Source organism: Rosenbergiella epipactidis (genome assembly GCF_018494055.1).
In the GTDB taxonomy this organism is placed as follows: domain Bacteria; phylum Pseudomonadota; class Gammaproteobacteria; order Enterobacterales; family Enterobacteriaceae; genus Rosenbergiella; species Rosenbergiella epipactidis.
In genome coordinates this window covers 1-57,671 of the sequence record NZ_JABBFQ010000001.1, presented here as the reverse complement: position 1 = coordinate 57,671, position 57,671 = coordinate 1, and the positions used below count along the sequence as shown (strand labels likewise).

At 49.4% G+C, this 57,671-nt stretch carries 49 protein-coding genes, 1 tRNA gene and 4 pseudogenes (1 of these 54 running past the window's edge); 18 read left to right on the top strand and 36 right to left on the bottom strand.

Annotation, left to right across the window (positions count from 1 at the left end; translation table 11 throughout):
* From HGT71_RS00270 to HGT71_RS00255, 4 genes are all read left to right on the top strand, one after another.
* Positions 1-426, top strand: the 3' end of a protein-coding gene (locus tag HGT71_RS00270; protein WP_214216030.1) for a SulP family inorganic anion transporter. It extends 1,059 nt beyond the left edge of the window; 426 of the gene's 1,485 nt are visible here — the last part of the coding sequence; its start codon lies beyond the left edge, outside the window; it ends in the stop codon at positions 424-426.
* 126 nt (positions 427-552) lie between these two features.
* Positions 553-1,116, top strand: coding sequence for a sugar dehydrogenase complex small subunit (locus HGT71_RS00265; protein ID WP_214216029.1), 564 nt, complete (start codon positions 553-555; stop codon positions 1,114-1,116).
* A gap of 42 nt (positions 1,117-1,158) precedes the next feature.
* On the top strand, positions 1,159-2,814 hold the full coding sequence (locus HGT71_RS00260) for a GMC family oxidoreductase (protein WP_214216028.1): 1,656 nt from the start codon (positions 1,159-1,161) through the stop codon (positions 2,812-2,814).
* Between the two features lie 41 nt (positions 2,815-2,855).
* A complete protein-coding gene (locus HGT71_RS00255; protein WP_214216494.1) occupies positions 2,856-4,238 on the top strand; it encodes a c-type cytochrome in 1,383 nt (460 codons plus the stop codon).
* Between the two features lie 39 nt (positions 4,239-4,277).
* Here the strand turns inward: HGT71_RS00255 and HGT71_RS00250 are convergent, their stop codons facing one another.
* The 3 genes from HGT71_RS00250 to HGT71_RS00240 form a co-directional block, all read right to left on the bottom strand.
* Positions 4,278-5,438 (bottom strand): MFS transporter, encoded by a 1,161-nt coding sequence (locus HGT71_RS00250; RefSeq protein WP_241595779.1) that lies wholly within the window; start codon positions 5,436-5,438, stop codon positions 4,278-4,280.
* Between the two features lie 124 nt (positions 5,439-5,562).
* A complete protein-coding gene (locus tag HGT71_RS00245) occupies positions 5,563-6,180 on the bottom strand; it encodes a 2OG-Fe(II) oxygenase (RefSeq protein WP_214216027.1) in 618 nt (205 codons plus the stop codon).
* A 70-nt stretch (positions 6,181-6,250) separates the two neighbouring features.
* Positions 6,251-7,738 (bottom strand): NCS1 family nucleobase:cation symporter-1, encoded by a 1,488-nt coding sequence (locus tag HGT71_RS00240; protein WP_214216026.1) that lies wholly within the window; start codon positions 7,736-7,738, stop codon positions 6,251-6,253.
* A 233-nt stretch (positions 7,739-7,971) separates the two neighbouring features.
* Here HGT71_RS00240 and HGT71_RS00235 point away from each other — a divergent pair, with 233 nt between their 5' ends.
* On the top strand, positions 7,972-8,724 hold the full coding sequence (locus tag HGT71_RS00235) for an aspartate/glutamate racemase family protein (RefSeq protein ID WP_214216025.1): 753 nt from the start codon (positions 7,972-7,974) through the stop codon (positions 8,722-8,724).
* Here the strand turns inward: HGT71_RS00235 and HGT71_RS00230 are convergent.
* A complete protein-coding gene (locus HGT71_RS00230) occupies positions 8,721-9,122 on the bottom strand; it encodes a VOC family protein (protein ID WP_214216024.1) in 402 nt (133 codons plus the stop codon). The two genes, HGT71_RS00235 and HGT71_RS00230, sit on opposite strands and share 4 nt — an antisense overlap.
* A 140-nt stretch (positions 9,123-9,262) precedes the next feature.
* Here HGT71_RS00230 and HGT71_RS00225 point away from each other — a divergent pair, with 140 nt between their 5' ends.
* The 3 genes from HGT71_RS00225 to HGT71_RS00215 all read left to right on the top strand — a co-directional run bounded on the left by HGT71_RS00225 (position 9,263) and on the right by HGT71_RS00215 (position 13,244).
* Positions 9,263-9,763 (top strand): DinB family protein, encoded by a 501-nt coding sequence (locus tag HGT71_RS00225; protein WP_214216023.1) that lies wholly within the window; start codon positions 9,263-9,265, stop codon positions 9,761-9,763.
* 237 nt (positions 9,764-10,000) lie between these two features.
* Entirely contained in the window at positions 10,001-11,965 is a 1,965-nt protein-coding gene (locus tag HGT71_RS00220) for an FUSC family protein (protein ID WP_214216022.1), read from the top strand.
* Positions 11,966-12,095: 130 nt separating this feature from the next.
* Positions 12,096-13,244, top strand: coding sequence for an iron-containing alcohol dehydrogenase (locus tag HGT71_RS00215; protein WP_214216021.1), 1,149 nt, complete (start codon positions 12,096-12,098; stop codon positions 13,242-13,244).
* A gap of 5 nt (positions 13,245-13,249) precedes the next feature.
* Here HGT71_RS00215 and HGT71_RS00210 read toward each other — a convergent pair whose 3' ends face one another.
* The 3 genes from HGT71_RS00210 to HGT71_RS00200 are packed head-to-tail and all read right to left on the bottom strand — an operon-like array spanning position 13,250 to position 16,490.
* Positions 13,250-14,386, bottom strand: coding sequence for an ABC transporter permease (locus HGT71_RS00210; RefSeq protein ID WP_214216020.1), 1,137 nt, complete (start codon positions 14,384-14,386; stop codon positions 13,250-13,252).
* On the bottom strand, positions 14,383-15,537 hold the full coding sequence (locus tag HGT71_RS00205) for an ABC transporter permease (protein ID WP_214216019.1): 1,155 nt from the start codon (positions 15,535-15,537) through the stop codon (positions 14,383-14,385). The genes HGT71_RS00210 and HGT71_RS00205 overlap by 4 nt, the downstream gene beginning before the upstream one ends.
* The gene (locus HGT71_RS00200) at positions 15,519-16,490 is read right to left on the bottom strand and encodes an HlyD family secretion protein (protein WP_214216018.1); all 972 of its coding nucleotides are present in this window, start codon (positions 16,488-16,490) and stop codon (positions 15,519-15,521) included. Before HGT71_RS00200 ends, HGT71_RS00205 begins: the two co-directional genes overlap by 19 nt.
* 291 nt (positions 16,491-16,781) lie before the next feature.
* On the opposite strand from HGT71_RS00200, the gene HGT71_RS00195 reads away from it, so the two are divergent.
* Positions 16,782-16,967 carry a hypothetical protein gene (locus tag HGT71_RS00195; RefSeq protein ID WP_214216017.1) on the top strand — a complete coding sequence of 62 codons (186 nt, stop codon included), beginning with the start codon at positions 16,782-16,784 and terminating at the stop codon, positions 16,965-16,967.
* Here HGT71_RS00195 and HGT71_RS00190 read toward each other — a convergent pair.
* Both HGT71_RS00190 and HGT71_RS00185 read right to left on the bottom strand, forming a co-directional pair.
* The gene (locus HGT71_RS00190; RefSeq protein ID WP_214216016.1) at positions 16,942-17,664 is read right to left on the bottom strand and encodes an alpha/beta hydrolase; all 723 of its coding nucleotides are present in this window, start codon (positions 17,662-17,664) and stop codon (positions 16,942-16,944) included. The genes HGT71_RS00195 and HGT71_RS00190 overlap by 26 nt on opposite strands.
* On the bottom strand, positions 17,658-18,548 hold the full coding sequence (locus HGT71_RS00185) for a LysO family transporter (protein ID WP_214216015.1): 891 nt from the start codon (positions 18,546-18,548) through the stop codon (positions 17,658-17,660). Before HGT71_RS00185 ends, HGT71_RS00190 begins: the two co-directional genes overlap by 7 nt.
* A 173-nt stretch (positions 18,549-18,721) precedes the next feature.
* Between HGT71_RS00185 and HGT71_RS00180 the strand changes: the two genes are divergently transcribed.
* Positions 18,722-19,126 (top strand): DUF2946 domain-containing protein, encoded by a 405-nt coding sequence (locus HGT71_RS00180; protein ID WP_214216014.1) that lies wholly within the window; start codon positions 18,722-18,724, stop codon positions 19,124-19,126.
* A 77-nt stretch (positions 19,127-19,203) separates the two neighbouring features.
* On the opposite strand, the gene HGT71_RS00175 is transcribed toward HGT71_RS00180, so the two are convergent.
* The 5 genes from HGT71_RS00175 to HGT71_RS00155 form a co-directional block, all read right to left on the bottom strand.
* On the bottom strand, positions 19,204-19,344 hold the full coding sequence (locus HGT71_RS00175) for a hypothetical protein (protein WP_214216013.1): 141 nt from the start codon (positions 19,342-19,344) through the stop codon (positions 19,204-19,206).
* A 622-nt stretch (positions 19,345-19,966) separates the two neighbouring features.
* Positions 19,967-20,272 carry a type II toxin-antitoxin system RelE/ParE family toxin gene (locus HGT71_RS00170; RefSeq protein ID WP_214216012.1) on the bottom strand — a complete coding sequence of 102 codons (306 nt, stop codon included), beginning with the start codon at positions 20,270-20,272 and terminating at the stop codon, positions 19,967-19,969.
* Positions 20,269-20,553, bottom strand: a complete 285-nt coding sequence (locus HGT71_RS00165) for a damage-inducible protein J (RefSeq protein ID WP_214216011.1) — start codon at positions 20,551-20,553, stop codon at positions 20,269-20,271. The genes HGT71_RS00170 and HGT71_RS00165 overlap by 4 nt, the downstream gene beginning before the upstream one ends.
* 53 nt (positions 20,554-20,606) lie before the next feature.
* Positions 20,607-21,632: a site-specific tyrosine recombinase XerC gene (xerC, locus tag HGT71_RS00160; RefSeq protein WP_214216010.1), complete on the bottom strand. Its 1,026-nt coding sequence runs from the start codon at positions 21,630-21,632 to the stop codon at positions 20,607-20,609.
* A gap of 44 nt (positions 21,633-21,676) precedes the next feature.
* Complete coding sequence (locus HGT71_RS00155; RefSeq protein ID WP_214216009.1) at positions 21,677-24,703, bottom strand: DNA primase; 3,027 nt, start codon at positions 24,701-24,703, stop codon at positions 21,677-21,679.
* A gap of 112 nt (positions 24,704-24,815) precedes the next feature.
* Here HGT71_RS00155 and HGT71_RS00150 point away from each other — a divergent pair, with 112 nt between their 5' ends.
* On the top strand, positions 24,816-25,202 hold the full coding sequence (locus HGT71_RS00150) for a helix-turn-helix domain-containing protein (RefSeq protein WP_214216008.1): 387 nt from the start codon (positions 24,816-24,818) through the stop codon (positions 25,200-25,202).
* A gap of 72 nt (positions 25,203-25,274) precedes the next feature.
* Positions 25,275-25,490, top strand: coding sequence for a SymE family type I addiction module toxin (locus HGT71_RS00145; RefSeq protein ID WP_244986343.1), 216 nt, complete (start codon positions 25,275-25,277; stop codon positions 25,488-25,490).
* Between the two features lie 41 nt (positions 25,491-25,531).
* On the opposite strand, the gene HGT71_RS00140 is transcribed toward HGT71_RS00145, so the two are convergent.
* Complete coding sequence (locus HGT71_RS00140; RefSeq protein ID WP_214216007.1) at positions 25,532-26,074, bottom strand: immunity 42 family protein; 543 nt, start codon at positions 26,072-26,074, stop codon at positions 25,532-25,534.
* A 2-nt stretch (positions 26,075-26,076) separates the two neighbouring features.
* Complete coding sequence (locus HGT71_RS00135) at positions 26,077-27,660, bottom strand: VENN motif pre-toxin domain-containing protein (protein ID WP_342355437.1); 1,584 nt, start codon at positions 27,658-27,660, stop codon at positions 26,077-26,079.
* On the opposite strand from HGT71_RS00135, the gene HGT71_RS00130 reads away from it, so the two are divergent.
* Entirely contained in the window at positions 27,649-27,885 is a 237-nt protein-coding gene (locus HGT71_RS00130; protein ID WP_214216006.1) for a SymE family type I addiction module toxin, read from the top strand. The genes HGT71_RS00135 and HGT71_RS00130 overlap by 12 nt on opposite strands.
* Positions 27,886-27,928: 43 nt before the next feature.
* Here the strand turns inward: HGT71_RS00130 and HGT71_RS00125 are convergent, their stop codons facing one another.
* From HGT71_RS00125 to HGT71_RS00110, 4 genes are all read right to left on the bottom strand, one after another.
* Positions 27,929-28,225, bottom strand: a complete 297-nt coding sequence (locus tag HGT71_RS00125; protein WP_214216005.1) for a barstar family protein — start codon at positions 28,223-28,225, stop codon at positions 27,929-27,931.
* Positions 28,222-28,872: a ribonuclease domain-containing protein gene (locus HGT71_RS00120; protein ID WP_214216004.1), complete on the bottom strand. Its 651-nt coding sequence runs from the start codon at positions 28,870-28,872 to the stop codon at positions 28,222-28,224. Before HGT71_RS00120 ends, HGT71_RS00125 begins: the two co-directional genes overlap by 4 nt.
* 308 nt (positions 28,873-29,180) lie before the next feature.
* Complete coding sequence (locus HGT71_RS00115) at positions 29,181-29,645, bottom strand: hypothetical protein (RefSeq protein WP_214216003.1); 465 nt, start codon at positions 29,643-29,645, stop codon at positions 29,181-29,183.
* Positions 29,642-31,243: a VENN motif pre-toxin domain-containing protein gene (locus HGT71_RS00110; protein ID WP_244986342.1), complete on the bottom strand. Its 1,602-nt coding sequence runs from the start codon at positions 31,241-31,243 to the stop codon at positions 29,642-29,644. Before HGT71_RS00110 ends, HGT71_RS00115 begins: the two co-directional genes overlap by 4 nt.
* A gap of 231 nt (positions 31,244-31,474) precedes the next feature.
* Between HGT71_RS00110 and HGT71_RS00105 the strand changes: the two genes are divergently transcribed.
* Complete coding sequence (locus HGT71_RS00105) at positions 31,475-32,017, top strand: RNA 2'-phosphotransferase (protein WP_214216001.1); 543 nt, start codon at positions 31,475-31,477, stop codon at positions 32,015-32,017.
* On the opposite strand, the gene HGT71_RS00100 is transcribed toward HGT71_RS00105, so the two are convergent.
* A complete protein-coding gene (locus HGT71_RS00100; RefSeq protein WP_214216000.1) occupies positions 32,018-32,413 on the bottom strand; it encodes an SMI1/KNR4 family protein in 396 nt (131 codons plus the stop codon).
* Positions 32,414-32,415: 2 nt separating this feature from the next.
* A complete protein-coding gene (locus HGT71_RS15975) occupies positions 32,416-34,218 on the bottom strand; it encodes a VENN motif pre-toxin domain-containing protein (RefSeq protein ID WP_214215999.1) in 1,803 nt (600 codons plus the stop codon).
* A gap of 15 nt (positions 34,219-34,233) precedes the next feature.
* On the opposite strand from HGT71_RS15975, the gene HGT71_RS00090 reads away from it, so the two are divergent.
* On the top strand, positions 34,234-34,398 hold the full coding sequence (locus HGT71_RS00090; RefSeq protein WP_214215998.1) for a SymE family type I addiction module toxin: 165 nt from the start codon (positions 34,234-34,236) through the stop codon (positions 34,396-34,398).
* Positions 34,399-34,441: 43 nt separating this feature from the next.
* Here HGT71_RS00090 and HGT71_RS00085 read toward each other — a convergent pair whose 3' ends face one another.
* The 4 genes from HGT71_RS00085 to HGT71_RS15725 form a co-directional block, all read right to left on the bottom strand.
* Positions 34,442-34,879, bottom strand: coding sequence for a hypothetical protein (locus HGT71_RS00085; protein WP_214215997.1), 438 nt, complete (start codon positions 34,877-34,879; stop codon positions 34,442-34,444).
* 3 nt (positions 34,880-34,882) lie between these two features.
* On the bottom strand, positions 34,883-35,530 hold the full coding sequence (locus HGT71_RS00080; RefSeq protein ID WP_214215996.1) for a toxin C-terminal domain-containing protein: 648 nt from the start codon (positions 35,528-35,530) through the stop codon (positions 34,883-34,885).
* A 390-nt stretch (positions 35,531-35,920) separates the two neighbouring features.
* On the bottom strand, positions 35,921-36,229 hold the full coding sequence (locus HGT71_RS00075) for a hypothetical protein (RefSeq protein ID WP_214215995.1): 309 nt from the start codon (positions 36,227-36,229) through the stop codon (positions 35,921-35,923).
* Positions 36,229-37,524, bottom strand: a complete 1,296-nt coding sequence (locus HGT71_RS15725) for a VENN motif pre-toxin domain-containing protein (protein ID WP_244986341.1) — start codon at positions 37,522-37,524, stop codon at positions 36,229-36,231. The genes HGT71_RS00075 and HGT71_RS15725 overlap by 1 nt, the downstream gene beginning before the upstream one ends.
* Positions 37,525-37,539: 15 nt before the next feature.
* Here HGT71_RS15725 and HGT71_RS15915 point away from each other — a divergent pair, with 15 nt between their 5' ends.
* Positions 37,540-37,692, top strand: a complete 153-nt coding sequence (locus HGT71_RS15915; RefSeq protein WP_214215994.1) for a SymE family type I addiction module toxin — start codon at positions 37,540-37,542, stop codon at positions 37,690-37,692.
* 43 nt (positions 37,693-37,735) lie between these two features.
* Here the strand turns inward: HGT71_RS15915 and HGT71_RS00055 are convergent, their stop codons facing one another.
* The 9 genes and pseudogenes from HGT71_RS00055 to HGT71_RS00020 form a co-directional block, all read right to left on the bottom strand.
* Positions 37,736-38,155: an SMI1/KNR4 family protein gene (locus HGT71_RS00055; RefSeq protein ID WP_214215993.1), complete on the bottom strand. Its 420-nt coding sequence runs from the start codon at positions 38,153-38,155 to the stop codon at positions 37,736-37,738.
* Between the two features lie 8 nt (positions 38,156-38,163).
* A pseudogene (locus HGT71_RS00050) lies at positions 38,164-39,717 on the bottom strand (HNH/ENDO VII family nuclease); the annotation flags it as partial.
* 238 nt (positions 39,718-39,955) lie between these two features.
* Positions 39,956-40,438, bottom strand: coding sequence for a hypothetical protein (locus HGT71_RS00045; protein WP_241597612.1), 483 nt, complete (start codon positions 40,436-40,438; stop codon positions 39,956-39,958).
* Positions 40,435-40,815: pseudogene (locus HGT71_RS15715) on the bottom strand (EndoU domain-containing protein); the annotation flags it as partial. The gene HGT71_RS00045 and the pseudogene HGT71_RS15715, both read right to left, overlap by 4 nt.
* Positions 40,816-41,304: 489 nt before the next feature.
* Positions 41,305-42,780: pseudogene (locus tag HGT71_RS00040) on the bottom strand (hemagglutinin repeat-containing protein); the annotation flags it as partial.
* A gap of 216 nt (positions 42,781-42,996) precedes the next feature.
* Complete coding sequence (locus HGT71_RS00035) at positions 42,997-43,470, bottom strand: Imm42 family immunity protein (RefSeq protein WP_214215991.1); 474 nt, start codon at positions 43,468-43,470, stop codon at positions 42,997-42,999.
* Positions 43,467-52,673: a two-partner secretion domain-containing protein gene (locus HGT71_RS00030; RefSeq protein ID WP_214215990.1), complete on the bottom strand. Its 9,207-nt coding sequence runs from the start codon at positions 52,671-52,673 to the stop codon at positions 43,467-43,469. Before HGT71_RS00030 ends, HGT71_RS00035 begins: the two co-directional genes overlap by 4 nt.
* 14 nt (positions 52,674-52,687) lie before the next feature.
* Positions 52,688-54,397, bottom strand: coding sequence for a ShlB/FhaC/HecB family hemolysin secretion/activation protein (locus HGT71_RS00025; protein WP_214215989.1), 1,710 nt, complete (start codon positions 54,395-54,397; stop codon positions 52,688-52,690).
* A 190-nt stretch (positions 54,398-54,587) separates the two neighbouring features.
* Positions 54,588-54,758: pseudogene (locus tag HGT71_RS00020) on the bottom strand (secretion protein HlyD); the annotation flags it as partial.
* Between the two features lie 656 nt (positions 54,759-55,414).
* On the opposite strand from HGT71_RS00020, the gene HGT71_RS00015 reads away from it, so the two are divergent.
* Complete coding sequence (locus HGT71_RS00015; RefSeq protein WP_214215988.1) at positions 55,415-56,644, top strand: mechanosensitive ion channel family protein; 1,230 nt, start codon at positions 55,415-55,417, stop codon at positions 56,642-56,644.
* Between the two features lie 228 nt (positions 56,645-56,872).
* Positions 56,873-57,178 (top strand): hypothetical protein, encoded by a 306-nt coding sequence (locus HGT71_RS00010; RefSeq protein ID WP_214215987.1) that lies wholly within the window; start codon positions 56,873-56,875, stop codon positions 57,176-57,178.
* 197 nt (positions 57,179-57,375) lie between these two features.
* Here HGT71_RS00010 and HGT71_RS00005 read toward each other — a convergent pair.
* Positions 57,376-57,462: transfer RNA gene (locus HGT71_RS00005), tRNA-Leu, on the bottom strand.
* Between the last annotated feature and the right edge of the window lie 209 nt (positions 57,463-57,671).

The following is a 57,671-nucleotide window of genomic DNA, read 5'->3' as shown; positions in this document are numbered from 1 at the left end:
CGGTTACCGGTTAGCGAGACCCTGATCATGCTGTTTACGGTACTGATTACGGTATGGACCAGTAATCTCGCGCTCGGGGTTGTAGTGGGTGCGGTATTTGCGACACTCCTTTTCGCTAGACGAATCAGCCACATTATTGTGGCTCATCGTTCGCTATCCCCATCGGGTGATCGTGTCACCTACCAGGTCCAAGGCCCGCTTTTCTTCGCGAGCAGCAATGATCTCTACGAACACTTTGATTATGCTAATGATCCTAAGCAGGTGGTGATCGACCTCTCCGCCGCGCAGGTGTGGGACGCGTCAAGTGTCAGCGTACTGGACTCCATCGAACATCGTTATCATCGTCACGGTTGTGAAGTGACTTTGGTCGGCCTTGCCGGGCGCAGTGAAGCCATTCATCAACGTGTATCGGCACATCGTCAGTAGTGCTATCAAGCGGTAAGCCACAGGTTTACCGCTGCCTAAACTAATCCTCAATCATTATAATGTTTTTATATTTAAGACGCATTTCACTATATTATGTGAACTTTATCACATCCCGTTTTGAAGGCCATGACTCCGAACTCACCATACTCAGATTGTGACGCTACTGGTACCGATACCAACCGTCGCCGATTCTTAAAAAACTCGCTGATAGTCACTGCAGGCTGCTTCGTCACCTCGCTTCCCCTTAGCGGACTTGCCCAAAATACCTCCCCGACTGGAGAACCTTTACGGGCGTTTATCCAGGTCACGCAGACCATCACCGAGCACAAGCACGTCAACGCTGAATTGGCCGCACACTTCTTTAATGCTTTCGTTAAAAAAGTGCCTGAATTTGCCCAGCAGATCACGCCGTTAGTACAGTTAACGCAAGTGGGCATGAGCGCCGCGACCTTTGCTGAGAGAGCCCAAGCCGCGGGACTGGAAGGGTTACTGCAACAAATTATCACGGCATGGTACACCGGCACTGTGGGCAACGATTACCACGGCATTCTGGTCAGTTACCAACAAGCGTGGATGTATCGCACCGTCAGTGATGGATTAGTGGTCCCAACCTACTGTGGCAATGGCCCCTTATGGTGGACCGCGCCAGTTCCCGATGCGAACAGCACGGCGGTGATTGACGCGTTGTAGTCCCCCTCATTCTTAGACAATATAAAAATAAAATTAACTATCATGAAAAAACCAGAATTTACTGCAAGCGGTGATGTGAGCGCCGATGTTGTGATCGTCGGCTCCGGTATTGTCGGCGGTATGATGGCGGACCGATTGGTCGCGCAGGGATACTCCGTAGTAGTGCTCGAAGCTGGGCTGCGTATCACCCGCGCCCAAGCGGTGGAAAACTGGCGTAATATGCCGTTTGCTAACCGAGCCGGTTCGGACTTCCAAGGCCTGTATCCGCAATCGCCGCTGGCGCCCGCCCCGCTCTATTTTCCACCGAACAATTATGTCAACGTCACCGGTCCCAGTGCGGGCAGCTTTCAACAAGGCTACTTGCGCACCGTCGGCGGCACCACTTGGCACTGGGCGGCTTCTTGCTGGCGTCATCATCCGAGCGATTTCGAAATGCAACGCAAGTACCAAGTTGGCCGCGACTGGCCGATCTCTTACCAAGAGTTTGAGCCTTGGTATTGCGAAGCGGAATATGAGATTGGCGTAGCGGGTCCCAATGATCCTGCAATGCAATCTCCTGCTGAACGTAGCCGCCCCTATCCGATGGAGATGGTACCTTTCGCCCACGGCGATAACTATTTTGCCAGCGTGGTTAACCCACACGGCTATAACCTTGTGCCGATCCCACAAGGCCGTAGTACTCGCCCTTGGGAAGGCCGCCCTGTCTGCTGTGGTAACAACAACTGCCAACCTATCTGCCCTATCGGCGCAATGTATAACGGTATACATCATGTCGAGCGGGCTGAACGCCAAGGCGCAGTCGTGCTCTCAGAGTCCGTGGTCTATAAGATATATACCGACAGTCAAAACCGCATCACTGCCGTGCATTGGCTGGATAATCAAAAAGCCTCGCATAAAGCCACGGCGAAAATGTTCGCCCTAGCCTGTAACGGTATTGAGACGCCGCGCCTATTACTGCTGGCGGCTAATAAAGATAACCCGAACGGTATCGCTAACAGCTCCGATATGGTCGGCCGTAATATGATGGACCACTCCGGTTTCCACTGTAGCTTCCTGACCGAAGAGCCAATGTGGCTGGGTCGCGGTCCAGCGCAGAGTAGTTGTATGGTCGGCCCGCGTGACGGGGACTTCCGCCGAGATTACTCAGCGAACAAAATGATCCTCAATAATATTTCACGAGTGGTTCCCGCGACAAAGCAAGCCTTAGCAAAAGGGTTGGTCGGTAAAGCCTTAGATGAAGAGATCCGTTACCGCTCCACCCACGGCGTTGATCTATCAATAAGCTTAGAGCCGTTACCGGACCCCGATAACCGTCTTACGCTCAGTGCTGATCGTAAAGATGCCCACGGTCTCGCTTGCCCTGATATTCATTATGATGTCGGCGATTATGTACGCAAAGGTGCCGAAGCGGCCCATGACCAACTGCGTCATATCGGTTCGTTGTTTAACGCCAAAGAGTTCAACATTACCACCAGCCTTAATGCCAATAACCACATTATGGGGGGGACGATCATGGGGGATTCCGCTAAGAATGCGGTCGTCGACAGCAACTGTCGTGCCTTCGATCATGAAAACCTTTGGTTACCGGGAGGGGGAGCTATCCCTTCCGCCAGTGTGGTCAACAGCACCTTGACCATGGCGGCGCTAGGATTAAAGGCGGCCCATGATATGGCTCAACGTTTGAAGGGAGGGGTATAATCGTGCGGCTTAATAAAACACTGGCGTGGGTATTGACCCTGATGGCGACCTCCCCTGTCGCCTACGCGCAAACCGAGGCTGATGCGGGCGCCGCGTTAATTGCTCAAGGCGAGAAAGTCGCCATCGCCTCTGACTGTCAGGCTTGTCACACGGCACCGGGCAGTAAAACAGCCTTTTCAGGGGGCTATGCCATCGCTTCATCAATGGGGGCAATCTATGCCACCAATATCACGCCGTCGGCACAGGGGATTGGCGGATACAGTGAGGCACAGTTTGCCAGAGCGATCCGCGAAGGTATTCGACCTGATGGGGCGCACCTTTATCCAGCGATGCCTTATACCTCCTATCATCTTATGACAGACGAGGATGTGCATGCGCTCTATGCCTACTTTATGCACGGCGTGAAGCCTGTCGACCAAGCTAATACGCCGACTAAGCTGCCCTTCCCGTTTAACCTACGCTTTAGTATGGGGATGTGGAACGCAATCTTCGGTAACACTGACAGCTATAAAGTGGATGAGAGCAAAAGCGCAGAATGGAATCGAGGCAATTATCTGGTTAATGGGCTTGCGCACTGTGACACCTGCCACACCCCACGTAACTTTATGATGGCAGAGAAACACGATCAGCCGCTGGCGGGTGCCCCCTTAGGCAGTTGGTACGCCCCGAATATTACCTCTGACCCGATCAGCGGTATTGGCGGATGGCGAGAAGACGAATTAGTCAGCTACCTAAAAACCGGCCGCGCCGAGGGGAAAAACCAAGCCGCTGGCAGCATGGCAGAAGCGGTTGAGCATAGCTTGCAATATTCACCGGATAGCGATCTGAAAGCCATTGCCGTTTACCTTAAGGGCACCGCCCCTATTCGTACCCCAGGGGAAACGGCACCGGCCTTTACTTACGGCAAGCCCGTCAGTGTCGAAACGGCGATCCGCGGTGATGCACCGAACAATGCTTATAACGCCCTCGATAATGGTGCCAAGCTTTTCAGTGGTAACTGCGCCAGCTGTCACCAACCGGATGGCGCTGGCAGCCCAAATCAGGCTTATCCGTCTCTTTTCCATAATACGGCCACCGGCATGATCCACCCTGATAATCTCGTTTCGGCCATTTTATTTGGAGTACGGCGGACCACTCAGGATCATGATGTCTTAATGCCTGCCTTCAGCTCGCCCACCTATGTAGATCAGTTGACGGATCAGCAAATTGCCGATATCAGTAACTATGTTTTGCATAATTACGGTAATCCGCAGGTAACGGTTGAAGCGGGTGATGTAGCCTGGATGCGTAAGGGGGGACGTTTACCTTTCCTCGCGGCGGCGCAACCTTATATGGTGCCAGGTATTGCCGTAGGTATAGTGGTAGTGATCTTGTTGTTAATTGGGCTGCGATTACGTCGTAGTCGCCAAAAACATAAATCTTGATGATCTTTCCCGGCCCCTAAGGGGCCGGGAAGCGTAAAACTAGTGCTTCAGCCGTAATGAGAGTAAGAAAATAATCAGTCCCATGACCGCTAATACTGTTCCGACCCAAGCTGTTGATACCCAACCATAGCCCGCATCAATCACGACCCCCCCGAGGAAAGCGCCTAACGCATTGGCCATATTCAGCGCCGAATGGTTCATCGCTGCCGCCAAGGTTTGTGCATCACCGGCTACGTCCATCAAGCGAATTTGTAGGGAGGGGATCAGCAGCCCTGCCGTACCGATCAAGAAGGCCGCCAAGAAGCCTGTCACCACATACTTCGATAAGAAGCAGAACAGCACCATAATGGCGATATTCCACAACAACGACAGACCGATAGTTTTGCGTACACTCCAATCGGCAAATTTGCCGCCTAAAGTGCTGCCAGCAATCATCCCAAGACCAAAGGCAGCCATTACCCAAGGAATTTGCGCCTCACTCATTCCGGCATAGTGGATCATCGTCGGGGTGATATAGCTAAAGACCGCAAACATCCCACCAAATCCGGTCGCACCAGTCAGTAAGGTTAAGAGTACTTGTGGCTTCTTAAGCGCCGTCAGTTCCCGTAACGGGTGAGCTGAACGATCCCCTTGGCTGAAAGGCACATAGCGAATGATCATCAGCAGTGACACGACCGCACAGGCCCCCACAAACCAGAAAGCCAGCTGCCAGCTTAAGTGATGACCAATCCATGACACCGCAGGGACACCGAGTAACGTTGCGACGGTTAAGCCTAACATCATACGGCCAATCGCTTTCCCCCGCTGATGCGCCGGAACCATCGAGGCGGCGACCAACGAGGCTACCCCGAAGAAAGCGCCGTGCGGTAGCCCGGTAATAAAACGCATCAGGACAAAGGACAGATAGCCTGGCGCAAGGGCGCTGGCTACGTTACCCAATGCAAACAGCCCCATTAAGGCGATCAATAAACGCTGACGTGACACGCGAGAAAACAGCACCGCGATCAGCGGTGCACCCACCACCACGCCGAGGGCATAACTACTGATGGCATCGCCCGCCCGGGTGATAGAACTGTGTAATCCGTGCGCCACGTCCGGCAGCAATCCCATGATGACAAACTCGCCCGTACCAATGGCGAAACCACCGAGGGCTAGAGCCAGCTGGGCTAATCCGAGATGTTCAGTTTTCGTTTGTGACACAACGACCTCATTAAATAACTGTGTGAAAAAAGCTGGGCAGATTTGCCACATAAAAAAAAAGCAAGCCATTAGTATGGCATGCTGATCACATTTCTGAAAATTAAGTCGGAAATTTTGTCTAGGGCTAGCTGTAAAAGTAGTCTTGCCCTTGGTGGCGAACGAACCATCCGGTCAGTGCCATCCGCTCGACATGGGTCGGTAATACTTCGTGTAAGATTTGTTCTGATAGAAAACAGATCATACTGCCCGCCACGGGCTCGATAACTTTTTGACCTTCAGGAAGATGCAAACAGAGCTGACCGCCGTTTTCAGGCCGCCAGTTCTGATTGATATAGAATATCAGGGTGACGGCACGGCGCTTATCTTGAGCGAAACAGTCATAATGCGGCTTGTAAAACGCCCCTTGCGGATAGCGAGAGAAGTGCCCCTCAAATCCATTCAATCCCAAGTAGAATTCTCGGTTAAGCAGTTGTTGGATCTCATCGACCAGCGAGAGGTAGTACACCACGGCTGGCTCTGTTTCACGCGGTTCAATCCAACTAATACTGTCCGAGCGAATCGCTTCGTTGATAATATTCTTTATGCCTTGGCCAATCCCTGCTTGCAAGAAGGTCCGTTTATGACAGAGATCAGCTAAGGCTGTCACCCATTCGCCGGGAATAACATTTTGTTGGTAATACCAACCCTGCTCACACAACTGCTCAATCAATTCACTCGCGTTAACCATAATCGACTGCGACATCCACAACCTAAGGGATGCGCAGTATACCTTCAGTTTCGATTAGGCACTACGTGTCTGTCGCAAAGAATGATTATTCTTTACTGGTGACCAGCGTACTGGATAGCGTTGTGGAGTGAGGCGCTACGGCTTCACGTGGATGCAGCATAAAGTGCGCCGCCCCAGCAATGCCTACGCCAATAAACCAACTGAAATTGGCGACCGCGTGTAAACTTGGGATAAAGCTTATCACCAAGCCAATGACAACCGCAGGCACTAAGGCGGCAATGGCGCGGAGATTGACGCCACCTTGATACCAATAGCGCCCATTTTTAGAGGCATTGAACAGCTCATCGACCTCAATGTTACCGCGCTTGATCAGGTAGAAATCGCACAACAAAATCCCAAATAAGGGCCCGATAAAGGCACCTAATACATCTAAGCTATAGTGGATCAGTTCTGGCGATTGGAATAAATTCCAAGGCGTCAGTAACACTGAACCAACCGCGGCAATCATGCCCCCCATACGAAAGCTAATCTTTTGCGGGGCGCAGTTAGAGAAATCGAAGGCAGGCGAAACAAAGTTGGCAACGATATTGATCCCGACGGTTGCGGTAATCATCGTCAACAGCGCTAAGGCCATCACCAAGCCATTGCCAGTGTGGGCCACGGTCTCGATGGGGTTAGTGATCATCTGGCCATATAAACTCTTGGTGCCAGAAACGATAATCACTGTTATCACGGAGAATAATAAAAAGTTAAACGGCAGCCCCCAACGATTGCCCCGGCGAACCTCTTTCATGGATTTGCCATAACGCGCGAAATCACCGAAATTCAGTAACGGGCCAGAGAAATAGGAGACCACCAGCGATACCGCAGTGATCATCTGCCAGGTTTGTTGTGAGGTGCTCAGGGATTTTTCGGAGAGCGTCAGGGAAATTCCCTGCCACCCCGTTTGCGAGATAATCCAAATGGCCAGGGCAAGCATCACGATATAGACCGCAGGTCCGGCAATATCGATAAAGGCCTGAATGGTACGCATGCCCCGCCAGAACACCATGGCTTGTAAGCACCACATTACCGCAAAACAGATCCAACCCAGTGCAGATAAGCCGACAAAATGCGGCACAGTGAGCGGCGTAAGGCTTGGCCAAAACTTCAGTAACACCAATAGCAGTGCATTGGAGGCGAGCCAAGTTTGAATACCGTACCAAGCGAAAGCGATCAATCCGCGGATTACCGCCGGAATGTTGGCACCGAACACCCCGAAGGCCTGGCGACAGACCACGGCGTAAGGCACGCCAGTCAGTTGACTGGGTCGAGCAATTAAATTGGCGGCCACCTGTACAATACAGATCCCAACCAGTAGACAGAGCAGCACCTGCCACCCTGCTAAGCCCAAGGCAAAGAAGCTGGCCGCCACGACATAGCCACCCATGCTATGGATATCCGACATCCAGAACGAGAAAATATTGTACCAAGTCCAATGTGGATTACTGACCGGAGCCAGATCGTCATTGGTCAATTTTGGGCTATAACTGGCCGGGTAGGAGTGTGGTGTTGTCGAATCTTGCTGCGCCATAGTGCCATCCTCGTGAACGAAATCGAACTGATGACATTAGGCTGCAAATAACATACCAATTATCATTTCATTGAAACAATAATTTCATTGCCACTGACAGCGCCTGTTACCGCTTGATTCCAGCCCTGAGGTTGATATAAATAACCGCTTGGTGTAATTCTTAGAGATTCATTAGTGTGCAGTGACACTCTCATTGCACAGTGACTGTGCAACCCTTTTTCACTGGAGCCTTTATGCGCCGCCATCGTATTCAACTGATCAACCCTAACACCAGTCAGGCCATGACCGAGACTATGGCACACACCGCTCGCGCTATTGCAGGGTCGCGTGTCGAGATTGAGGCGGTATGCCCCAAAGAGGGCGTTCCGTCTATCGAGGGACATTTCGATGAAGCGGTCGCCACATTAGGAATTTTGCAGCAAATCAGAGAAGGCGAAGATCGCGGCGTCGATGGCCACATTATCGCTTGCTTCGGTGACCCAGGATTACTGGCGGCACGTGAACTGGCTAAAGGTCCGGTGCTGGGTATCGCCGAGGCCGCCATGCATGTCGCCAGCTTAGTCGCGACCCGTTTTTCGATTGTCACCACCCTGCCGCGTACGGTAATTATTGCTCGCCACCTGTTACACCGTTATGGCTTTCACGAACACTGTGCGGCCGTGCATGCTATCGATCTGCCGGTGCTAAGCCTAGAGGACGGGAGTGGCATGGCACAGCAGAAGGTCCGTGACTTCTGTTCAAACGTCAAACACCAAGATAATGTCGGTGCGATTATTCTTGGTTGTGGAGGGATGGCTGATCTGGCCGCCGAACTCAGTGAGACATTAGAGATGCCGGTGATTGATGGCGTCGGCGCAGCGGTCAGCTTAATGGAATCGCTATTAAATCTCGGCGTCACCACCAGTAAATGGGGGGATCTCGACTTTCCACGCAATAAGGGGATTACCGGCCCCTACGCAACCTGTTTAACCCGCCCATCCCCCTAAGACTGTTTTTGCGTGGCAGCAACCATCACAGGCGTTGCCGCCGCGTAATCGTTACAAGTCACTTCCAGCGGATTACCACTGAGGTCATGGAAATAAACTGACCAGGTTAACTGATGATCGACCACCCTATAGTCGAGGGTAAACTGTGCTAATCGTGCCAGCAGCGCGGGGATCTTCGTCGCCTGAATGGCGAACGCTATGGTATTTCCGGGAGTGACGGCAGAGCGCTGAAAAAGCGACAACGACGCCGCGCCACTGCGGATCACATAGGGGCCGCCCTCTGCGTACCAGTCAGCAAAGGCCTCATCGTGCTGGAAGCCCAACAATTGCTGGTACCACTGCGCCGCCGCAGGAAGATCTTCAACATAAACGTGTACGTGGTCTATCGCATGAAGCATCATTTTTCTCCTAAAAAAGAGAGCTTGCCGCAGGGCCTAGACGCTTGCAAGTTACTGCGCACGTCGGGACAAAATGCCCCTCGCTTTTTGTGATGGGTCGTTGAATAATCTAGCCTTCATCCCTTTAGGTGGAATCCCTTATGGCAAGCTTTAGTATTTCGACATTACTCGCCTTTAAACGCTGGGCCGATCAGCAAACCTTAGCTGCTATCGCCACAATCGATGACTCGCTGTACGCCGAACAGAAAAAAATAATGATCAGATTGATGAATCATATTTATGTTGTTGATACGATTTTCAAAGGTAATCTACAAGATATCGATCACGGTTATCGCGCGCTAAACACCGTCGAGACCCCGACAGTGACCGATTTGGCTCGCGACATGGCAGTATGCAGTGAGTGGTATCTCTCCTATGTCGAGCAGTGGTCTACCCCTACGCAATCCATCACCTTTAACTTTGTTGAGGGCGGACAGGGGTCGATGAGCGGCATAGAGATGGTCGAGCATATGTTGCACCATAGTAGCTATCACCGAGGTGCCGTAGGATGGCTGATCGCCCAAGCGGGAGGCATCCCCCCTAAAGATGTACTCACTGTCTTTCTGCGTGACCATGCCTCATTGCCTGAACTGTCGGTCTAAGGGTTCGTAGAAAGCACTAAGTTGGCTTTACGATAAAAAAAATAAATCGCCACAAAAAAATCCTGTTTTTTTGATGGCGATCAACCTTTCACTTTTTCACGAAAAGCGTAATATAGTTTTCACGCCAATTTGTGGAAACGCCACCATGTTTTCAACAGTCTAGTTACGCCCCCTAATGCAGCCTTGTCAGTAGGCATCACCCCTTTTTCTAAATTTTATTTTTAGATTATAAAAACAATGCATAACTCACTTTTTTACCGGCTTCGTTTTGCCTGTAAGACCACCTGTGCGCTGCTGTTGGCACTGGCGTTAAGTTTTATTCTGGAACTCGACACCCCTAAATGGTCAATGATGACGGTCGCCATTATCGCCGCCTCTCCTGCCTTTGCCAGTGGTGGCGAACCGATGAGCGGCGTATTACGCTTTCGCGGCTTCCTACGCTTAATTGGCACTGCAGTCGGCTGTATCGGCGGCGTGCTGATCATGACTTTTTTTAGCCGAGTCCCTCTATTATTACTGCTCGCCTGCTGTGCCTGGGCGGGATTTTTCTCGTGGCTATTTACCGTCGTGAAACAAGAGATCAGTTACGCTTTTGGCTTAGCCGGGTACTCGGTCTTTATCATCTTAGTGACGGCTTGGCAGACCCCACACGACGTGCTGCAAATTGCGCTCTATCGCTTCTTTGAAATTACCTTGGGTCTGCTCTGCCTGATATTCTCTGATTTACTGTTCCTGCCCCGTTCAGTAAAACGTACCATCGATCAACGGGTTGCGGAGTTACCCCATAGCTGCTATCAACTTTTGTCCCACTGCTTCACCAGTGACGAAACACAGCACGTCGAAGACCTGTTCCGCGCTCACCTGACTCAAGCGAAAGCACTGCAAGCCATGCGCCAGACCTTACGCATGGAATCCTCACATTACTCCGTTATGCTGCATCGTCGTCTAAAGGGGATTAATGGGATCCTCTTTCATCTTCTGACCTTGACCTACGAGACACAGCAATATTTCCAGCAACGCCCGGATAAACGATACAGCCATTGGTACTTTTTATTTCAAGATGAGTGCCAGACCCCAGAACAGTTAAATCAAAAATTACATCAATTTACCCACCTTATTCATCAATTGCCCGCGGCACAAACGCCTTATGCACTCAGTGCTTGGCTTAAAGCGATGAAAGAGATGCGGATTTTATTGCGCGGCCTGCATTCGCACCAACCGTTGCACCAGATCGAAAAAGAGATTATCGCGCGTTACACCTTAACTACCGCACGCACCGCGCAACGCAAACATGCCTTTATCAACGCTATGCGAACCTTTGTCACGACCGCTGTCGGCTGTGCACTGTGGTTGGTGATGGACCCTACCGCTATAAGTGGCTTTTTAATTATCGCCAGTATCGTCACCACGTTAGCAATGCGCGCGGAGAGCCCTAAAGCGTTAGGCCTCGATTTTATTTATGGCATGATTTATATCATCCCAATCAGTATGCTGTTTTACTTACTGATCCTGCCGGCAACCCAACAGAGTTTCGCCTTACTTCTGATTGCCTTAGGCATCTTAGTCTTTATTCTCTCCTTAGCGGTGCAATACAAAATTTTAGGGAGCGGTGCATCGTTGATGTTTATTTTCAATCTGATCCCGATTACCAACCCTGAAACCTTTAATTTTAGCCATACCTTAGAAAGCGGGCTTGGTCAGATCCTCGGGGCAATTATCTCGATGGTAATTATTGCGATTATCCCTGACTTGCATAAAACCTATCTCGCCAATGCGCTAATCCGGAATATATTGGTGACCGCGTTACAGACGTTAACCACCAACCCACAGCGCCGTAAGAAAAACCGACTCAGCGCACTTTACGATCAACTGCTGTCATTGATTACGTTGGACAGTCGCTCGCTTCATCGTTATCAATTAGCGATTAATCTGATCATTATTTACCGGCGGATTAATGCAATTACCATCTATAACTTTCCGGGCTTAGCCGAGTTTCACCAAGAGATCCGTGACTGCGCGACATTGCTCGCCACCAGTAAATTGGCCTTACAACGTGAGCGCGCGTTCGAACAGTTACAGTCACTATTACAGCGGTATCACGCGCAGATCCTGCCGCTGCCGACCCCGGAAAAGCTGAGCCTGGTGGTTGAAGATTTACAGCGGTTACTTGAACAGCATAGGGCGCCGTTAATCGCCGGGTAGTCGTGACAGGGTTAGCGGCCATTCTGAGAATTCTCCCGCTAGCGATAGACAGGGCTTAGGGTGTAGCATCATTGCCTACACCCTTTAGCCGGTCAGACGCTAGAGTAGAGCAAAAATAGGGAGCCTTGCTATGTCATCCATTACAGCATTATGCAGTAACCAACAGACACTCAGTGGCGCTGGATCGCTTCAGGAATTGCCAGCGCTTTTAGCTCACACCCCGGGGGAGGCCCTACTGTTTGCATCACCTTCTTTTCTGAAAGGGCCCCACTGGTCTGATCTATCAACCAGCCTCGATTCGCACTTGGTCGGGATTGTGGAGGTCACAGAAGAAGCCTCGCCGCAGCAGCTTGATGCGTGGGTCGCCACCTGGCGAGGCCGCTGCCGTACGGTTATCGCCATCGGCGGCGGGAGCACTCTCGATGCCGGTAAAGCCTTCAGTACCCTCGCTTGCCATCCGCTGCCTACTCAGCGTTACCTTGAAAAAGTGGGTGATACTCCCCTTAGCGGTGACCGTTTAGCCTTAATCGCCATCCCGACGACCGCCGGGACCGGTAGCGAAGTCACCCAAAATGCGGTGGTCACGGATACCCAAATATTAAAAACCAAAGCATCGTTACGCCATCCCCACTTAGTGCCGGATTATGCCATCTTAGATGCAAGGCTGATGAAGGGAACACCTGCTCACATCCTGGCACAGTGCGGCATCGATGCTTTTACCCATCTTTTCGAGGCTTATCTTTCTCGTAGCGCTTCGCCGTTAATTCACGCGCTAAGCACTACCGGATTGGCGCTGTTTGTTGAGGCTTGGCCGAATTTAGCCTTGGATGATGAAGTGGGCGAAGTGGCACGGGAGAAGATGTTAAATGCGTCGTGGCTGGGGGGACTCTGCTTAGCAAGCGCCGGGGTCTGCGTAATCCATGGCATCGCGGGTGAGATAGGTGCCTATAAAAGTTGGCATCATGGTAAGGTTTGTGGCCAATTACTATTGCCCTTTTTCGATCTGCTTGCCGACAGCGATAATGACCCACAACAGCAGCTATTGCATAGCCTTAACCATCGACTTTTTCCCCTCGCGCAGCAACAGTTTCCGGCGCAGCATTTAAAGTTATGGATAATGGATAATGCCTGTAGTCCGTTTTGGCAAAGCGACTTCACCCTGAGCGCTGACGAGGTCACCGCGCTGGCTCAGCGCTCGACAAATAAAAATTCATTAGTGGATTACAATGCCACCCAACGGGCCACGCTGATCACTCAAGCCTGGCAAACCGCTAGGTAGTCTTGTTAATGCTGGCTTCCGCGATGGAGCAGTCGACTAATAAGGCGTCTGTCGCGGAGGAAGGTCAGCACAAAGCTGGCAATACTGTATAGGGCAAATAGCAGCAGTAACATACAGATATCGGGTAAGGCTTCGCGTAACGATAATCCCATCTGGTTCACCCCAGCAATCGCTTTAATGGCCCAGGTTGATGGGAACATACTAGAAATCAACCTGACCGGGCTCGGCATGGCTTGTAGCGGCCAAATAGTACCCGAAATATAGAAAACCGGCGTGGTGATAAACGACAGGGTCAGATAGATCATCTCGACACGACGAATACACTCTGTCAATAATCGCCCCAGTCCCAGTACCGCAAGAAGGAAGGGGAAGGTCAGCAGTAAAATTTCTGGAATAGAAGCCGCCTGTTTATACCCCAGAACCCACGGCCACAGTGCGAACAGCACGATCGATAAGAATAACCAGATCGGGATTAGCGCCGAGAGTGCGCCTAAGACAACAGGAAGCTTAGGCCGCCCTTTTGTACTCATCATTAAGCAGACCCTGACGCTCGCAATCAATAAGGAGTGCTGCAGTAACATCACCAACAGGCCGGGGAAGATAATCGCGGCGAAACTGATCCCTGGGTTAAACAAGGGTAAGGTCAGGCCGGTCATCGGCGTGAGAACAACATTTGCTTCAGCCTGGGTGAATTGATGCTTCATCATCAATTCGACTTCATACTGATTAAGCATCTGTTGATACGCTGCCACGACATTTTGCTGAATTTGACCATTTGGTAAGCGGTTCGTCGCATCCCCGAAAACAGGAATCGATACGCTGACCCCGGATAACATCTTCTTTTCGAAATCGACAGGAATTTCCACCACCGCAAACAGTTTACGGTAGCCCATATCTCGCTGTGCTTGCGCGAGCTGATCGTAGGTCACCACATTTAATTTCGGGCTAGCATCGAGGTTTCGCGTCAGAAGATGACTCGCCGAGCTGTGGTCAAGGTCGACCACTGCTACCGGCATTTCCCAGACTGTCCCCTTGGCATACACCATACTGATAATACACAGTGAGAGCAGCAGCATCGCCCACATCGGTTTTTCCAGCATCCCTGCCAGTACCTTCTTAAAGGTCGCCCAATAACTGCTCATACCATTGCCTCTTGATCCCGTAACCGCTTAGGTAATCGACGGAACACCAGTAGTCCGACCACAATCGGGTAGACCGCCAGTAGAGCGCACACCCCGATCACCGGTTTGGCCGGGACTTTACGGATGAACAGATCAAACATCGCATAAAGGGCGTGAGTCAGGGGTTCCATATTGGCAATAAACTGTGCTGGCAGCGGCATGGATAACTCAGGCATCCCTAATCCTGAAAACGCCAAGGCGATGGTCACAAAAATCGCCATAAGGGTGTAGGCGCTGATGGCGGTTCGCGTAAAGGTAAACAACATCAGCCCCAGGCTTTGCGCCGCCATGATATAGAAGAAGGCAACAAAGAACATATAGTACGGGTCCCCCACAAAGCGTGCAGAGAACACCCAGACAAGCAGCGCAATTTCCCCCATCAGGATGGTGGTATAGACCAGCGTATAAGGGGCAAGTTTACCCAACAACGCCCAGCCAAAGCGGTCGACGTAGATAAGCGATTTGCTGCGCGACAGCACGTAAATCATGCTGGTCACCACAAACAGCTGAATAAGGTGGATGGTGGCGGCAAACTGTTGATAATAAATATAGCTACCGCTGGCATTAAATAAGCTGCGATAGACCAAGGAGACCGAAGGCAACGATGGGGCTGTCTTGCCTACTTTGGCTTCGACTGCGCTACGGTATTCGCTGTTAATCGCCGTCACTAGGCCAGAAAAGTCTTGGGTCGAGTATAAGCCTGCGCCGTAATAGAGGGCATTATAGTAGAAGGCGACTTTAGGTTGTTTCGCCGCTAGCAAATGTTTTTCAAAATCCGGCGGAATATAGACCAGGCCATAATCTTGCGCCGTGCGCATCTTATGTAAGGCTTCATCTAGCCCCCCTTCCCACTCGGTCAGTTTTGCATGCGGGCTGGCATCCAGTTTACGGATCAATTCACGCGAAAGTTGGCTATGGTCGTTATCGACCACCGCCACCGGTAAATCCATCAAGGTCCCTTCCGAAAAGTTGCTGCTTAGTAGCCAGAAAAGCAACAGCGGAAAGCACCAAGTCAACCAATGGATCGCCGGTTTGCGAGAACTGATTCGAATCTCTTTATTGAAGGCTCGGCGAAAGGCGCGCAAGCCTTTTTTTAACGTTTCCACTGCCATAGCGCGCTCATTCCCTGACGTAAACCATTAACGGGTTGGGTGGGCCATAGGCGCACTTCGAAGGTTTTGAGATCGAAATCACCGGTGGCCCGGGTCGCGCTCTTGGTCGAAAAATCACCTAACGGAGCAATATAATGGACACGTGCTTCAATGAGTTGGTTATTTAACGCGGGCACCCGCAGTCGGATCACATCCCCCTTGCGTACATGGGCAAGAATATCTTCACGTAAGTTAAAGACAAAATAGGCTTGGGGTAGACGCACCAAGGTGACAAGAGGACTTGATGCACTCAATAAATCACCCACTTCGGCCGGAATCGGGCCAACCTCGCCATCCACCGGTGCTTTCACGTTAAGGTCATCGGTCTGAACTTTAATCTCGGCTAATTGCTGTTCAGCTTGTTGTAATTGCGCGCTATAAACATCGCGTTGCTCCCAGCGGTCGCCGTGCTTAGCTTCATCTAAATTCGCTTGCGCGCTTTGCATACTGTGTAAGGCGGTATCACGAGAGTTACGGGCATTATCTAAGTCTAAAGCGGAGATATAACCTTTCGCTGCCACACTTTGATTACGACGATAAGTCGCTTCGGCAGTTTGGTAATCCGCTTTCGCCCCGGCAAGCGTGGCCGTCAGCTGACGAATACTCTCTTCCCGCGTGCCGTTTTGTGACATCTCTAAAGTAAATTTAGCTTGATCGCGCGCCGCTTCGGCTGCTTTCAACTGGGCGATTAATTCAGGCGCATCTAAACGTATAATCACCTGCCCCGCTTTGACATCGTCACCGCGCTCAATCAAGCGCTCCACGACGCGACCTTTAGCTTTAGACGCGACGATCACTTCCGGTGCATCGACTTCGCCTTGTAACAGTAAATCTTGATTTTGGACTCTAAAAAAAATTGCCAGTGAGACAATGGCGATCATCACTAAAACAGTAAAAATTATTTTTTTACTCATCAACCTACTCCAGAATTAATCAGCGGGGCACTGATTTCCCTCTTATATTGTTATAAGCGTAATGTACTCATTAAGAAAATGCACTGCACGCGCTATTAAATCTTATCAAACGGCATACTATAGTCGATTTATAGCCAGCCGATTTTGATTAAGAAAGGGTTTCAATCATCGAAAGGCGCGTTAAAACTGTGAGATTGCGCAAAGTTTTACCCATCACAGTAATTATCTAAACCAATTTTATTTTAGCGCGGCTGCCCTCTACACTGATTTTGTCAACGAGAGGAGCTTACTATGTTTTCAACACACCGTTTTACGGCAAAAGAATTAGCACTTGCTTACGCGGCGCAGCAGCAACAAAACGCTACGCCCGCACAATTTTTGGTTGCGGTTGAAAAACTCGAGGTTGAGTTCGCACGCCTTCTTAAGGCACCGCGCAGTAATGAAAAGGCCTCTACGACGATGGTTTTTGAAGGCTAAGACCGGCAGCCCACTGCTTGAAGTCTGTCAGCTCTTGCGGGTTAATGCCGTGGCCGAGATCCGCATAACGATGAAAGCTCAACGCATAACCCCGTTGCTGGGCGAGCGCGACAGCCTGCTCATCCAAGGCCAGCGCGATACGCTGATCATTTTGTCCGTGTCCGACAAACAATTGCGGTAAATTTCGCCTGTTCTGCTGGGGGGTGGGGCTTCCCACCGACTCTGGCAGCCTTCCACTGAAAATAGCCGCCGCGCCAATCGAATGTGGCGCGTTCAAAACGATACTCCAACTCATTACCGCCCCTTGACTAAAGCCAGCAAGCAGCGTGCGGTTCGGCGGGATGGATAACTGCTGCTGGAACTGCGACACGCGCGTAAGTATCTGTTGGCGGGCCGCAGTGATATCTGCCTGCGCGCTGGTACCGTTTCGATACCAAGCAAAGCGATGTGCCCCTAGGGTAATGGGGGCTTGCAAGCTCAAAACGGCATAGTCTTGCGCGACATAGTCGGCCAGCGGCAGTAAATCTTGTTCGTTACTGCCATAACCGTGTAACAACACCAGCAGCCGCTGAGGCGATTGCCCAGACGGCGGCGCGAGCAATATCCCTTCCAAGGCAGCCTCTGCCGAGAACGTCACCCAGCACAGCAACATGGCCACAACCGCTAGGGTGAACTTTAGTAATCGGCGCGTTAACATAGGGCCACCGTCAAGGAGATAAGAAAGGGGGCGGCCAGCGTCAATAACAAGCCACTGAAAATGGCATAGGGAATATAGTAGGCATCACAATTTTGCTTAATAAAAGGCAGTGCGGAGTCCATTGCTGCGGCACCGCTTAACCCGACCGCAGCAAGAGGCTGACGACGGCCCAGAAAGTAGAGGAAGACGATGCTTAAAAGTTCGCGCAAAAAGTCGGTCATAAAGGCGATAGCCCCCATCTGTGCACCGGCAAGTTGATGGATCATCGGACCTGATAGCGAGAACCAGCCTAAGCCACTGCCTAACATCAGTGATTGCTGCCAGCTAAAGGACGTTAGTAGGCTGAATACCCCTGCAGCGAGGATATAACCAAGGATCGCCGCCACCGGTACGCTGGCACATTGGCGGGTCACCCGACCAAAACGAAAGCCAACCAGATCAACCCCTACACAAAATAGCATGACATAGAGCACACTATTACTCGAGAGCCCCAGACTATTCAGGCTGAAATGGGTGTAATAGCTGAGCGTAACGCCCGCGATAAACGCCACTATTGCCTTCAGGCAGCCACTAAAAGCCGATAATAGCGAGGGTAATGGGCTGTCATGATGAATGGCGGCGGGCTTGCGTATCAGTAATGCGCCGGTGAATAGCGTGATCAGTCCCGAGAGCAACAGCGCGTGCAGGATGATGGCACTGCCCATTTCACCATGGGTCAGCACTTGCGCAAAATCCATTCCCATACTGAATAACAATAGGAGGACGATAATACCTAAGGATTTGACCACCTTGTGGCGGAGTGTTAACGAACACTGGGACCCCACTAGCCAGCCTAAGGCTAGGGTCGCGAATAAAGTGATTATCGCGGTTAATGCATGTTGCATAGTCAGCTATTTCTTTATCGTTGGCAGGTAATTGGAGGCCAATACCCTACCATTAATCGATACGGTTTGGGCATAAATAATGCACTATAAAAACTGAGGTTTTTATAGGCCCTCAATCACTTTTGCGATAAGATAGCGCCGCACTCTAGATAGGGAATTGGGAATTCAGCATTTTGCATCACTTCGCAAAATTTTACCGTGTGGCCGCACAGTTAGCGATTTTTTCAATTGCTATGCTGTTTATCGCCCCCATTATCTCGAAGAACCTTCAGGCAGCCCCCCATATCGCTTCTACTATGCCTTCGATGGCAGCTATGACCGCCCCTCATGATCAATGCGCGATGATGTCGCCTTCAACGTCTTCTCAAACACCGGCTTTCGATCGGAAAATGCTCGACGAGATGGCCTGTGGCTATTGCCAATTACTGGCGCACTTCCCCTTTCTGCAGTGGATAATTCTGCTCGCGCTGGTCATTGTTTACTGCCCGCTTCAGACTCTAGCGCTTCCGCCGCTTACCACACGGCCCTTAACGGGCTATTGGTCATCAAGCCAAGCACGCGCACCACCTTCCTTATAGAACGTTAGGTTACCCAACAACTCTTTCCGACGTTCACTTAGCCAGCATACACCATTTTTCCCTGTGCTTTCCGTGAGTTACAACCCATTTTTCCTGCTGCGGTTATCGAGCCAACTTTTTTTGCCCCGACGCGCTTTTTCAGCCCCAGACACGCTACCGCCCTGCCCTGGCATCACGCCTGCACTCGGCCATTTTAACAGCACTGATGTCGCTGCCATTATTCGTTTTTAGCCGCAACCCGTGGGCACGGCTCAGCTTGCCTGAGCAGAGAACGCGGGTTCTGCCCGTGCGGGCGGCATAGAGCCCGCTAGCGCCCTTCGGCGCTCTGAGGCACTCTGCCTAACCGGGCGTTGAGTGTGCATGACCACGCCACACTGGGGCGGGGGCGAAGACTGGCGAGGCGGGAACGAGCAAGGAGGCACGACTGCGAGCCGCCGCAGGCAGACGCAGCGGGCGGGCATAACGCCCTTAAGTGGAGGCCGAAGGCCGACCTGCCTTATGGCTGTTGGCTGAACACGATGAAGGGATAGCAAGCCGCCAAGGACGGCGGCCGCACCCAAGGTACAACGCGGGGGCGCAAGACATAATGTGTATTATGCGCATACGAGCGTACTACCGGGTTACTGTGGAGTGTGGCGCTGAGCGCGAGAGTGCGCATAATACCCGCACATTATGTTGAATGGCCGAACAGCGGCCACACCTTAACGGGCATATTGCAGATGACTTACGCCGCTGGGCGGCCATTTACCCCCGCGCACTCGGTAGGTGATGGCGGCAGGAAGCGGCAAGGACGCCGCGCTCTGCCGGGCACGGGACAGACCCAGCTTACAGAAGGTACCGCTAACTTCTGTTGTAACGGCCTGCTATTTTGCGGGATGTATGCAGCACACGCAGGATACGAACCACGGTTTCTTCTGCAACATAGATGATGATGAACGGGAAGCGGGGAACAACCAGCTTACGCTGTTTCGCAGTTTTCCCGGCCTTAACGCCTGCCTGCGGGTTTTCCCTGAGGATATTAACCATGCTGACAAGCCTGTCATCTGCCGAGCTGGCTACCGACAGCCCGGCTTCCTGATACAGATAACGGAAGATCGCTTCTCTGTCTGCCTTTGCCTGGATCTCCCACTGAACGTCTGATGTCACAGCTTACCTCGCGCAGCCTGCGCTTTCAGTTCAGCCATGTGGCTGTTCATTTCATCATCGCTGATGAACTGGCTTTCACTTTCATCATAGCGACTGAACGCCTGCGTTATCTGCTGTTCCAGCCAGACATCGTACTCACTATCCTGATACTGCCGTTCTTCTGCTGCAAGTTCTTCGGCTCGCTGGCGCATGAGTTCAGTTAGACTCATCTTCTGACGTTCTGCTGCCTGCATCGCTAGGCGCTTCGTTTCATCGTCTATTCTGAAGTGGATTGTGCTCATCCTACACTCCTTTCTATGGTGTCGTTCGTGGTGTCATTATGACCTTTATTTTTTTACCTGTCAGGCTTTTCTTCTTCACGCTGCTCCGCCGGATGCGTACTCCCATGCACCGCCTGCAACGCCCGGATACTCACCTGCGTATAGATCTGCGTACTCTCCACGCTTCGATGCCCCAGCATCGCCTGGATCCATCTCAGGTCTGCGCCGTTCTCCAGCATCTGCGTCGCCATCGCGTGGCGGAACAGGTGACAGCTCCCCTTCTCGATTCCCGCCGCTCTCAGGTAAGGCACGACCGCTAAGGTGATACCGCTCGCCGTTAACCCTGCCAGGCCATCCATCGCCAAGAACAGTGCCCGACAGTCTGGCACGGCTAGGATGTCTGGGCGAACCTGATGCAGATAACGATTCAGCCATCTTAGCGCACGCTCACCCACCGGGATCACCCGGTCTTCCTTGCCTTTACCTTGCACGATGGTCAGGATTTTTCGTTTGAAGTCCGCACTGTAGATCTCAAGGTTGGCAACCTCGCCACGCCTTATCCCCGTTGACCACAGCAGTTCAAGTAGCGCCCTGTCGCGAATACCCTGCAATGTGCTCAAGTCGCACAGGGTCACGATCTCCTCTACCTGCTCTACGCTCAGTATCGTGCGCGGCAGACGCTTCTCCAGTCGCGGTAGCTCAAGGTCCGCCGCCGGGTTCGCCAGTATCAGTCCCTGTTTCGCCAGCCAGCTGAACCACACCTGTAGCGGCTGGAGCGTGGTGCGCTGAGTGCGGCTGGTCAGTGGCTCACCATTTGGCTTGCGGTACTGATACAGATAGCGTTGGTAACTTTCGAGTATCGGCCGGGTCACTTCTGCGGCATAGCCGATACCCCGTTCCGTTGCCCAGCAGATAAAGCGGTAGCTGTGATGAGTCTGTACTTTTAGGGTGGTTGCCGACCAGTGCCGCTCTCTGCGCCAACGTACGAACCTCAACAACAGTGCGTACAGGCTTTTCGGGTCATGGGCCGGACCGATGGGCTGGCGGTAGATATCATCAACAGTAAGAAGACGGTTTGCACGGGGTTTGCGGTTGGCCATATTATTGTCTCCCTGACGATGGCGTAGCGGACGGGTTCAGGCGGCTAAGAAGAGGAGTTAGATAACAAGGGCGAAGGCGATAAGGGCACTTTATTTTTCTTTCTGATTACTGCGTTTTCGTCAGGGCAGACTTGCAGAGTACTCAGCCCTTTCGCTGACGGCTTCTGAGTCAGTTTTTGCGGGTCAGACTTGGCCCTGACTTGACCCAGACTTAAGGCAGACTTGCCTTCTTTAGACTCAGACTTGCGATTACTGCCCTTATTACTTTCACCAGATATTTCCACGCTCAGCAGCCCGCTCAGGTAGTTTTCTTCACCGTTACCACCGTCCCACAGCAGTTCATAACGCAGCAGGTGCCCCCGGCTGCCACCGTGTAGCAGCAGGTACTCCATCTCTGTCAGGCGTATACAGTGGTTTTTTAACTGACTGTCGCTCCAGTTGGTATAACTGCGGATATCCCGCCGGGTAAAGCGCACTTCCGCGCTCTGACACCCTTGTTGCTCGGCCATTCCGTTGACCATTTGTATTATCAGTCGCAACAACTTGCGCGTCTGCGGCGGCATCTCGTCCAGCGTGCGCCCCAGCACCTCATGCGCCAGTCGGTTCGCCAATGTAATATCAGACGGCACCACCTCGATATACTCCAGCCACTGCCCGCGATGCTCAACCCGCTTCACCTCCCGCTGATACTGGTGCAGCAGGGCGACACTTTGTATCAGCGTCAGGTACTTCATATGGTCACGCCGAGTGCGGGTTTTGTCACTCAGGAAGGTTAGTTTTTCTGCGTAAGGATTGACCACCTTTAGCGGCCGTAATAGCCGCTGTGCGTTCTGGTGCAGCCGGGTTAAGTAACTTTTTTCCGATGTGGCCAACAGCCCTTGCAGTGTCTGTGCCTTACGCTGCATCGCATGTATTGCCTCGGTCTGCGCTCTGGACTCGTTCACCGTCAGCACCAGGCAGCGGTTGAGCAGCTCTTCGTCCACATCGCTGGCCGTGGTGGTTAACATCAGCATCACCGGTCCCTGAACGCGGTACTCCCGCGTCACCAGTTCGCCACTCGATTCGTCCTTGCCAGTGCTGGCGATTTTCAGTTCCCCGTCCGACTGCAACAACTTCAGGGCATAGGCTGCCTGCCTGACGCCCTCCTCCTCTGCTATCGCTAGGATTTTGTGCTGAAGGGAGGTTTCACCCAAGTAGTACAGGCTCTGCCCGGTCATCGCGCTGTACTGGATACGTTCTTCTTCCGGTATCAGACCCAACACGGCATCCATCAGCGAGGATTTACCCGCCGCGCTGGAAGACTGGATAAGCACGGCCAACGGCCTATCCAGTTTGCGCGAGGTGGCCGCCAGATAACCCGTCAGTAAGTTCGACGACTCCCCAACCACGCCGCAAGCAGCGAGGTCGGCCACGATGCGCTCTGCTAGGTCGGGAGAGTTAAGCAGCGCCAGCGCGGCGGTTTCCTCCTCACCCGATACCGTCACCATTGCGGAGGACTGTTCCGCTTCCGCCGCCTTCAGTCGTTCACCCTGCTGCTGTTCCAGCGCCAGTAGCACCCGACCACATTCACGTTTTATCACCGATAGCTCACAGGCCAACTCAGAAGCCGCCGTGCTGATATACCCCTGCCGCTGCTTCGCGTGATACATATCGAAGCTGTCCACATGCAACGCCCCGGTTGACTCGTCCAGCACCTGTACATTCACCTTCATTACTTCACTGAGTGTATTTTTCTGCCATCCCCGCACCCGCCAGACGCGAGGGCCACAGCGTAACAGCAGTTCACCCGACGCCGTGATGTCGCAGGCGATAGTTTCAGCAGGTTGATGTGCAGGCGTTGAGCCCGGTTGGGCGGCTAAAGAAGAAGGGGATTCATTGCGGGACGTCACGGTTTCAGTTGCAACAACAGAGTCGCTATTCATCCGAACGGCTTGTTCCAGTGCCAACGCCAAGGCCGATTCAGGATTGCCGCTTTTCACCGCATAGGCATTCGCATCCAGTCCCTGTGGGAACCGTACCCGCCAGGCCTCGATACCACAGCCACTAAGCTGTTCAGCAACTGCGTCCGCCCCCCTATCCCCGGCCTCGTCACGGTCGAAGGCGATCAGTACACGTTTCACGCCGTGATACTGTAACGCCGCCAGATGCCCGGCCGTAAAGCCGTGGACCCCGAACGCCGCGATCACATTGCGATACCCGGCACACCAGAAGGTCATGGCGTCGATCAGCGCCTCACACAAGATCACTTCTGACGACGCTTTCAGGGCGGCTTCGTTCCAGATCCCTACCAGTGGTGACGGCAGATACAGGTGTTTTGCCGATCCCTTAATAATCGAGTGATCAGCTATCATGCGCCGACCATACAGCTGCAACACCCGACCGCGACTTGCCAGATCATAGCTCTCTGATCCGCCAACCACTGGCACCACCAGACAGCCACGGAAGTGATCTTGGTGGTTAGATTCGCGTATTACGCCCAGCTGTTTTAAGCGGCTGCGTAACGCTTTACCTTCCTTCGAGTACGGCGAAGGGAGCGCACCCGCTACGCCATGCGCCCCGGCGAAGCCCAGCCGGAAGTGGCTCACCAGTTCAGGATGATTTAGGCCGCGCTTCTCTAGCCAGACCAGCGTATCCGGTGAGTTAAGCAGATTTTGGTGATACCAGTTGACGACCTGACTGAGTAACGCCTGGCCGTCGTCGTCTAAATCGGTCAGAGTCTGGCGAGCAGGCGGCGAAGCAGGAACGGCGGCTGAAGAAGAGGATGCTGGCAGCGAAGAAGATGATCCCGCCAGTTCTCGCAACCGTTGCAGTGTCTGTGGATAGGTGAGCCGTTGAGTGTGTTGCAGCCAGTCCAGCACCGACCCCGCCGCCCCGCAACCAAAGCAGTGATAGAGGTTTTTGCCCGGCGAGATAACGCAGGAAGGGGTTTTCTCGGTGTGGAAGGGGCAGAGTACAACATAGTCTTTGCCCTGCTTACGCAGCGTATAGCCTTGTGATTCGGCTAACACCTCTAACGGCACGGTGTGCTTTAGCTGTTCCAGCTCTTCCGGGGTTATTCGTCCTTTACCCATTTCTGCCTCCTGCAAAAACCTGTCAATAGCAAAATAGTAAAAATAACTCTATTGCAGAGTACTCTATATCGGAGTACTGTCAACAGAGTTATTCAGAACAGGGAGTATCATCATGGCACCACTTACTCAACAGCAACGTAATGCCATGAACAGCAGAGATGAACAGTTTTTCAGAGAGCTAGGCACAAGGGTTGCACTGGCAAGAAAAGAGCAACAACTGACTCAGCAACAGTTGGCCGAGAAGCTGGGGATAGCCCAGCAGACAATGGCGCACTACGAGGGCGGGCGACTTAAGGTTTCTGCTTCACTGCTGCCACAGTTGGTGCAGATCCTGAACTTGTCGCTGGATGAGTTACTAGGACTTCCCGCCAAGCGAACAGCTAAGCGCGGCCCGGCATCACGTCTGGAACAACAGATAGATATGATCCGGCAGATGCCGATGACCAAGCAGAAGTTTGTTTCTGAGATGCTGGATAACGTGATTGGTAAAATAGAGTAGTTAACCGACGCGGAACTAAGGTGTTCGAGCACCTCAGCCCGCTAACCACAACCAACTAAGCAGGAGTTGATTATGGCTAAGACACATCATAAGCCAGAGACAGGCACACCCACAACTCAATCAAGACGTTATACCGTGGGATATGTTCGGGATCACATTAAACATCAGCCTTCGCCATCAATTATTCTTAAAGGCCACTGGATGGGAGAGCTGGGATTTGAGACGGGCAGGAAGGTTGAAGTGAGTTGTCAGCAGGGAGAGTTGATTATTCGGCTGGCTGAGGAGTGATTGGCGGGTAATAAGATCCCGGCTTGATGGCCGGGATTTTTTTATTTTAAAAGAGAACTTGCATATTCTCTCACATTGGCCATGATTTCTTTTATTTCATCTTTTGGTATAGTTATATCTTCTATTAATGGTTTATCAATGCGTTGCCATATATTTCTTTCTTGACTTTCATCTTTAACAAGATGTTCTGTCACTCCGCCAAGAATTCTTAACGACTTTTTATCTGCAACCGCAAAGAAACATCCACCAAAATCACTAATATTCGGGCATGTGATACAATAATCTAGTAATTGGTCAGGATATTCATTTTCTTCAGAAGATTCAGGATAAGCTAAATCAAACAAATGCTTAAAAGCATCTTCTGTGGGTAAAATAAAGATTCCCTCATTTTCAGGATGTGATATCAAAGCGCAATCATTATCAATGATTTCATAGAGATCAGAAGATAATGTTGATGTTCTGATATCACCAGGATACAAATTTCCATTAATAATTAAATAGAATAGTCCATTCTTATAAGACTCACTCCACTGAGGGACATATTCTGTCCAAATAGCAAACCGATATGGATTACCAAAGATCATATTCACCTCCATTTTCCAGGTAAGCCGAACTCTTTTTTAACACTATTTGGGACATCACTTTTCTTTAATGGGACAGTTTTGTCTCCTGTGCTACCAGACCAGTGCCATGTCCCATCATTTGTATTTGTAAATTGATGGACATTTCCCTCAGAATCAATTGAATATCGTTTTTTTCCAGCTTCAATTGAATTACCAAACAGGGAAATTGAGTTTTTAGGCTCAGTACCAGCTTTAAGGCTATATCCTTGCTGTCCTGGTGTATGTTTTGGGTTGGATTGATAATTCAGACCATTTGCCGCAGTAGTCGACTTAAGTGTAGGCAATGGACTCCCTTTCCCACCCTTCCCAATAACACCCAGCGCCGATAAGCCTTTCCCACCGACAGCAGCACCAAACCCTATCGTTTCACCTGCTTCCTTGGTATATAGCGCAACCTTTACATATTCCGGCAGTGACTGATAAATCGCTCTCGCGCTTTCTTCATTTTCTGCCAGTACAAATCGGTCTAACTGCGATAAATCGTCACTATTCAAACTTGAAAAGATCGGCAATCGCCGTAAACTGGTCGCTACATCTGTTCCAGCTTCAGCTTCGGCTAAAACACCACTTGCACAAAATGGATCACCTGAGCAGCTTTTAGCAACTGCCTCTTCGCGATTCTTTTTGCTAATTTCAGCGAATTTTTCATAAACTTCGAGCTTATCGCTGCCATTTTTATCTGCATTCTCAAGCTCTTTATTGAGCTTAATCACATCATTAGAATTCAGATAATTATTCTCAACCGTCACCTTCCCGGTCTGCATTCCTGATACTGCACTCGCCGTATCACCGCCTACCAGTCCACCCGCTAATCCTGCGGCTAAACTGGCTAAGGCACTAATGGTTTGTTTCTGTGACTCATCCAGCTCAGAAGGCTTTTTATCATAATACGCCTCTGAAATCAGCCCCACCGCCTCGGCGGTCACCGCACTACTGGCTCCCGCTAACGCATTTTCACCTTTCGCCAGGGATAACGCCGCATTCACTACCGCATGCGCCATTAGGTTGGCAGTTTTATTTACCTCTCCGTCGGCAGAGGTCGTTTGGCGATGGATAACCTCGGCTAAATAAGGGGCGCTCCCCCCTGCTAAGGCCTTAGCGATATCTCCCCCCGCCAACCCTTGTATTGCGGCGGTTGAGGCGGTAATAGCCCGCTGTATGTCACCGCCGGTTCCAAAAGGCTGGCTCGCTTGTTTAAACTCGACTGTCTCACGCAGTTGGTCATCGGTATAGGTGGGATGCTCAGCTTTAGCGGCGGTAAACCCTGCTATCTCCCCTTGCGTACGCGCGATATCGGCGGCTTGATTACCTATTTCACCGATTAACTGCAGCGTCTGCATCCGTTGCTGCTCTTTTTCCTTATCGAATATCGGGCTAAGCGTCTGATTCGCATGGGCTACATCGCGGCTAAGGTCATCAACATTCTGTTGCTGCTTGGCCGTGTCGTTGATAATTATCGTGCCATCACTCACCGCAGCATGGGTGGTTAAGCTATCGCTTTTTTCCTTGTTGCCCGCAACGGCTAAACCATTATTATGACTAAGCACAATACTAAGCCAGAAGTAAGTATTTCCAAAGCATTACGACGGCTGAAGGTGGGATATACCAGTATCCGTCACGCTGATCGTAATGATATGACCACCTATTACAGTCGCTGCTCCAGCCTTAATCTAAAGGGCAACTGGTTAGAGGAGGCGGGGTTTGCGACCGATACACCAGTTACCGTGGCGGTTGAGCACGGGCAACTGGTCATACGGCTAATAACTGACTGAACTACAGGTAAAAAATCCCGCCAGATAAAGGGCGGGATTTTTATTATTTCAACACATAGTCAAATTTTTCATCCCAGTTGAACTTAATGTCCTGCTGTCTAGTTTCCTCGAAAATTTGAATGATCTTATCAAAATATTCACCAAGATATTTCTTTGATAATTCAGAGTTTAACCAAATAATTTTAATCGGTCTTTCAACATCCGTACTTAGACGATCCCACAGCGCATTAAGATTCCGCCCGTAATAAGGACCAAAATCCAACATCTGGGACAATAGATCATGAAAGTCGTCCATAGATTGAACACGATTCCCATCAAGTATGATTTCACGATCCATCATTTCCATGTTCCTACTGAAGTAGCCGTTTTGTAGTGGTCTGTTGTGATATAAAGAAGTCCATCGCTTGAATATAGCAAACGTGTTCCTGGCTGGTTACCTCTGGACATTGTACCATCTATCCCAATATCAGCCTCCCGCCAAACTCGTCCTGGTGCAGACGGTAATACATTATCTGCATCTCTAAATACATCACCACCGATTTGCCCGCCCGGAACACTATTATTTAAAGCTTTTCCTGATTTCCAGCCATTTTCCATAGCAGACTGTTTTGTAACGTAGTTTGTTGGCAAATTTCCCGTAGTACGTAAACTTTCAACAACTTCGTTTGCTGCCTGGGTAGTTTTCAAATCCATTTTCAGCCTGGAATAATTTGCAGCGTTATGTGCCGCATTAGCCGCCACAACCTCTGCTTTCGCCGCCGTAGCTTCAGCCGCTGTCTTACCTATCCCTATCGCACCACCGGCTCCGACTCCACCTGGAACGATAATCTCTGAAGCCTGAAGACCAAGGTTGTTAATACACAACGCCAGCGCACCGGCACAGGATTCAACTCCAGCCTTCAGAATAGCGGCTATTTCTGGCGTTGCTGCAATCAGCACTCCGCCACCAAGCCCTGCTGGAAGCACAACCGTCAACGCATCCTGCATCGCCAGACCTTTCTAGCAGGACGCTGAACCCGGATTGTCCGCACAGGAGGCGATATTCTTGCCATGCTCTCTAGCGAACTTCTCCTGACCGTCCTCAGTACCGCCCATCAGGTTATTCTCAACAACAACTCTTTCCGACGTTCACTTAGCCAGCGTACACCATTTTTCCCTGTGCTTTCCGTGAGTTACAACAAGTTTTTTCCTACTGCGTTTATCGAGGTAACTAAATTTTTCCTCTACGCACTATTCAATCTCCAATATTATAAAGTTAATCCCCAGCTACCCATACTTAGTTTTAGGAATTTTTATTATCCAGTCCTACATATAAAAAGTGGCTGTTGATATTCATCAATAGATTGTATGTCAATATATGGTGATTCTTCTTTCCTTAGAGTATGAAGTTTGATTACTGCATCTATCTCACCATCAAAATTGTCGAAAGATGTGACTATTTCAAAAGATTTAGAGGGCATCGTTTTGTGTAACTTTTCAGCTATCATTTCTGAGACATTAACGGCTACAGATACAATATCATCCTCAATATAATCACTAACTCTTAGCTCATTATAAAAGCACTCTTGCTCAGTTTTATCAAAAAAACTTTCATTATCGCTTCCAGTGTCAATAGGTTGTTTTTCTTTAAAAAAAATGCAGCCATCTGAGTGAATAACAAAACCATCATCAATCAATTTTGAAATTTCATTAGGAATTGAGGGTAATTTAATTACCTTGATTAGTAAGTTCCTTTCAAACTCTTTATTAAAAAAAATCATTTCTCCCCCAAATATTGATTCATACCTTTATCTATAGCTTGCTTGAATTTAGGATCATCCAGCAGTTTGTTAACCGAAGAAGGTGCAGGAACTTTACTCTTTGTTGAGTCAAACATATAAAAATTATTATTTCTCGGATCATAATAATACTTATTATTTTTATTATCTTGGTAATGTACTTGCCCTGGTCTTTGCCCAGGATTTGGGTTTTCTACGTCGATTCGTTCTTTTCCTACACCTTTCCATATAGTTTTACTTGGAACTTTAACGCCATTTGCTCCTAACATATGCCCATCGGACATATAAATAAAATCATCCTTACTTGGCCCATCCGGAAGCGGCGTTACTGTACTCGTGCCACCCGTATTGACTAAACCATCACTATTACCTGTATGAGTCGGACCTGATTCTAACGGCTGATTGTTACCTGTATTGACTAGCCCTTTTTGGTCGTTATGACCCGGATTAATCAACTTACTGTCTGTCAGTTCTCTATCCGGTTTCGGGAAGACCGTGATTAAGCCTTGTTGATCCTGCCCTACCATATAATTGTAGGCAGCCCGTTGTTCCGGGGTTAGTCGTTCTATCAGATCAGCCTTGCCGGACATTGCTACGCTAAAGACATAATCCCGTTCAGAGGAGGAAAGATTGTCTAGCGCGGTTTTTGCTGCTCCAATACCCAGTAATGCACCGAGACCTTTCTCCACAACCATATTTCGACATGTGGCGACTTCAGCACATGCTGTAACACCCAGTCGTGCCACGGCTAATAAATTATTATTCTCAACCGTCACCTTCCCGGTCTGCATCCCTGATACTGCACTTGCCGTATCGCCACCCACCAGTCCACCCGCTAATCCTGCGGCTAAACTGGCTAAGGCACTAATGGTTTGTTTCTGTGACTCATCCAGCTCAGAAGGCTTTTTATCATAATACGCCTCTGAAATCAGCCCCACCGCCTCAGCGGTCACCGCACTACTGGCTCCCGCTAACGCATTTTCACCTTTCGCCAGGGATAACGCCGCATTCACTACCGCATGCGCCATCAGGTTGGCGGGGATATTCACCTTATCACCAGTGGTTGTTCTTTTATGGATTTCTTCTGCTAGGTAAGGTGCGGCACCGCCCGCTAAGGCCTTAGAAATATCGCCCCCCGCCAACCCTTGTATTGCGGCGGTTGAGGCGGTAATAGGCCGCTGTATGTCACCGCCGGTTCCAAAAGGCTGGCTCGCTTTTTTAAACTCGACTGTCTCACGCAGTTGGGCATCGGTATAGGTCGGATGCTCAGCTTTAGCGGCGCTAAACCCTGCGATATCTCCTTGCGTACGCGCAATATCGGCGGCTTGATTGCCTATTTCACCGATTAACTGCAGCGTCTGCATCCGTTGCTGCTCTTTTTCTTTATCGAATATCGGGCTAAGCGTCTGGTTGGCATGGGCCACATCGCGGCTAAGGTCATCGACATTCTGTTGCTGCTTGGCCGAGTCGTTGATGATTATCGTGCCATCACTCACCGCGGCATGGGTGGTTGAGCTATCGCTTTTTTCCTTGTTGCCCGCAACGGCTAAACCATTAACTAGAATGGCTAATACAGACATACTCACCATTCAATCGAAGAGTTATACTAAAGATATATACGGGATCATATTGAGTATCGGTTATACTGCCGATAATTCTAAAGGCTACTGGATAGAAAGTTAGAGTTTAAGACAAGCAGGAATCTTGACTAAAGGTAGTTGCATAGGTGAGGCAACTCACTATACGGCTAGCAGGGAAGTAAGCGATAGACAAAATAGTCTAAGACAAATAGGGTTGAGTAGAGATCATATATGAACAAAAAAAACACAGAAAAAAGTAAGTACTTAAGTTATATATTACGCCACCATCCAGAATCTATTGGTTTATCTCTAGACAAAGAAGGATGGGCTGTTATAAGCGATCTTATTCTTCTTTCTACTAAAGAAAGCTACAATATAGATTATGACCTTTTGCGTTCAATTGTCGATAATAGCGATAAAAAGAGGTTCATGATTTCAGAGGATGGATTGCGTATCCGTGCTAGCCAAGGGCATTCAAGTCAAAAAGTCAGCATACAATATAGTAAAAAGACACCTCCTGAAAACTTATATCATGGTACAGCTGTCCGATTTATATCATTAATCAAAGAACAGGGTCTTATCCCTAAAGAACGTCAGTATGTTCATCTTACAGAGGATAAAGATACAGCATACGAAGTTGGACAACGTTACGGAAAACCTATCATTTTAAGAATAAAAACTATGGAAATGTATCAGCAAGGATTTAATTTCTATCAGGCAGAAAACGGAGTCTGGCTAACAGACTCGGTTCCCTTTAAATTTATTCAGGAATAACTATTCCTGATTTTCTGCCAGTTCAGATTTATGGCGAGCAGATTCAAGACGCGCTATTTTCAACCACTCGTCAAAATTATCTGTATACCCTCTATCTTCCCAGCCAGAAGAAGCAAATGCATGTATATAGTATACCTTGGGATCTCCAGATATATCTGCACCATCAAAACAAGCTATATCATCAGAATAATTTACTTTAGCGAAAGGTACCAATTCACGGTTTGGGTATTTTGTCTTTACTTCCATCATCCAAAAGGAGGATGACTCCTGAAATTCGCAGATGAACGACCATGGTTCAATATCAGGAATAATATCCATATTCATTATCTCAATATAATCCTCTGGATATTTAAACCCGTCAGGAAGTTCATTTTTTTCATATAAGTAAACACCCATTTTTACTTCCTTTTTCCTGTAATTCTTGGTGGTTCATTTGAACCATAAGGATTTTTAGTGCCAAACCCACCTGATTGCTTATTTATTCTTCCAGTTATTGCTTCACCCCAAGTTTGAGGCACAAAACCGCGTTTTCTATCTGAAAAACGCTCAATTTCAGAAGGTGTTAATTTCTCTTCATAAGTTCTAACATTCGCCTCAACTTTTATACCGGCTTCTCTGGCTGCACTAATCCTTGTATTATCCATGCTAGTCATTTTTCCATCAGGCATTCTGATAATGTCAACAGGATCACCTTTCCAGCCATCTTTTTTCATGCTGGATATAAGATCATCATAAGTGTATTTCACACCTGTACCTCTTTCTGTCTTGGTTTGTGAAACGGTATTTTGTGAAAAACGAATCTCGTTGGCATCAAAACTCGAAGTTGTACTTCTGCTAGGCTTGATGGGTTGTGCTTTATTTGCATTCAATTCTAACTGAATGCCTTTCATTCCTGCTAGTGCGACCGCAATTGCCTGCGTCTGCATTGCGGCATCATAATCTTTGGCGACGTCATTCCAGCTACGTTTGGTAGAGTTCGCTATCGCTGTTATTGCTTGGTCACGGCTGATGCTACCTGCATCTACTCCCTGAAGAATATTTTCAAGATTCTTTGCATCCTGCGGGTAGAGGTCTTTGTAAATTAACCTGAAATTGAAATCTTCACCATATTTATTAAGTGCATCCTGCGCGGGGCCAATCAGCGTACCACAGGCCGATCCACCTTTATTACCATCAGTACAGACTGCTTTTATCGCTGCATCACGCGCTTTATCCGTCCGATTAATTTCCGCCAATTCTTTCGCTTCTGTCGGCGTGAGTTCCTGCTTCAGGTAATCGCGCTTCGTTTCCAGTTGCTTCTTTCTGTCCGCTTCTTCAACACTCAGCCAGTTATTCTCAACCGTCACCTTCCCGGTCTGCATCCCTGATACTGCACTCGCCGTATCGCCACCCACCAATCCACCCGCTAATCCTGCGGCTAAACTGGCTAATGCACTAATGGTTTGTTTCTGTGACTCATCCAGCTCAGAAGGCTTTTTATCATAATACGCCTTTGAAATCAGCCCCACCGCCTCGGCGGTCACCGCACTACTGGCTCCCGCTAACGCATTTTCACCTTTCACCAGGGATAACGCCGCATTCACTACCGCATGCGCCATTAGGTTGGCGGGGATATTCACCTTATCACCAGTGGTTGTTCTTTTATGGATTTCTTCTGCTAGGTAAGGTGCGGCACCGCCCGCTAACGCCTTAGCGATATCTCCTCCCGCTAACCCTTGTATTGCGGCGGTTGAGGCGGTAATAGCCTGTTGTATTGCGCTGCCTGTTCCAAAGGTAGCTTTCGCATTTTGATAAGCTTGTTTGGCTACTTGTTCAGAGGTCGGATGGCTATTGCCATGAACCATCAACTCTGCACGAGCCGCCTCTAAGGCGGCCGGATCTGACTGTGCCTTGAGTCCTGCTATCTCCCCTTGCGTACGCGCGATATCGGCGGCTTGATTACCTATTTCACCGATTAACTGCAGCGTCTGCATACGTTGCTGCTCTTTTTCTTTATCGAATATCGGGCTAAGCGTCTGATTCGCATGGGCCACATCGCGGCTAAGGTCATCAACATTCTGTTGCTGCTTGGCCGTGTCGTTGATGATTATCGTGCCCTCGCTCACCGCAGCATGGGTGGTGGAGCTGTCGCTTTTTTCCTTGTTGCCCGCAACGGCTAAACCATTAGCAATAAGCCAGAGACAAGCACACCCACAACTCAATCAAGACGTTATACCGTGGGATATGTCCGGGATCATATTAAACACCAACTTAAACACCAACCATCACCATCAATTATTCTTAAAGGTCACTGGATGAGGGAACTGGGCTTTGAGACCGGCAGGAAGGTCGAAGTGAGTTGTCAGCAGGGAGAGCTAATTATACGGCTAGCTGAGGGATAAACGGTAGGTAAAAAATCCCGGCTCGATTGACCGGGATCTCTTTTTAGTCTTTAAGACTGTGATAAAAATCTTGAATACTTTTTAGATCGGTATGCCATTCAGATATTTTCATACCATCTTCATTATGCGTTGTTCGCGGTTGAGTAAAACTATTTATAGTTTCAGGAGTGAACCCAGGGCATTCATCTAAAAACAAGATGTTATTTTGAACGAACACATCTTCACCTGAAAAATATAACACCCAAGTAAATATAAAATTCGTATTCTCAGGTTCATACATCGAAACTGCTAAAGAAGCATGTTTTTTATTTTCCAGACCATATTTAAGAGAACTTAGCCAGTTATCTTTATAATCATTTATATTCCAGTAAGATAAAGGAATATTCATCCTTTCCGAAAATTCATCGATGACTATTGATGCCGGTAAGACGCGTTCGCCTTCGATATTCACTGGCTTATCATTAGGAAAAATACCAAACATATGTCAGTCCTTAATTCTGTTTAGATCACTATCATAAGTGCCCATACGCTTCCCTTTACGATCAAACATTTTCCAACCATTCGTAACATTATGGCTGTCAACATCAGGCGTAATATACGTTTTACCATCAAAAAATACTGGTTGGCCATGTGAATTAAATGGAGCTTTAGGCGCTGGGATTCTTCGGTCAAAACCTAAATTCCCAGCCGCTTCCTGTGCTTCTTTTCCTTTTAAAGCCAAATAAGCCAAATCATCCTTACTTGGCCCATCCGGAAGCGGCGTTACTGTACTCGTTCCACCCGTATTGACTAAACCATCACTATTACCTGTATGTGTCGGACCTGATTCTAACGGCTGATTGTTACCCGTATTGACTAGCCCTTGTTGGTCGCTATGACCCGGATTAATCAACTTACCGTCTGTCAGTTCTCTATCCGGTTTCGGGAAGACCGTAATTAAGCCTTGTTGATCCTGCCCTACCATATAATTATAGGCAGCCCGTTGTTCCGGGGTTAGCCGTTCTATCAGATCAGCCTTGCCAGACATTGCTACGCTGAAGACATAATCCCGTTCAGATGACGAAAGGTTGTCTAGCGCTGTTTTTGCTGCCCCGATACCCAGTAATGCACCGAGACCTTTCTCCACAACCATATTTCGACATGTGGCGACCTCAGCGCATGCTGTAACGCCCAGTCGTGCTACGGCTGATAAATTATTATTCTCAACAATAACTCTTTCCGCTACATATTCAGCCTGCGAACGCTGTTTTTCCCAGTTCGTTCAGCAGGTTATAATATATTTCCTCTGATGCACTTTCAGGATTGTAACTTTTTCCCAAACGTGGGTTTTGCCCTCGCACGCAGGCTGCCGCCCGGCCGTTGCGATTGCCTTACCCCCGTTCAGTGTAACAGCGCATCAATCGCTGTCATTACCGTTATTCCTCGCAGTGCTGTGTGAGCAGGGGGAGTTGATCATCCGGCTGGCTGAGGAGTAAGCGGTGAGTCCAAACATTCCGGCTCGATTGGCTGGGGTCGTTAAAGGTTAATAAAAATCTGGATCTACCCTACCTTCAACTTTCAGGATCTCAAGGAATCTGTTATAAGCGCATTCATCATATTCAAGTAGATCATCAAGAAGTTTTTCATCTATTAGTGGCTTATAGAAAATTCCGCCCTCAAAAAATATAAAATCACCAGATAACGCTGGATCAATGATCTTCACATCACTTGCTTTATAAGCAAGAAGTCCGTTATATCCCTTTGAAAAACCGTAGAAATAAGTTTCTCCATGGCTCCAATAAACAGCATAAACATCAATGATTTTCTCAGAACAATTATTTTGTATTTTCATTATTTTCCCTTTAACGATGGACCTGGCTGCAATGGATTAGCTTGCGGCGTCACCATTTTCATATCATAAGCCTTTCCCGTATTTGAGTTGTATTGATAATGTATTGTGATATTAGAACCATCAGGTAATTCATGAGTAACCTGCATTTTCTGGAATCCCGCTGATACAGGGAAGCGGGGATCTTTATTCATTCCCTTGAGTACCTCTCCAGCAGATGGATTAGCCTTAACTCCATTCCACAGAACCTTTTCATTCAAATCACGCGGGAATGGATTCTGTATTCCCTTGGCTGTTGTAATATATTCTGCATTATTAATTAACTGTTGCTGCTCTTTCGTCAAAGAAGACAAACCTGGCGCTGAGTTATTGCTGACAGGTTTATCCACTGTCAACGCAATAATTACTGAAGCCAATATTCCTTTCTTGAGATTATTTTCGTGCAGTTGCGTGTTGTTTGCTACCGGTTCCAGTTCTGAGATAGAATAAGCCGCCAGTTCCTGGCATTGAGCGGTACATTCTGATGAGGCAGCAAGTGCTTTAAGATCTGCCAGAGCAAGTTTCTGATCGGCTATTGAGATCCCCGTGGATAATGCCTGCCTCTGCTTTTCTGCGTCCTGTTTTTTCAGGTCTGCCAAAAGCTGCTCTTTCTCAGAATCGGTTTTCGCGGCAGTATATTTCTCAGTGAAAGTTTTTATATCCTTATCACTAAGATAATTATTCTCAACCGTCACCTTCCCGGTCTGCATCCCTGATACTGCACTTGCCGTATCGCCACCCACCAGTCCACCCGCTAATCCTGCGGCTAAACTGGCTGAGGCACTGACTTTTTGTTTCTCATCTAGCTCAGAAGGCTTTTTATCATAATACGCCTCTGAAATCAGCCCCACCGCCTCGGCGGTCACCGCACTACTGGCTCCCGCTAACGCATTTTCACCTTTCGCCAGGGATAACGCCGCATTCACTACCGCATGCGCCATTAGGTTGGCGGGGATATTGACCTCTCCGTCGGCAGAGGTCGTTTGGCGATGGATAACCTCGGCTAAATAAGGGGCGCTCGCCCCTGCTAACGCTTTAGCGATATCCCCTCCCGCCAACCCTTGTATTGCGGCAGTTGAGGCGGTGATGGCCTGTTGTATCGCGCCGCCGGTACCAAATGGCTTACTCGCTTGTTTAAACTCGACTGTCTCACGTAGTTGGTCATCGGTATAGGTAGTCGAATTGTCTCTTTTTTCTTTGTTGCCGGTAGTCGCCAATGCATAGCAAAGAAACCAGACACATGCACACCCACAACTCAATCAAGGCGTTATACCGTGGGATATGTTCGGGATCACATTAAACATCAACCTTCACCATCGATCACGCTGCGGGGCCACTGGATGGGGGAGCTGGGATTTGAGACGGGCAGGAAGGTCGAAGTGGGTTGTCAGCAGGGAGAGTTGATTATTCGGCTGGCTGGGGGATAAACTGTAGCTAATAAGATCCCGGCTCGGTGGCCGGGATTCATTATTAATTACCCTTTATCCATACTTCTTTTATCCAACTTGCCAGATCAGTCCATTGATCGTTACTGTAACCGTCGGTTGTCCAGTACCTGATAACTCCTTCAGGATCGATGCAATAATAACTACCATTATCTTCACATATTGGTAGCCAAGACTCTGGTAAGCCTTGTTCTCTTGCATCAACTAAAGCTGAAATTAATTCACCATAGTATTTTTTATCTTTCGATAGAGATAATAACTCTATAGTTCCATAAAATACATTTCCTACTTCCTTAAGGACTTTTCGATAGTCAGCGGAAAATGTAAAGCCAGTATCTTTCTCATATTGAGTAATTAAATTATCATCCGGCGATGGTAAGTTATTTCTTTCATTGCCAGATAATCTAACTAACTCACTAATAACATTATCTAAGTTATCTTTCATAATTAACCCTATTTAAAGTCATTAGCTCTTTGTTTCCAGTAATCAGAGCGCCATTTATTAAATTCTGTGCGATTAATACCTGAAGGCACACTATTATCATTAATATGTATAACACTATGATTATCCTTATGAAAACTTTGAGTAACTTCAGCTATTGGACCATCCTGTTTTTGCAACATATGGTGTAAGTTAACAGGTTTCCCATCCTTACCAACTGGGGCGCGACCAATTTTCATTAATTCTAAATTTGTTTTTCCTGATTTGGGATCAATATATTTAGGATCAAATAAATCGTTCCTTTGATAGACTTTGTTCCCGTTAATATTAACCGGTTCAGCACTCCAGTATTTACGCTCCTGCCTAAAATAGCTTACTGAAGTTACATCATCACTGGCCTTATTGATCAACTTAGACGCTTCAGCAACATCCCCTTTCTTCAGCGCTGTTTCAGCAGCTTTAATCGCTTTCCCCGCTACATCACCTGCGCCTGGGATAACACCGAGTGCCGCGGCTAAATAATCTATCGCTGTCTGAGCTTCTACAAAACCTTTAATATCGCCAACAATGGGAACAAAATCCAGCCCCGTTCCCGCAACATCCTTGACCATCTGCGTACAAGCTGCCTGATTCCCTTTACAGACTGCTTTTTGCGCCTTAAGGTAGTTCTCTATTGTCCCTTTCTTATTCGCTTCCGCCGCAGCCAAAACATTAGCCAGCGCATTATTCTCAACCGTCACCTTCCCGGTCTGCATTCCTGATACTGCACTTGCCGTATCGCCACCCACCAGTCCACCCGCTAATCCTGCGGCTAAACTGGCTAAGGCACTAATGGTTTGTTTCTGTGACTCATCCAGCTCAGAAGGCTTTTTATCATAATACGCCTCTGAAATCAGCCCCACCGCCTCGGCGGTCACCGCACTACTGGCTCCCGCTAACGCATTTTCACCTTTCGCCAGGGATAATGCCGCATTCACTACCGCATGCGCCATCAGGTTAGCGGGGATATTCACCTTATCACCAGTGGTTGTTCTTTTATGGATTTCTTCTGCTAGGTACGGTGCGGCACCGCCCGCTAAGGCCTTAGCGATATCTCCTCCCGCTAACCCTTGTATTGCGGCGGTTGAGGCGGTGATGGCCTGTTGTATTGCGCTGCCTGTTCCAAAGGTAGCTTTCGCATTTTGATAAGCTTGTTTGGCTACTTGTTCAGAGGTCGGATGGCTATTGCCATGAACCATCAACTCTGCACGTGCCGCCTCTAAGGCGGCCGGATCTGACTGTGCCTTGAGTCCTGCTATCTCCCCTTGCGTACGCGCAATATCGGCGGCTTGATTACCTATTTCACCGATTAACTGCAGCGTCTGCATCCGTTGCTGCTCTTTTTCTTTATCGAATATCGGGCTAAGCGTCTGATTCGCATGGGCCACATCGCGGCTCAGGTCATCAACATTCTGTTGCTGCTTGGCCGAGTCGTTGATAATTATCGTGCCATCACTCACCGCAGCATGGGTGGTTGAGCTATCGCTTTTTTCCTTGTTGCCCGCAACGGCTAAACCATTCGCAACAAGTAAGAGACAGGCACACCTACAACCAAATCAAGACGCTCTACCGTGGGATATATTCGGCAGTATGTAAACATCGGCCTTCACCCTCGATTACGCTGCGCGCCACTGGATGAAGAGCTAGGATTTTACACCGGCAAGAAGGTGTAAGTAAAATATGAGCAGGAGGAGTTGATTACACGGCTAGTTGAGGAATAAACGGTAGGTAAAAAATCCCGGCTTGGTGGCCGGGATTAGCTTGTTAATAAGGTAAACAATACGCGCCTTCTAATGATTCATATTGTGTGACCGCATCTTTACCTTCGGACAAATATTCCACGTCTATTGCTTCCGGTGGATACTCTTCTGTATAAGAACCTTCCAAAAAGGAACGATACTGCTCTAGTACATATAATGTCTGCTCAATGGTTAAAAGAACCTGTTGTTCTTCCACATATTCACAGCCAATAAAAACCCTACCTTGAGTCACCATGACCCAATGAGCATTACCTAGTCCAAAATTACCATCAGTACTTTTTCCAGAAGCCAGATCAGTTAAATTTTTTATCCAAGCATTAACGGAATGTAGTCCATATTGAATATCATTGGATAACCATCCTGAAATCTCACGAGCCCCATAACCTAGTACCACTCCATTAGAGGTGGTATGTATTTTACCTCCGGTAGGAATGAAAAGATTACTTTTTTCGTTCCACCAAAATATTATTTGATCATTCATCATCATTTTCCCCCCCCGAAATATACAGGCCAAGCTGTCGCGCCTGTGCCATCGGGTTTGCCATAATATCCTTGGATTTCCAAACCACTAGACGATTTTCCGACCCACATTTCAGTGTTAGGTATTCTCTCTGAACCTTTAAACGCACTCTCAATTTCCTGAGCAGTTTGACGTTTTGACCAGTGTTCAGGAAAAAACGTCGTCTGTGCTTTCTTATTTACCCATTGGCCTGTCGCCGGATCTCTTACAGAAATATATCCTGTTGAAACACCGTTAACGTCAGGTGCACCAGTAATCTTTTCGACCTTAATATTAGGATCTCTAATATAGTGCCCCCCAGACCCAACTTTGGTGCCATCTTTGAGGGTTTTAACCTCTCCATTCAGGATATGATCCATTCTGATATATGCAGTTTGTGGTCCTTTTCCTGCCTGCTCTTTGACGAGTTCTAATGGTGTAGAAGATACTTTGAAATCATCAAGATATTCGCCAGCTTTCCATGATGATGTATTCTTCACCGAATTAGCCGCAACAACCTCTGCTTTCGCCGCCGCAGCTTCAGCTGCTGTCTTACCTATCCCTATCGCACCACCGGCTCCGACCCCACCTGGAACGATAGCCTCTGAAGCCTGAAGACCTAGGTTGTTAATACATAACGCCAGCGCACCGGCACAGGATTCAACTCCGGCCTTCAGAATGGCCGCTATTTCCGGCGTTGCTGCAATCAGCACTCCGCCACCCAGCCCTGCTGGCAATGCTACCGTCAATGCATCCTGCATCGCCAGACCTTTCTGACAGGACGCTGAACCCGGATTATCCGCACAGGAGGCGATATTCTTGCCATGCTCCCTTACAAACTTCTCCTGACCGTCCTCAGTGCCGCCCATCAGGTTATTCTCAACGGTCGTTTTCCCTGCCTGAGCCGCAGCCACGGTATCCGCCGTGCTGTTACCAGTCAGTCCCCCGGCCAGACCCGCCGCCAGGGTGGCCAGGGCGCTCACCGTCTGCTTCTCGGTCTCGCTCAGTTCGCTGACCGGTTTGCCGTAGGCGTTCAGGGCGATCATCCCGACCATTTCCGCCGTGGCCGCGCCAGCTGCACCGACTAGGGCGTTGTTACCCTGCGCCGCTGCCAGAGCTGCATTGACTGCCGCATGAGCCAGCACCTTACCGCTGTCATCCAGCCCGCTGCTGCCGATAACCCCGGCAATATACGGCGCTGAACCGCCCGCAATGGCTTTCACTATATCACCACCCGCCAGACCCTGCACCGCCGCCGTGGCCGCCTGTATCGCCTGCTGTACCTTACCGCCGGTGCCGAATCCGCTTTCGGTAAACGCCTTATTATAGAAATTCTGGTACGCCTGGCCTCTGATGTCGTTCGTGGTCGGTTCTTTGCCCGGATTGCCTTTGCGCCAGTCCGACTCTGCCGTTTTCAGCTGTTCTGGTGAGACATCCTTCATTTTCTCATTTGCGGCTTTTGTGGCTTCTATCTGACCCTGGGTCCTTGCAATATCGGCGGCTTGGTTGCCGACCTCGCCGATTAGCTGCAGCGTCTGCATTCGTTGCTGCTCTTTTTCCTTATCGAATATCGGGCTAAGCGTCTGGTTGGCATGTTCGACATCGCGGCTAAGGTCATCGACATTCTGCTGCTGCTTAGCGGTGTCGTTGATAATTATCGTGCCATCGCTGACCGCAGCATGGGTGGTGGAGCTGTCGTTTTTATCTTTGTTACCGGCGATGGCCAGGGCATTGCCAAGATTACCGATAAAGTTACCGGCGCTCCCGGCGCCCGTGCTTGCCCCCACGCTTTGGTGTTCAACCTTATAGGCCGCTTGGTTTCCGATATCGCTAAAACCGAGGGTGCCGGTCTCTAAGCGGTTATGGTCGGCACTGGCAGTGGAGCCAATCACCGCACCATTCAGTTGGGTATGCTCACCGACCTTCAAATCAAAGCACCCTTTGCCCGCAAACAGGCCGGTCTGCTCTTGCACACTGTCGTAGGTGCTGTGCATCTTTTCTTGGCTAAGATTGAAACTCCCTGAACCGGTCATCGAGCCAAAGGTAAAACTGCCGCCCGCGCTGGCGCTTTGTTGCTTGGAGTCGTAGCGGTTGCTATCTTGCTCAGAGGTCAGCGTTAAGTTACGGCCAACCTGTGCCGCTATCCGCTCACCGTTAACTTGCGCGCCGGTTAAGGTGGTATCGCGACCGCTGTGTAAGGTCGCTAAACCCCCGCTGTCGAGCGTTGTCTCTTGATGAGCTAGAGAAGTGCCGTTCTCCTTGCCTTTGCTGGCATTGACACTAGCAGAAATGCTAATGCCCGCGCTGTTACCGCTGGCCCTAATTCGGACGTCCCAGCACGATTACCGTTATGATCGCTGAGTATCCATCTAATCCTTTATATAAAAATATATTCACTGTCCCTTAATCAACATAAAATAGAACAAAGTTAAAGGAGAATTACAAAAAATAGATTAATGATATAAAACATCAAAATTTAATCATTAAAAATAAAGTAATCAAAAAACCAGCCATTGGTAGACTGGTTTTGAACATTGCAATATAAGTTATGCTATTTTTGTAATTGTTATATCTTTATCCTTATCCATAACCAACATTTCCGCATCGGGTAACGATGTTATTAATCTCTCAACTGTCCCCCTAGGAAATCTATTTTCCATAAAACTATTCTCGAAATCTTGAGTGTAGATAAAACGCTCTTCATCACCATCAAATCCCAGCCAAAAATTACAGCCATAATCATAGAGTTCAGCGACATTTAATGATATCAATTTATCTGGGGTCCCTTCAGAGAAGTCCATTTCATCTAAAGGGTAACCACCAATATCTCCATCTATATCTTTAATCCCTATTTCTAAACTTTCTTTCAACGAAGAGATAACAATATAAAGGTCAGTAGTTACTCCTTTTGCAGGGATCAATACATCGTTAAGTATTAAATTAAAAATCCCAGTTGGAGAACATAGAACATCTAACTGCTCTATTTGTATGGCAATTTGATAAGGATTACCAATTATCATTTGATTTTCCATCCCTCTTGTTTGCGTAGTTGGGCTTTAGTCTTATTGTCTAGCTGCATCGGATTTTTTAAATCGCCAGTGCTTCCAGACCAATGATATGTACCTGTATTGTCAGGAAAATAGCGATGAATTGAACCATCATTCCCCATACTATAACGAGCTTTATTACCAATCAGCGATATTGAATTTTCGAATAAGTCCAACGAATCTCTCGGCTCTATACCTGCATTTGGCCTAAACCCTTGAGCGCCTGGAGTATGTTTAGTATTTGATTCGACTTTTAATCCATTACTCGCTACGGTAGATTCTGGAATTGGTAACCTATTATCTCTTCCCTCTGCCAAATAAGCCAAATCATCCTTACTTGGCCCATCCGGAAGCGGCGTTACTGTACTCGTTCCACCCGTATTGACTAAACCATCACTATTACCTGTATGAGTCGGACCTGATTCTAACGGCTGATTGTTACCTGTATTGACTAGCCCTTTTTGGTCGTTATGACCCGGATTAATCAACTTACTGTCTGTCAGTTCTCTATCCGGTTTCGGGAAGACCGTGATTAAGCCTTGTTGATCCTGCCCTACCATATAATTGTAGGCAGCCCGTTGTTCCGGGGTTAGCCGTTCTATCAGATCAGCCTTGCCGGACATTGCTACGCTAAAGACATAATCCCGTTCAGAGGAGGAAAGATTGTCTAGCGCGGTTTTTGCTGCTCCAATACCCAGTAATGCACCGAGACCTTTCTCCACAACCATATTTCGACATGTGGCGACTTCAGCACATGCTGTAACACCCAGTCGTGCCACGGCTGATAAATTATTATTCTCAACCGTCACCTTCCCGGTCTGCATCCCCGATACTGCACTTGCCGTATCGCCACCCACCAGTCCGCCCGCTAATCCTGCGGCTAAACTGGCTAAGGCACTAATCGTTTGTTTCTGTGACTCATCCAACTCAGAAGGCTTTTTATCATAATATGACTTAGAAATCAGCCCCACCGCCTCGGCGGTCACCGCACTACTGGCTCCCGCTAACGCATTTTCACCCTTAGCCAGGGATAATGCCGCATTCACTACCGCATGCGCCATCAGGTTGGCGGGGATATTTACCTTATCACCAGTAATTGTTCTTTTATGGATTTCTTCTGCTAGGTACGGTGCGGCACCGCCCGCTAATGCCTTAGCGATATCCCCTCCCGCTAACCCTTGTATTGCGGCAGTTGAGGCAGTAATGGCCTGTTGTATTGCGCTGCCTGTTCCAAAGGTAGCTTTCGCATTTTGATAAGCTTGTTTGGCTACTTGTTCAGAGGTCGGATGGCTATTGCCATGAACCATCAACTCTGCACGTGCCGCCTCTAAGGCGGCCGGATCTGACTGTGCCTTGAGTCCTGCTATCTCCCCTTGCGTACGCGCGATATCGGCGGCTTGATTGCCTATTTCACCGATTAACTGCAGCGTCTGCATCCGTTGCTGCTCTTTTTCCTTATCGAATATCGGGCTAAGTGTCTGATTCGCATGGGCCACATCGCGGCTCAGGTCATCGACATTCTGTTGCTGCTTGGCCGTGTCGTTGATAATTATCGTGCCATCACTCACCGCAGCATGGGTGGTTGAGCTATCGCTTTTTTCCTTGTTGCCCGCAACGGCTAAACCATTAGCAAGATTACCGATAAAGTTCGCCATACCGCCGCCAGTACTGGCGCCTACACTCTGGTGTTCGACCTTATAGGCTGCTTGGTTTTCGATATCACTAAAACCGAGGGTGCCGGTCTCTAAGCGGTTATGCTCAACACTGGCGGTCGAGCCAATCACTGCACCATTAAGCTGGGTATGTTCACCCACCTTGACATCAAAGCCACCTTTGCCCGCAAACAGCCCAGTCTGTTCTTGCACACTGTCATAGGTACTGTGCATCTTATCTTTACTAAGATTTAGGCTGCCTGACGGTGTCATGGTGCCGAAGGTAAAGCTACCGCCCGCACTGGCGCTTTTTTGCTTAGAGTCGTAGCGGTTGCTGTCTTGCTCAGAGGTCAGCGTTAAGTTGCGACCAACCTCCGCCAAAATCCGCTCACCGTTAACTTGCGCGCCGGTTAAGCTGGTATCGCGACCGCTGTGTAAGGTGACTTGGCCGCCGCTGTCCAGCGTTGTCTCTTGATGGGTCAGGGAACGGCCGTTCTCCTTGCCTTTGCTGGCATTGACGCTGGCAGAAATGCTGATGCCAGCGCTATTGCCGCTCGCACCAATCCCTACCCCTAACGACCCGCCGTGGCTGCTATTTTTACCGCTCAGGGTTTCACTGTCTTGGCTGGAGTGCAGTAGGATATCCTGTGCGGCACTCAGTGTCGTATCACGTCCAGCTTTAAGCTGACTGCCCGCAATATCGATATCCCCTTGGGTGGCCTGTAAGCTTAGGTCGCGCCCGGCGGTGAGTTGGCTGCCCGCATGCGTCTGCTGCGCGACGCTCTGCTCGGAGTGGGCGCGTTGATTACCGTAAGAGAGGTTAACCCCCATGGCGTCTTGCGGCGTTTGCTTTAGATTATTGAGATCACTGGCTTGTTTAGCACTGTAACCGGTTAATACCGATTGGGTCGCTTTTAACGCCGCCAACCGACCACTGTCTTCCTTAGCCGCCGAATGGGCCTGCTGAGTGGCCGTGTTTAAAGCGCTCCCCACCACGCCGCTCAGCGCTAGGGTTAATCCACTCGACTTCTGTTCGGTTTTGGTGAGGGCGGTATGGCTATTTTCTGCCGCGCTGATATTGATACTCTTGCCACTTATCGCCATATCTTGGCCAGCCAACAGATCGCTGCCATGCAGGGTCACCTGATTACCGGCCGTTACCGTAACATTACCTTGAGTGCTGCCGATCACGCTGCCTTTTTGTACATTACTGCGGTCGTCTTGATCCGTTTTTTGCGATGAGGTACCGACAGTGAAGCCGATTCCACCGGTACCACTTAACCCTGATTTCTTCTTCTTAGTCATACTGGTTGAGTGATCAGACTCCTCGGCTGTGGTGATCACCACATCATTACCTGCCAGTAGCTTAACGGCATTATCCCCCACTATATTACCGGCTTCTGAACGCAGGTCGTGCCCTGCGAGCAGCGTCACCTGATCGCCGGACACTGAACTGCTTACTGCGTTGATCTGATGGGTACTGGTGGCTACCTCAGTCGTCGTTTTCGATAAACCGTGACGTTTTTTGGTTTTCATATAGGTCGACTGATCCCAGCTATCCTGACCACTGAGTAGCGTCAAATCGTGACCCGCCGTCAGTGTCGCATCGCCCCCTGCTGTCACTTCTGCAGCGCGTAAGGTCATATCGTTCCCGGCTTGCATCGTTAAGCTGCCACCAGCATTAATGACGGAGCCTTGGTCATGGGTCTCTAGACTACGGTCATAATCTTTTTTACCGCGAGTATAGTCCGTTGCGTGACCTTGTTTTACCGTATCAAGATTCAGGTCATGACCGGCGATCACCCGCGTCGTGCTCTCGTTGCCCTGATTACTTAAGACGCTAGCGGTCAGCTGGATATCATGCCCGGCTTGCAGCGTTAATTGGCCCTGTTGGCCCGTTACCGCTATCCCCGCTTGGCGTCCAGTCCATGCTTCACTCCCCCGTTGAAAGCTTTCGGTTTGACTGAGGATGTCATGCCCTGCCTGTAAGGTGAGTTGATCACCGCCCAGTAATTGGCCGCCCCGGTTGACAATATCGTGACTCGCCAATAACTGAGTGGTATTGCCACTGATATCACCCAGATTAAGGAGATTGCTTGCTGAAATCGCGGTCAGCCCGCGGCCAGCGATAGTGCCACTATTGAGCAGATCCTGCGCGGTCGTGATCTGAACGGCGTTACCTGCTAACAATGCGCCGTTACCACTCAACTGATTTTTATCAACTCGAGCATAGAGCTTGGGTACCGCCACCAGTTGGGTGGTGCCGTCGGATAACGTGATGCGCTCATTAACCATTAGCACCATATCGCTGGTCATCTGAGCCATCTGTTCTGCACTCAATGCTGTCCCCGGAGCGATGCCAAATTGCTCACTAAAGGCTTTGCCACTGGTGAGCAGCGCACGATATTGCGCTTCATCATTGCTATAACCGGTTAAGAACCGTTGTCCGGTCGCTTGTACGATCTGATCGCGCACCAAGGATTGTTCATAATAGCCATCGCCTAATCGCTTGATAAGCTGGTCTTGATAGATATCACTGCTACTTACCGTGGATTTACCCCGCGTAAATTGCGGGTCGGTTTCGACCAGATATTGACTGTCGGTGCCGGGATGAAGCTGATAGAGGCTGGTAGTAGGTATGTTAACCGGCGCATGCGTGGTGCGAATAACCCAATTGCCTGCAGAGGCCGTCTCCCCCAGTTGTGTCGAGGCATCGACGGGTGCGGGGAGGGGCACGTCGGTCACTAAAGCTTGATGGTCTTGTTTTGCTAAGGCGACATTGGCCAACAAATCAGATGCCCCGGCGGTCGCTGTGGGAGGCGCAACCTGTGTGGCGATAGTTTGCCCCTCACCGACACCTTGGCCTTGAAGCTGGGCGGTCAGATGCAGCGGTAGCGTTAACTCACTGACCGGCGGTTGATAGACTTCCGGGCCTTCATAGCGCGTCTGCTTATGCTGTTTGCGTCGCCCGCCCGCCAGTCGTTCACCTTGTTGTTCGAGGGTCTGCTTGACCTCGGTTTCCTCGTTATTCACCGCGCCATTAATGACTAACGCTTGGCCCGCCACCACTTGGCTATCTTTGTTATGCAAGTCACTGTCTAAGACGAGATCGCCACCACTGCGTAGTATGGCGCTCTGTTGATTGCTGACCGTTTGGGCTTTGGTGACCTGGTCGAAATTGAAAACATTAAATCGCCGTCCGGCATCTGTCACACCCGGTTGGTGGAAGTAGATAATGCCGTTCGCAGCATCCTGATAGACATAGAGATAATCCTCTTTGCCATCGATGGTAAATTTGACGCGGTTACCTTGCGCATCCAGCGCATAACTACGCCCTTGCGCATCAAAGTTAAACACCACGTTATAGTCGCGAGATTTGGATTTATCGATGGTGGCATCGAACCGATAATGCACGCCATCGGTACGACCGCAGGCATCTGTCCATTTACGTCCGGTACAAAACTCAATCTCGACCAGATCATTAAGGCTCGACACCGTTTGCAGGTCATCGCTGACCGTTAAGTGCGTGTCACGGTTCTCAATGTGCTGCGCAGAGATCCCCAGACGGCCCATTGCCTCAATGGTCGCACTGAGATTATCAACCTGTGTTGCCTGACCAGTAAGCGTGCCATCGGCAGCCAAGGCACCGCCTATCTGTAGATCGCCGTTGCTGTAGATCAGGCTATTATCTTGGTTAGTGAGGTGATCGGTCGCGATAAGCAGACTTTCTCGTCCGGCGATGGTTGCCGCTTTATTCTCAAGACTCTCATTGGTCAATAGCGGGGCATCAATGACCAATTGATCACCGTAAATTCTTCCCGTACCACGATTGTGAAGTTCATCGGCGTGCAGCAACACTTGCCCACCGTCGATTAAGCCTTGATTTTCTAGGTAATGACTAGTGATTGTGGTGATGCCTGAGTTGATCTCACCCGTCTGCTGGTTAGTGAGCCGATCACTGGTCAAGGTCAGATGCTGGCCTGCCGTCAAGCTACCGCTATTGTTCAGTTGGTGGCCCGCGGCATTCAGCTGCAGATCGTTTCCAGCCGCCAATTGGCCGTCTTGTTGAAAATCGCTGCCGACCTCTATACTCAGGTTATTGCCCGAGGTCACCCGACCAACCTGAGTGAACTGGCCAAGCGTTAGCGCGGCATCACCATTGGCGACAATATCGCCTTGGTCATTATTCAAACTCACGCCACTGCCTGGTATGCCGATCGTTAATTGCCCCTGCGAGGAAAGCAGTCCCTGTTGGTTAGCTAAGGTATCGCTCACCTGTGCATGCAGTGACTCGCCTGCGCGTAAGCTGCCTTGACGGTTATCCAGATTCGCCGCGGTGATAGCGAGAGTTTGGGCTTCAATCCCCTGCCCTTCATCACGTGTGAGCTGATTATCCAGCTGCTGAGTGGACAGCCTGAGCTGTTCTCCCGCCTTCATTAGCCCGTGCTGATTCCGGATTGACTCGCTGGCGGTGATCTGTGCATTACCCGCCGCATAGAGCGTTCCCTGATCGTTAATCGCTTGGGCAACCAAGGTTGACAGATCGGCACCCGATAGCACTTTACCGCCTTGGTTGTTGAGTTGTGTGCCACTCAGTGACAGACCTTGTCCACCTTGTAGTTGCCCGGACTGATTATTGAGCACCCCCGCTTGCAGGGTAAGGCTACCGCCAGCAAGCAGTTGGCCTTGCTGATTGGCAAATTCACCTTGCCCCAGATCCACCGAGGTATTTCCCCCCGACTGTATTGACCCTTGACCATTCTGTAAGCTTTGTAGCGTTAACTGGTTTGTCTCGCTGGCAAGCAGGCTGCCTAGCTGGTTATCAAGACCTTGTGCCGTAATTGCAAGGTCACGCCCCGCAATCACGCCTTTCGCATTGTCTAGCTCACCACTGTTGAGGATAAGCTCCCCCGCGGAGCGTAGGCCAAGACTCGCGCTATCCGTCTCGCGATTGTTAAGCGTTTGACCCTGCGTAGTAATGGCGAGGCGGTCACTGCCTTGGATCAGCCCCGCCTGATTGGTTAAGGCTGCTGTCTGCAGGTCGACAGTTTTAGCGATCAGCACCCCCTGTTGGTTATTCAGCTGACCACTCTCAATTTGTAAGTCTTTGGCGGCACTGATCAGACCTTGTTGGTTATCCAAGCTCTCGCTAAGATGTAACGCCCCTTGGCCTTGCGTCGAGTGTAACGTCCCCGCTTGGTTATTCAGTTGCCCTGCCGTAACGGCGAACGCGCCGCCCGTTTGCAGCACCCCCTGACGGTTATCGACTACACCGGCGGTGCTGAGGGTCAGCGGTCCCTCAACGGCGGTGATTTTTCCCTGCTGGTTAGTCAGCGCGGCACTGTCTAGGCTAACCTGATCACGGGCCGAAATACTCCCAGCATGGTTGATCAGCGCTCCCTGAGTGTGAACCGTGACGCCAGATTGCGCGGCCACAATCTTTCCTTGATCATTATTCAGTGAATCTGCCGTCAGCGTCAGCGCAGCTTGACTCTGCAACGTGCCGTGTTGATTGTTCAGTTCCCCGGTTGTGTGTACCTTAAGCGACCCGTTTTGTGCACTGAGTAAGCCCTGCTGATTAGCGAGTTGCGAGGCGTTAAGGGTTAACGCGTGATCGCTAATCACCTCGCCTAGACGATTATCCCACTGCTCACCTGTGGCGGTAATCGTTTTGCCCGCCATCAAGCCGCTACGGTTATCGAGGGTTTGCGCCTGTATCGCAAGCGTTCCACCCGCTCTCAAGCCCAAGCTATCGGCTTGGGTGTCGGCGTTAGTGAGGGTCCCGCCCTGAGTCGTAATCGACAGCCCGTCCGCGGCTTGTACCAAGCCCCCTCGGTTATTGAGATCTTGACTGGTTAGGCTAAGGTCGCTGGCGCTGGCAAGAGTACCTTGCGTGTTGTCGATCTGTTCGCTATCGAGCCTCAACGCCTGCTGGCCTTGTGAAACAATGGCGCCCCCGTGGTTATCCAGTCCTTTGGTGGCGGTCAAATCGACTGTCTGGGCAATCAGTTTACCCTGACGATTGGTTAGCTTTCCTGGGGTGCTCAGGGTCACCTGCTGCGCAGCAAGCTGCGCGCGGTCAAGGTGTAAATCGCCTTCCTGAGCCGTCACCTTCACCTGATTCGCTTGGGTCTGACTATCGCTTAGATCAACCTCTTTACCCGTTAGGCTAATATGATCATGGCTGAGGTGGGTGCCGTGGCTCTGCAATTGTTGGGTCGCGGCAAGGCTAAGCTGGCCCGTGGCCGTCGCTTGACCTTGTGCATCAATACCCGCCCCTAAGGCGCTGCCATGCTGGTTAGTGATGGTGTTGGCTTGCAGTGTCGCATTATGCCCGGCCACTAAGGTCGAACTGGACTGACTGACTAATTGCCCGCTTGCTGAGAGTTGCAGATCACCTTGTGCGCGAATTTGCCCAGCATTGTTAATGTCTTCCTGGCTGGCCGCGGTAATATTGCCTGCGGCAGCGATTTGTCCCGTGTTATCCATCCCTGCCGTGTGTAGAGCAACGTTTTGCTGAGCTTGCACAACCCCTGTATTGGTTAATTTACCGCTGGCATCTAACGTGAAGTGGCCTTGTGCCGCGCCGATCTCGCCACGGTTACGCACCCCGACCCCTTGCTCAGTCCCCACCAACGTAATACGGTTGGCATACATTCCCGCTAAGGCGGCGGTATCGATGGCAAAGGTGGGGCGTCCAGCGGGATCATCGTTTTTAACCTTTACAACGTTGCCGTCGGCATCGGTTTGGTTATGCCCGGTAGTGACTTTAAGATCACCCGCTTGCACGCGACCATTGACCTCGACCGCACGCGCAATCAGCCGAGTATAATCTTGACCTGTGCCGTTCATCCCTGCACCACTGATGGTAATGCGCCCACGATCAACGTCATAACCCGCGATTTGACCATTTTCTAATCGAACCCGCCCAGCCGCTAACGTATTACGCCCTGCGTTGATCACACCGCAACCACTGCAACTGATCCCCGCCGGGTTAGCAATGATCACATCGGCTTTACGTCCCGCCACCTCGATAAACCCACGCAACTGACTGGGGTTCGCACTGTTAACTTCATTAAGGATCACTTTGGCAGAGCCTTTCGCCAGCCAAGGGTTACCGGCAATTTGACCCGCTAACTGAGTCGGTGTCGCATGTTGACTATTGTTTAAAATCGCGCCACGTTCATCAACGTCAAATTGACGATAAGTGTTATGAGACAGCCCTTGGCTGTTTGGGGCGCGGATATCGACTTGAGGTAAGCCGTTACCGGTTCGTTGTACCGTGGGTTGCTGCCCCCGGGGTGCATTCGGATCAGCAACAATGCCGGCGGCGTTGGCTAAAGGGCTGATGGCGCTCCCCGCGATGATCAGCGCAAAGGTAAGGGGTCGGAGTGTCGCGAGCATCGAAGGTTGTACAGGTTGACTGCACGTCGACGGGCCCCCTGCACGTCGTGCCAACTCCGACACGACCACCAGTCGTTGTAAACAACGGTTAAAAATAATCCGGTAACAGTGCTTATTCATTTTTCATCCCTGTATTAATACTGCCAATTGACGCTAAATCCAAAGGTCACCTTGTCAGTCTTAAACCCCTTGGGTTTAGCTAATGGCGTCCCTGCAAAGAGGTCATATCCCAATCCCATGCTCGACAAGGCTCCTCTTACCCCGACTACACTGCCCGCTAAATGTCGGCCAATCAGCGTAGAGCCGTCACTACGCCCCCCGACTTCGCCATAGTCCGCGCCAAGATAGAGTTCTTGACTCGGCAGCGGCGTCTGCCAAGCAACCGTATTTTGTACATACCAGCCGTGGCTGGCGCTGAGCGTTCGTTCACCGTTAAAGCCTCGAACTGTCCAACGGTTACCAATCGCTAACTGATCGGGAGAGGTCAATGGCGTCGAACTCTGTTGGCGAAGATAGGTGAGTTGATAACGGAAGTTCTGGTCAGCCAGCTGAAAAGGCCAGTCCAGTCCAAGGTTCCAAGTCAATATTTTACTTTTCGCCGTCGCGCGATAACCCGCTTCGTATTGCTCTTCGTAGGCGGGTAACGCTCCGAACCAACGGGTACCATGTTGGTAATTCACACTGCCATTAAGCGTAACGGGGCCGAAATAATGCCGATGGTCAAGACCTAACTGCCACGCACTGGTTCGTCGGCGTTGCACCTCAATTTCGCTTCGATCGATATAGTTTTGTAGTTCACGGATCAGTAAGCTACTGCGGAGTGTGGTTTTACCGCTGGCGTTGCGCTGAATGACGCGACTCACCCCAACATTAAGATTTTTACTTTTTCCAGAGTAGCGGATATCACCGTTATATCCCGCCACATTCTGAACATAGTCATATTCGCCACCTGTTACTTCAAGCAACCAGTAGCCGAGAGGAACAGAGTAATGGCCGTTGATATTTTTACTCTGTTTATGTCCTTTAAATCCAATGTCATGGCTGGCGGAAACATAGAGTAAATCACTGAGTGAAAAAGGATTATCTAAAGCTAACATCCCACCGACTTGCGTACGCCCTGTACTTTTGGTTCCCGAGTCGTCGGCCCAAAGATTAACCCGCCATATTTTCGCCTGTCGACGAGTAATGACGACGTCACTCTCACCCTCTTTTTCACCCGGGACAATTTCCATCGTATCCTCAACGGTGGGCAGGCGTTGTTGATTTTCAAGTCCTTGTTCGATATCACGCAGATCCAATAATTTTCCAGAGGAGCCAGGGACTGAAGTTCCTAATATTGCACGCTGATCAGAGCCTGCCGCATAACGCACTTGCCCCAACTTTCCTGCGACGACCGACAGAGTTAATTCTCCCTGACTGAGGTCTTGAGCGGGAACCAGCACGCGAGAGGTTACCCATCCGTGGGTAATCAACCGGTTTTGTATACGCCCCATTAACTGATTGATCCCTTGCACACCAAGACAGTGCCCCACCCCCTGATCGGCGATCGCCTGCGCCTGGAACCACCAAGGTAAGGGATCGGTTCCAGTTAAATGCACTTTTTTTATTGGGAAGCACGGGCTTTCCTGAACAAAAGGACCTTCGATATTTTTCGGTAACGATTTATCGAGTGAGATATCGGGCGTCGCAGGAGTCAATTGGGCGTCTTTAGCTGATTGCTGCGTCTGGATGTGCTGTTGTTGCTGGTCGATAAAGGGGGCGGCGTGGGCTAATGCAGTGAAAGCTGTCAAACCGACCGTTATCACTTTGCTAGCATAAAAAGGGGTCTTCGTCCTTGATGGCATACTTGACTCTGAAATATTAAGAATTCGTAAAGAAAGATGAAATTTTACGTCAAAATATAACAAACAGCGTCCATGAGCAACGTTAATTATCCGAAATTGATGTTTTTTTGATCAGAAAACGGCAAATGAAAATCAGCGAAGTTAGAGAGAATCTGACCAGACGGGGCTAACCCGCCTGGTCTATCAACGATTAACGTTCGCGTAACGCTTCTTTCGCCTTATTTAACGGCTTAATCAGATATTGCAATACCGTTTTATGGCCGGTTTTGATATCAACCGTTGCAATCATGCCGGGAAAGATGGGGAACTCCTTATGATCGCGGTTCTCCAAATGATTACTGTTGGTGCGTATATAGTAATAATCTCATCAGAAGACAAATTATTCAGCTATAGCCACTAATTTTTAGCGATTGCTGTGTAAAGATAAAAAAATTAATATGTTTATTTGATCTACATCAAAAGCAATTATATTAATGACTGTTTAGTAAGGATTTTCCTAATAACAAAAAACCTAATTATTAATAAACAGAAGGATTAGGACAGCAATATTGAGGGTAAATAATCGTTTTTTTTACAAAAATAAAGTATTGCAAACAAATCCATACGCACGAATAATCAAAGGAAAAATCAAGAATACAGATTATCGATAATTAATATTATAAATATCAATAAAACACTCTATTTACTTATTTATAAATAGACTATCAATATTGATAAATATCAATGTTAGTTTCATAAAGGTAATTTCTCCCACCCCACTACTCCGAAAGGTAGAGCCTGTTTACTAAGTGTTTACCCTTTCTGCGACGAAAAGTTAGCGAATTCTTTGCATAGTAAGCGTTTTAACCTTAATAGTTATGCATAGGGATACGTTAACGAAAGCTTCACTGAGTAATATTTTTGGTAAACCTGCTTTTTTTCACTTTAATGGTGGTCAAACCCATTTTTAGGCTAGAAAAAAACCAAAAAAAATTTAATGATCGCCCCCCTTAACGTCGACTACTACTGAGTGTTCTCATGCAAGACCTTTTGACCCTGTGGCACTGGATACTTAACAACCCTGTGACCTACTCCCTACTCGCCGTAACGTTGATGCTACTCGCGGGGTTTGTTTCCTCTGTTATCTGTAAATTCTTCTTACTTAGCATCGTGAGAAAATTTATTCTGCATACTAACAGTCAGCGAGATACTCAGAAAAAAGACTTACGCATCACCCGCAGGCTGGCGAATATCATCCCGGTGGTGACCGTCTATTTCCTTTCGCAACTCATTCCTGGGTTGTCAGAAGGCTTGGTCGAGGCGATAAGAACCATTTGTGGTGTGCTGTTTATCGTCAATATCACGATGCTGATCAACGAGTTGTTGGATACCACTAAAGATGTTTATGCCCGTAAGCATGGTTCTAAGGCCGGATCGATCAAAGGGTACGTACAGATCGGTAAGATAGTCGTCTCGTCGATTGCCACCATTCTAGTGATTGCAACCTTATCGAATAAATCTCCGGGCATTATTATTTCGAGTTTAGGTGCCATTGCTGCAGTATTGATGCTGGTGTTTCAACACACCCTTATCTCGCTTGTTGCCAACATTCAGGTCTCCTCTTCTCATGTTATCCAACTGGGTGACTGGATAGAGATGCCAGTCGCCAATATCAGTGGTGAGGTGACCGATATCGCCTTGCACACCATCACCATTCGTAATTGGGATAACACGCTATCTCAAGTGCCGACTAAAAACTTTATTACCGAGACTTACACCAACTGGCAACCGATGTTCGCTTCCGGTGGTCGACGCATTAAGCGCAGCTTCTTTATTGATCAATCGAGTATTGCGTTTGCAACCCCTGCCTTGGCTGAGCGTCTTGACCAACAGGGTTCAATGATCGGCGATAAAATTGCAGACTATATACGGCAAAACCTCGCCCTTTCCTCTAATCAAGGTATAACTAACTTAGGGCTTTATCGTGGCTATATATTGAGTTATTTACGGCAGCGAGAAGATATCTGTAACGATATGTACGTGGTGGTCCGCCAACTCAGCCCTACCGCTGAGGGGCTACCGATTGAGATTTACTGTTTTACTTCGAATGTGTTTTGGAATGAATATGAAGAGACGCAATCCCAGATATTTGAATTTATGTACGCAACAGCGGGATTTTTCCAACTCGGTATTTTCCAGCGCCCTTCTGGTCGAGATATAACTGGGCATTTACCCATGGAGCTTCCTAAGCTGGCGAGTGACGAATAACCTTTCCCTCAAAGGTTAAGGGCAGCCCCCTTAGCCTTTTCCATTAAGGTCGCCAGCAACGGCCCGCCAAGCTTCTGCGTGATAATGTCCCCCTCTCTTCTCTATCCTCTTGTCCTCAGTAAAAATGGATAGGAAATTTCAATACTAATCATCTTGCTAGGTAGTAAACTTATTCACAGTTTCATGTATTCTCTATTCGATTAATTGTTTTTCAGTAAGGGACTCTCGATGTCTTTAAGAAAATTTATCTCGACGTGCGTGTGGATGGTTGTAGGTGGGATTGTCGGCTGGTTGATCAACTCTGCGACGGTCGGTAAATATAACGTGATTAACGCGACCTGTAGTGTGATTAATACTGCGGTTGAAAATAAGTTACTTCCGCAGGATCAGGTTCGAACTCTTGGCCAAGCGTCACAGAAACTTTTATTGGATACCGCTGCAGGCGATGCATTCCAATTGGATGAACAACAGATTCAAGCGGCATCAAATAACTCAAATTGCTCACAGTTTATGGTAGGGATGAGTAGTCATTGATTGCGTATCTCGAACCATTGGAAGAAGTGTCTTTTATCTTCTTCGATTAAAAGGTCTGCGAGGTACAAAGCCTCTCAAAGCAATTAGGTAGGAACAGAAGGACGCTGGAGGGGAAGTTTTCCGCAACAAAAGAAAAACCGCCTTTCGGCGGTTAAGCAAATTTGCACAGAGTGCTCATTTTTATACATTAGAATCGGTGGTGCCCAGGGCGGGACTTGAACCCGCACAGCCTTACAGCCGAGGGATTTTAAATCCCTTGTGTCTACCGATTTCACCACCTGGGCAAATTCTATTTATCATCGTCTAACAGGATAATGATATTTACTGCTCAGTTACCCAATCAGGGTAAACCTTAATACTGACAGCCGCTTAAGCGGTCATTCGACATTGCACACAGTGCTTATAATTAATATCGATGGTGCCCAGGGCGGGACTTGAACCCGCACAGCCTTACAGCCGAGGGATTTTAAATCCCTTGTGTCTACCGATTTCA

Excerpts from the sequence above, each read along its gene's own strand:
- HGT71_RS00265 (WP_214216029.1), top strand. The coding sequence starts at position 553 with ATGACTCCGAACTCACCATACTCAGATTGTGACGCTACTGGTACCGAT.
- HGT71_RS00260 (WP_214216028.1), top strand. The coding sequence starts at position 1,159 with ATGAAAAAACCAGAATTTACTGCAAGCGGTGATGTGAGCGCCGATGTT.
- HGT71_RS00255 (WP_214216494.1), top strand. The coding sequence starts at position 2,856 with ATGGCGACCTCCCCTGTCGCCTACGCGCAAACCGAGGCTGATGCGGGC.
- HGT71_RS00245 (WP_214216027.1), bottom strand. The coding sequence starts at position 6,180 with ATGTCGCAGTCGATTATGGTTAACGCGAGTGAATTGATTGAGCAGTTG.
- HGT71_RS00240 (WP_214216026.1), bottom strand. The coding sequence starts at position 7,738 with ATGGCGCAGCAAGATTCGACAACACCACACTCCTACCCGGCCAGTTAT.
- HGT71_RS00235 (WP_214216025.1), top strand. The coding sequence starts at position 7,972 with ATGCGCCGCCATCGTATTCAACTGATCAACCCTAACACCAGTCAGGCC.
- HGT71_RS00230 (WP_214216024.1), bottom strand. The coding sequence starts at position 9,122 with ATGCTTCATGCGATAGACCACGTACACGTTTATGTTGAAGATCTTCCT.
- HGT71_RS00225 (WP_214216023.1), top strand. The coding sequence starts at position 9,263 with ATGGCAAGCTTTAGTATTTCGACATTACTCGCCTTTAAACGCTGGGCC.
- HGT71_RS00220 (WP_214216022.1), top strand. The coding sequence starts at position 10,001 with ATGCATAACTCACTTTTTTACCGGCTTCGTTTTGCCTGTAAGACCACC.
- HGT71_RS00215 (WP_214216021.1), top strand. The coding sequence starts at position 12,096 with ATGTCATCCATTACAGCATTATGCAGTAACCAACAGACACTCAGTGGC.
- HGT71_RS00210 (WP_214216020.1), bottom strand. The coding sequence starts at position 14,386 with ATGAGCAGTTATTGGGCGACCTTTAAGAAGGTACTGGCAGGGATGCTG.
- HGT71_RS00205 (WP_214216019.1), bottom strand. The coding sequence starts at position 15,537 with ATGGCAGTGGAAACGTTAAAAAAAGGCTTGCGCGCCTTTCGCCGAGCC.
- HGT71_RS00200 (WP_214216018.1), bottom strand. The coding sequence starts at position 16,490 with ATGAGTAAAAAAATAATTTTTACTGTTTTAGTGATGATCGCCATTGTC.
- HGT71_RS00195 (WP_214216017.1), top strand. The coding sequence starts at position 16,782 with ATGTTTTCAACACACCGTTTTACGGCAAAAGAATTAGCACTTGCTTAC.
- HGT71_RS00190 (WP_214216016.1), bottom strand. The coding sequence starts at position 17,664 with ATGTTAACGCGCCGATTACTAAAGTTCACCCTAGCGGTTGTGGCCATG.
- HGT71_RS00185 (WP_214216015.1), bottom strand. The coding sequence starts at position 18,548 with ATGCAACATGCATTAACCGCGATAATCACTTTATTCGCGACCCTAGCC.
- HGT71_RS00175 (WP_214216013.1), bottom strand. The coding sequence starts at position 19,344 with ATGGCAGCGACATCAGTGCTGTTAAAATGGCCGAGTGCAGGCGTGATG.
- HGT71_RS00165 (WP_214216011.1), bottom strand. The coding sequence starts at position 20,553 with ATGAGCACAATCCACTTCAGAATAGACGATGAAACGAAGCGCCTAGCG.
- xerC (WP_214216010.1), bottom strand. The coding sequence starts at position 21,632 with ATGGCCAACCGCAAACCCCGTGCAAACCGTCTTCTTACTGTTGATGAT.
- HGT71_RS00155 (WP_214216009.1), bottom strand. The coding sequence starts at position 24,703 with ATGGGTAAAGGACGAATAACCCCGGAAGAGCTGGAACAGCTAAAGCAC.
- HGT71_RS00150 (WP_214216008.1), top strand. The coding sequence starts at position 24,816 with ATGGCACCACTTACTCAACAGCAACGTAATGCCATGAACAGCAGAGAT.
- HGT71_RS00145 (WP_244986343.1), top strand. The coding sequence starts at position 25,275 with ATGGCTAAGACACATCATAAGCCAGAGACAGGCACACCCACAACTCAA.
- HGT71_RS00140 (WP_214216007.1), bottom strand. The coding sequence starts at position 26,074 with ATGATCTTTGGTAATCCATATCGGTTTGCTATTTGGACAGAATATGTC.
- HGT71_RS00130 (WP_214216006.1), top strand. The coding sequence starts at position 27,649 with ATGACTAAGCACAATACTAAGCCAGAAGTAAGTATTTCCAAAGCATTA.
- HGT71_RS00125 (WP_214216005.1), bottom strand. The coding sequence starts at position 28,225 with ATGATGGATCGTGAAATCATACTTGATGGGAATCGTGTTCAATCTATG.
- HGT71_RS00120 (WP_214216004.1), bottom strand. The coding sequence starts at position 28,872 with ATGCAGGATGCGTTGACGGTTGTGCTTCCAGCAGGGCTTGGTGGCGGA.
- HGT71_RS00115 (WP_214216003.1), bottom strand. The coding sequence starts at position 29,645 with ATGATTTTTTTTAATAAAGAGTTTGAAAGGAACTTACTAATCAAGGTA.
- HGT71_RS00110 (WP_244986342.1), bottom strand. The coding sequence starts at position 31,243 with ATGTCTGTATTAGCCATTCTAGTTAATGGTTTAGCCGTTGCGGGCAAC.
- HGT71_RS00105 (WP_214216001.1), top strand. The coding sequence starts at position 31,475 with ATGAACAAAAAAAACACAGAAAAAAGTAAGTACTTAAGTTATATATTA.
- HGT71_RS00100 (WP_214216000.1), bottom strand. The coding sequence starts at position 32,413 with ATGGGTGTTTACTTATATGAAAAAAATGAACTTCCTGACGGGTTTAAA.
- HGT71_RS00085 (WP_214215997.1), bottom strand. The coding sequence starts at position 34,879 with ATGTTTGGTATTTTTCCTAATGATAAGCCAGTGAATATCGAAGGCGAA.
- HGT71_RS00080 (WP_214215996.1), bottom strand. The coding sequence starts at position 35,530 with ATGGTTGTGGAGAAAGGTCTCGGTGCATTACTGGGTATCGGGGCAGCA.
- HGT71_RS00075 (WP_214215995.1), bottom strand. The coding sequence starts at position 36,229 with ATGAAAATACAAAATAATTGTTCTGAGAAAATCATTGATGTTTATGCT.
- HGT71_RS00055 (WP_214215993.1), bottom strand. The coding sequence starts at position 38,155 with ATGAAAGATAACTTAGATAATGTTATTAGTGAGTTAGTTAGATTATCT.
- HGT71_RS00045 (WP_241597612.1), bottom strand. The coding sequence starts at position 40,438 with ATGATGATGAATGATCAAATAATATTTTGGTGGAACGAAAAAAGTAAT.
- HGT71_RS00035 (WP_214215991.1), bottom strand. The coding sequence starts at position 43,470 with ATGATAATTGGTAATCCTTATCAAATTGCCATACAAATAGAGCAGTTA.
- HGT71_RS00030 (WP_214215990.1), bottom strand. The coding sequence starts at position 52,673 with ATGAATAAGCACTGTTACCGGATTATTTTTAACCGTTGTTTACAACGA.
- HGT71_RS00025 (WP_214215989.1), bottom strand. The coding sequence starts at position 54,397 with ATGCCATCAAGGACGAAGACCCCTTTTTATGCTAGCAAAGTGATAACG.
- HGT71_RS00015 (WP_214215988.1), top strand. The coding sequence starts at position 55,415 with ATGCAAGACCTTTTGACCCTGTGGCACTGGATACTTAACAACCCTGTG.
- HGT71_RS00010 (WP_214215987.1), top strand. The coding sequence starts at position 56,873 with ATGTCTTTAAGAAAATTTATCTCGACGTGCGTGTGGATGGTTGTAGGT.